This is a genomic window from Pseudoalteromonas sp. S1650 (assembly GCF_005887195.1).
In the GTDB taxonomy this organism is placed as follows: Bacteria; Pseudomonadota; Gammaproteobacteria; order Enterobacterales; family Alteromonadaceae; genus Pseudoalteromonas; species Pseudoalteromonas simplex.
Genome location: NZ_PNDF01000064.1, coordinates 1 through 42019 on the forward strand (window position 1 = coordinate 1; position 42019 = coordinate 42019).

Consider the following 42019-nt stretch of genomic DNA (forward strand, 5'->3'; position numbering starts at 1 on the left):
GTCGATGAAGTTTCAAAGGCATGGAATCACTTTATTTCAATCCCGGATCGAGTGAAGAAAATGTGCAATCGGGAATGGATTAAATTGATTTAATCTTTATGCGGAATGGTATTATGTGCACATTACACCAACACTTCTCTTTTCGCATTTGCTAAAAAAGCAAGTTTTGAATTTTTACTTGCAGGTTGAAAAGTATTTGTGGCCTTAGATTGCACTTTAATTGTTGAAATTAAAGCACCTGCTATAGTCGCAATTGGTAATGTCATACCTGTTGCAAAGAAATCTATTAATGCTCCAGATGCTGCACCAACAGAAATATCTTTACCACTTAAATTCAGTTCTGCTGATAAATCAAACTTTCCAGTTTTATCAAAGTGCTCATTGGTTACATAATCCAAATCAGCTATTGATTTCGCTAAATCTGAAATTGCTCTTTTGGATGCTAAATCTTGATCAGCCGAACTTAAAACTTGCTCATATAAATCATCTAAGTGTGCATGAAGAGAATAAAGCTCATCTTTACGGTTTTCTTTAAACTCTAAAAGTTCATATATATCTTCATCACCAGTTGGGACAGGTAATGAAGAAGCAAGATCCACACGAATAATATTTCTTCTTTGATTGAATCCATAAGGGAATTGGCATTCTCCCCCTAGCTGGTGAATAACCCAGTCTGTAGTTTTATCTTTGACTAATTCTTGTGCTACAACACTCTGGCAAGACAAAATGGCGTTTGTAACTTGGTCGCCCTCAAATCGACCTGTAAACCCAACACTAGGTCGCTCAACAGCACCTGATTTAATTAATTGTTCTTCTTCAGGCAAACCAATATAAACAAGATTATTTCCGGGAATGACAACTTTATCCCAATAAAGAATATAATAACGTAGTTCATCAATCGAAAGACTACGCTCCATTTGAAAACCTTTGGGTAACCTATTTATGATGCCTGGAGACGCTATTACACCTCTTTCCATCTTGCACACTCCTTGCTCAGTGCCCATAACAATTTAATAGTGCGCGCGTCACGAATCTTTCTGTCAATGTCACGCTCATTTATTAATAAATCTATTAGTAACAAATAACGAAAAGCATTGCCAAATCGTATTTTTAATTAATCCTAAAGGTATTCAGAAAATGAAAATGCGCTCGTCGCTAATTATCTTGAATATAAGAACGAAATAACTATGCTGTGTATTTTTACAGCAACCGATATTGGTATCACACAAAACATCTTACCTGAGTTTAATTAATCTTGTCATGTGATGACTTACACAGTTCATGATGCCTGAGGCGGTTACCAAACAACGAAGTGAGTCTATCTGTACCACCTGTTTTTTCATAAAACTCTTGTACTGTTATTTCTTTTTGTTCGTAGCTCATTAGCTGCCAAAAACCGTAAAAGCCTCTAAACCAAAAATAATAGAACACAGCTCCTACGCCTAATAAAAGATATACCGCTTTACCTGCTTTTTGTTTGTATTTTATGGCGCAATAAAAAAACCAGATACAACTTAGTACAGCGACAATGGAAAACCCTAAAAAAGGTGTCACTACAGAGTTGGCATTATCCCAAAGTGAGCTTAGACAGGTTGAATGCCAATTTAACTGCATAGAAAAAATTAACGTAATTTTAAAAAGGAAGTACAATAAAACGGTTGTAAATACAGCATATAAGATACCACTTTCCTTGCTTTGTTCTTTTTTCAATTCTTTCCCTTTATGTTATTAAAAGCCCTGCATGATTATTTTACTGTTGAGTGGTTAGGTTGCTGTTTAAACCAAGTATGATAATTTCAGGTGAAGTATATGTTTTACTAATCTCTATTAGTCTTTACACTCAAAACCTTTAGAGTCGACTTTAGCGATGTTGTCTTTATTGCCACACTCTTTAATTGCCATCTCTGTGTGATTGTGCTCATTGTATTGTTTAGCAATTGCGCCAAGGCTTAGCACAATTACTACAGCTATCACTATTTTTTTTATTTTAGACATAAACATTCCTTTGAAAATAAACTATTTAAATACAACCAGTTGCGCGCACTATTTTTGATAAACCTTAATCAATAAGCGCCATCGAATTTAAATTGAAGTTATAAATAGAGAATGACTCACCTTCTTCTTTTAACGTGACGGTTATTTGTGCGTCTCCATTCGTGTATGAAGCTGGAATTAAATAAGTAACATAAGTACCAGAACCACCTCCGGTAACAGCTTTAGAGCTAACATTTATAAATTCAAATTCACCTAGTTCTTTTAATTCGCCCAACTTTGAGAATGCACGCATGATTTTAGAAATATCTTCATCTGTGGCATTTTCAATTGATGATGGGGTCATATAGTTTTTGAGAGTCTGAGGATCCCATTGAGAGATATCTGTAATTGCTGAATTTAGGTAAGGAATAGCAGTTTCTTTGTAAGCAGAGGATTTATTCGCAGTCCAAATTGCTAAGAGTACAAATAAGCTAATTAACACTAAAAATGTTATACCAATTCCTTTAAGTATCTTTTTAACCATGATTTTTATTATTCTTTCCTTAATTGAATACCTTAGAATTTATCAGCTTTAAATGTCTTATGGTAGTACCCAATGTGACCCAATTTGAGTAGAAATTTTTAAACACTAATTTTAGTTGCTTGTATCATGGCCAATATACCCGTTCTTTCGCTCTTAACCTCAAGTAGCCCATACTTTAAGCAAAGCAACCTATCAGTTATCAAATAATTTTGCTTACCATGTTTAATAGACTAAATAAAAATAGCCAGAACCACTGGCTATTTTTATAAACACCGCCTATTCGCAGTAGTTATCTACGAAAGTTAAATCATTAATGTGCTCTGGTGCATCCATAACGTAACTAGAGTCAGCCGTTTGAGGGTTAACACTGTAAATCTTCGCATTTTCGCCTGCTTTTCTTCCTGAAACATACAGCGTTCCATCATCAGCAATCGCTAATCCTGAAGCCCAATTAATGCCGTGTTCACCAATTAAGGTTAACTCCATCGAACCATCATCAATGGTATAGAGTGATTGACCTGTTAATACGTAAAGTACATTATTATCAGCAGAATATGCTACATCACCATGTGAGAAAGAATCTCCCGAATAGCGCATCTTGCCTAGTACTGTTTTTTCTCCAGTTTGCAAGTTGTAGTCATACATATAGGTTTTACTTGTCGCACGTAAAGATTGTCCGTCTGCCGTGACTGCTGAACGATAAATTGGCCAAGATGTAGCATCAGCCTCAGCAACTTGAGCGCCCGTTTCTAAATCTAACGACCAAAGTTTTGACGCTTTCGTGCCCGAATCAAGTTGTTCCATAAAATAAAGTTTGCCATCATAACTTGCAATGTTTGAAGCCGTATTTTGCGCTCCTGCGACCACACTGTAAGTATTTGTCTCTAGGTCAAACTTATAAACATAACCCGTTTCAGAAGAACCAAAATTGTTAATACCAAATATACCAGAATGACAAGCCTGCTTTTGAGTGACAACAACGTTATCAATAAAACCGCCTAGACTATCACTCGCACCTGCGCCGCTAAAACGAATTTCTGAAGAGTTTGAATCTGCTTCTACAGATAATGTAAATGATTGCCAGCCTCTTTGCGTCGCATTTACGTTTAGTACTGTTGTTCCATTCCACTTCACATCAACTTTATTTGTATCATTGTTACCGTTAATACGAGGCGAGTAGTAAAATGAAACTTCATAAGTTTTTCCAGCCTCAGTTGCGACTGTTTGAAAGATACTGTAATTAGAAGTAGAGTCTAGCTCGACATATTGATTACCTTGCTGAGCAGTAATAAGGCCTAGACGCGATGTTTGAATTTCAAATCTTGCACCTTCACTTTGCCATCCGTTAACTTCATCTAACAATGTCCATGTTGAATTTACGACATCCAGTTCAAATGAGCCGTTTGCAATTAAATTGTCTGCAATTGCAATTTGCGAAGCAAAAAGTGAAGACATTGCTAAAATAGATAACTTCATATAATAATTCCCCAACATTAGTTGTATTCACTGCATTGTGAAAAAACAAACCACCTCAATCATTAAACTACTTATGAGTAGAAAAAGTTAATTGATAAAAAACTAACTTCTCTCTGCAATTGAGCGCTTTGAAATGGACTGTACATAAGAGAAGGCACAAATGATGCCAAAATTTAAAATTTATTTGGTACAATCAGCCTTTGATATGGCTAACAGATAGGTTTTCCTTAATGCATCCGCGAAATCGCCACTTTAATGGCTACGACTTTACTTTGCTATGTAAAGATACTCCTGCCCTAACACCTTATATAACGCAAACGCCAGCGGGCACTGATACCATTGATTTCACCAATGCGTTAGCAGTTAAAACCCTCAACCAAGCGTTATTAAAAAGCCATTATAAAATCGATTTTTGGGATTTACCCGACAACTACCTTTGCCCGCCAGTTCCTGGCAGAGTGGATTACATTCATCATTTGGCCGATTTATTAGCAAGCGATAACCAAGGTCATATTCCTACGGGTAAGCAAGTAAAAGTGCTTGATGTAGGCACGGGTGCAAATGTGATTTACCCGCTTACGGGTAACCACGAATATGGCTGGCACTTCACAGGCTCAGATATTGATGTATTGTCTGTTAAAATTGCTAAGCAAATTGTGCAATTTAACCGCCTCAAAATAAATGTTAAGCAGCAAAGTAACGCCAATAAAATGTTTACGGGCGTAATATCGAATAAAGATGTCTTTCACCTAACTTTATGCAACCCACCGTTTCATGCCAGCGAGCAACAGGCAAATGCAGGTACTGAACGTAAATGGAAAAACTTAAACAAAGCGCCACAAAAAGCGCTTAATTTTGGTGGCCGTCAAAACGAGCTTTGGTGTGAAGGCGGTGAACGCGAATTTATCAGTAAAATGTGTATTGAGAGCCAAGAGTTTGCAGAGCAATGTATTTGGTTTACATCACTTGTTTCAAAGTCTGACACTTTACCGCATATAAAAAAGTTACTCAGCACACTTGATGTGAAAGAAGTAAAAGTTATAAAAATGGCACAAGGCCAAAAAATAAGTCGCTTTATTGCTTGGAGCTATTTTGACCAAGCCGACCGCGAAGCCATTCTTAACGAACTAGTATAAGGATAATAAAATGATCGACTTTCGTTCAGACACAGTTACAAAACCAACAGCAGCCATGCGCGCGGTCATGAATGACGCCCCAGTAGGCGACGACGTTTATGGTGACGACCCAAGCGTTAATCAGCTTGAACAATTTGCTGTTGAGCGTCATGGCTTCGAAAGCGCCCTTTATTGTAGCTCAGGCACGCAAGCAAACTTACTAGCATTGATGGCACATTGTGAACGTGGCGACGAATACATTTGTGGTCAACAAGCGCATAACTACAAATTTGAGGGTGGCGGTGCCGCTGTATTAGGTTCTATTCAGCCGCAACCAATTGAAAATAATGCCGATGGCAGCATAGATTTAAACAAAGTTGTGGCTGCAATTAAAGCTGATGACTTTCACTTTGCTAAAACCAAACTACTTAGCTTAGAAAACACCATTGGTGGCAAAGTTCTCCCGCTAAGTTATCTTAAACAAGCCAGAGAGTGTGTTGATAAACATAACCTTGCTCTGCACTTAGACGGTGCCCGCGTGTATAACGCGGCGGTTAAGTTAGGTGTTGATATTACTGAGATCACCCAGTATTTTGATTCTGTATCTATTTGCTTATCAAAAGGACTCGGTGCGCCGGTTGGCTCCCTATTACTAGGTAGCAAAGTACTGATCGATAAAGCGCGCCGCTGGCGTAAAGTACTTGGTGGTGGTATGCGCCAAGCGGGTATGCTTGCAGCTGCTGGTCAGTATGCACTTGAGCATCACCTAACAAGACTTGCTGAAGATCACGATAACGCGGCGTATTTAGCAGAGCAATTAAACACGTTAGCTGCTTTTGATACATCACCTTTTCAAATCGATACCAACATTGTTTACGCAAACGTTGCCGAACATATCGACTTAAAAGCAGTGGCACATGCGCTAAAAGAACAAAATATGTTATTTTCGCCAGGAAAACCACTGCGATTAGTGACCCATTTAGGCGTCACTAAGCAAGATATTGATAGCTTTATCTCAGCATTAGCGGCCGAGATTTAACGCTTCTTTATAATGTTTGCGGCACACTGATACATACCGGTCGTTGCCGCCAATTTCTACCTGATTACCGTCTGCAATCGCATTGCCATGCTCATCGGTACGCAGTACATGATTAGCTTTACGACCACAATGACACACTGTTTTCAACTCAATTAGTTTGTCAGCCCATGCAAGTAAGTATTGTGAGCCACTAAATAACTCACCTCTAAAATCGTTACGTAAGCCATAACACAGCACTGGAATACCAAGCTCATCAACCACATCCGTTAATTGCATTACTTGGTCTTTTGATAAAAACTGACACTCATCAACTAAAATACAATGGCGCTTTTGCTCTGCATTTAAAGATTTGATCAATTCAAATACATCTTTCTCTGCATCAAAAATATGCGCATCAGCCTGTAAGCCAATACGTGAAGACACCTTGCCAACACCTGCTCTATCATCAATAGCCGCTGTTAAAATAACCGGTTCCATACCACGTTCGCGGTAGTTAAATGCAGATTGTAAAAGTGTGGTAGATTTGCCTGCATTCATTGCAGAATAATAAAAGTACAGCTGTGCCATGATGTTGCCCAAATTTTAAAGTCGCAATATGCTACCCTAATCGAACGACAACATCATCCTTTACCTTATTCTTTTGTCCCATAATGAGTGTTTTGTTCTGAGCTCATATTTTGCAACATTCTTGCATAAACCCCTGCCAATTTTTTACTAGCGAGTTGCTCCCAAACTAGGTTTGCATCTAGTTTATGCTTATAGAAAAACTCATTTGAAAAAGCCAAATATGCTATTGAGGTATTGATCGGTGGGAACAGTGGAGCAAGTTTAAATTGGTAGTACTGACTAAGATCGACTTTATTCTTAGAAATCTCACAAATCACAAGTGCTGCATCAGCATTTCCCTGAGCAACTCGTTCAATCGCAGTTTGTAGCGTAAATGTGTGCTCAATAAAAAACGCATCTTCACTTGCAGCATCACCAACAAAATGGCCATTAGCAACAGCTAACGAGAATGCTTTTGATTGAAATACCTCACGTGAATTCCACTTTGAATGAAAACGTCGTTTACCGATTAAACATTGGCTCAAAGATGCGAATGAATATTTATCGAGAGGTTTGCCCTGTTTATTAACAGGGAAAACAGCATAGTCACTTTTAAGCGCGTTAAAACCAGAAATAAATGCATCAACAGTGCCGTGCTTTATTGATGATATACATTCTTGCCAAGGCATTTGTTGGTATTGAAATTGAACTTCATCTATTGCGAGATCTAATTCCTTTAGAGTATTAATTTGTGCTTGGCTATTAATAATGGGGATTTCGTTTTTAGCATCGATAAACATCGGCGCTTTATTATGATCCGCCACACAAATTTTAATTAGTAAGGGAGACGCCTCTTTCGCATAACAAGTAAAAGTAAAAAACAACCCTGTACACAAAAATACTCTAGTAAAAAACAACATCACTGTCATAATAAGTTACTAATTTAGTTAAGCTTTAAATAGTGTAGAAGGCAATTTAACTTTTTACAAAATTCCTTCGTGTTTCAGTAACCACTCTTTTCTTTCAAGGCCACCCGCATAGCCTGTGAGTTTACCGTTTGCGCCAATAATCCGATGGCACGGTACAATAATGCTAATCGGGTTTTTACCATTTGCAGCGCCCACTGCACGCACCGCTTTTGGGTTATTAATGGCAAGTGCTATCTCTTGGTAACTTTTAGTTTGTCCAAATTCAACATCCATCAGTGCATGCCATACTTTCCTTTGAAAGTGGGTACCTTGGGTATCGAGTGGAACAGTAAAACGCCTACGCTCACCATTAAAGTACTCATTAAGCTCACTTATACATATTAAAATAGGTGTAAGGGTGTGCTCATCAACAGCCTCTGTTTGCATCGTAACCACTGGGTAGAAGCCAACGTAACTGACACCTTTTGCTGTACTTTGAATGGTAATATCGCCAATGGGGCTTGGCATTATAACTTGTTGCATACTCATAATTGTTGCCATAGTTGAAAAGTTAAATATGAACGAAATGGTGCACAGTGCTCACTGTTAAATTCGCTTATTCCAGCGAGGGCTTTTTTAACCCCTAAGTCGCCCGCTAGTAAAATGTCGGGGTGGCTTTGACCGCGTAGCTTGGCGTAATTAACTGTCCACGGACCAATGCCTTTGAGCTCAAGCCAATTATCAAGCTCTTGATTCTCTGGGTTTTGCTGACAATAAGCACTTAAACGCCTTAGCGCATCTTTGCGTGATTGTGGCATTTTAAAAAAATCGAGTTCAGAATTGGCAACCCAATCAGGGCTTGGAAAATAGTGGTTAGTACTTTGCTGATTAAATTCATTCACAAGCTGAGTTACGAGATTGTGAGCCGCAGTAACACTCACTTGCTGACCAAGAACCGCACGTATGCCCGCTTCATAGTCTGACCAAATTCCCGGCAAACGAAGCCCAACACAAAGTGGCATCGCGCCTTTCAGCTCTTCATCTAAATGCTGCTCAATGGTTTGCGTGTCGGCGTCTAAATCAAGCACACGACGAATATTATGGATCACTTGCTGTAAATAACGGGTGTTATCTATATCAATCGCCACTTTAAAATGGTTTTTATGCTCAACAAAATGCGCAGTGAATTGCCCTTGGCAATATTTGTCTTTAAAAGTACGACCATAGCTCGTTGCACTCAGCCATTCTAGGCCACTAATTAAACGGCGCTGCAAAAAATCATGCAGTGCTTGCCAGTTATAAGGCGGCCTAAATGCCAGTGTTAAGGTTAGCGTGGCGCTTGGTTTTTTATCTGACTTGCGTAACTTTGAAGGAGCGATATTTAACTGCTTCAAAAAAGCATCATTAAAACGACGAATACTATTAAAGCCAGAAGCAAATGCGATATCTGCCACCGATAAATCTGTTTCTTGTAATAACTGCTTTGCAAAATTGCATTGGTTAAATAATCGATATTGGGTGATCGAGAGTCCAAAGTGTTGGTTAAACAAACGGCGTAAATAACGGCTCGACACCCCTAGCCTGTCTGCTAAAACCTCACAATCGTAGGCCTCACCTTTATCAATCAGTTGTTTTGCGCGTAATGCGGTGGTTTTAGTACCTAGCCAAGCTGGGCTATTCGGTGCACTATCTGGGCGACAGCGAATGCAGGGTCGAAAACCATCCTGCGCAGCCAAGTGCGCGTATTGGTAATATTCAACGTTCTTTTCTTGTGCTGTTGGTGCGGGGCAAATGGGTCTGCAATAAATGCCAGTACTTTTTACCGCCACAAAAAACACCCCATCAAAGCGTGGGTCGCGGCTTTGCCTTGCTGTTTGCCATTGTTGGCTAGTCATAATTATTCTCGTTACACGCTAATACCGTTAGCTTAACTGAATATTATTTTTTGACTAGCCAGTTTCGGACCTTAACTAATTAAACAGCTATTTAATTGCAGCTAAATATCGGCGCTCAACTTCCGGCCAATTGATCACTTCGTAAAATGCCGCAATATATTCAGGGCGACGATTTTGATACTTCAAGTAATATGCATGCTCCCACACATCTAGCCCTAAAATAGGTATGTGATTTTGCATAAGTGGACTATCTTGATTGAGGCTACTTTCAACAATCAATTGGTTATTTTCATCAACACATAACCACGCCCAGCCACTGCCAAAGCGACTTACCGCTGCATTCGTAAATTGCTCTTTAAATGCGTCAAAGCTGCCAAATGTATCAACAATTGCTGTATTTAATTCACCACTTGGCTGACCACCGCCGTTTGGTGTCATTATTTGCCAAAATAATGAATGATTATGGTGACCACCCACATGCTCTTGTACTGCTTTTTGTAAAGACTCAGGCATTGATGAAATAGTGCGTAGTAATGTTTCAGCATCTTGCTCAGAGTAATGGCTGCCCTCGAGTGCAGCATTCGCTTTATTGATATAGGTTTGATGATGCAAGGTGTGATGTATTTCCATGGTTTTCGCATCAATGTGCGGTTCAAGTGCATCATAGTCATAAGCTAAATCGGGTAATGTAAAAGGCATACTGATTCCTTATCGTTAATGTAATAACTGCGTTTTATGGGGATGGTCAGCTAATAGCTGGTTGATTCGGTTAATGAGTGTCGGAAATGCCGATGCCATGCTCGCAAATTTAACCAGCTCATAATAGGTTTTGTGATGATGGTGCAGCACCAAGATGCGAACCTGCTGCTCTGGGTGATTTAACAGCGCGCTTAATCGTTGATGAGCATGGCAAAGCCAGGTGCAGGCTTTATCTGGTTTTTGCATGACTTTAAATGTGTCGGCAAGATTCAAAGTGGCAACAACAAATGCTGCAATACAATGCTCTAACGAGCGAGTTACCGAATGGTTGATTGGAAAATTAGAAAACTGTGCGAGTAGTGTTTCAGCGCAGCTGCTGGCAACCGTGTAATGATCACGCGCAGTAATAAGCTCGCCAGATTCAAATGCTAAGTTGCCTTGATAAATTGCACTTTGCCAAGGGGCAAGCGCGTCATCAATGGCGTTCGAGGTTAACGGTGTGTGGCGTGTTGTTTGAGTCATAAAAATCACCTGCACTTATACCAATCATTCTATGTGTATTTAAACTACACATAGAAAAGATCAAATGCAAATGATTTTTATTTATATTGTTATTTGTTAATTTTAAGCTATAACAACATTACTTATTGATGCGCAAAGTCGATAAGCTCTTGGCCTGTTAGGCGGTAAATAATCCATTCGTTTTGCGGTTTAGCACCAATGCTGTCGTAAAAATCAATGGCTGGTTTATTCCAATCAAGTACCACCCACTCAAAACGACCACAGTCTTTTTCGAGTGCTTGCTTAGCTAGATATTGCATAATTTGCTTACCAGCACCTTTACCACGGCTATCTGCACTGACGTAAAGATCTTCTAAATACAAACCATTTTTACCAAGCCAGGTTGAGTAATTATAAAAATACACAGCAAAACCAATTGGTGTGTCGCCCTCTAAACAAATAACACTGTGAGCTGTAGCACCTTCACTGAATAACGTTTTTAAAATAGCTTGCTCGTCTGTTTTAACTGCGTCAGGTTCTTTTTCGTAGATAGCAAGTTCGGTAATAAAATGTAGGATTGTTGCAGCATCACTTGCGACTGCCGGACGAATTGTAATTGCGTTACTCACTCTGTATTCCTTTTTTACATCATTATTGTAACGCCCAGTTTATAAGGGCTTTAGCATGGTGTAAACGCCCTTTACAGAAATACACGGCATTAAAAAGGGGCTACTAAAAGTTAGCCCCATATGCTTTATTTACTCATCGACTTATACAGTACCGGAAGTACAAATAAAGTTAAAAAGGTAGCACTAACCAAGCCGCCAACAATAACCGTGGCAAGGGGCTTTTGTATTTCAGCCCCTATGCCTGTGCTAAGGAGCATTGGAATTAGCCCAAGCATTGAAGTAAGCGCAGTCATAAGTACGGGTCTTAGCCGTGAAACTGCGCCTTCAAATACTGCTTTGTCTTTGCTATCTCCCGCACTAATCCTTTGATTAATGCTTTCGACCATCACCACACCATTCAATACCGCAACACCAAATAGTGTAATAAACCCTACTGAACTAGGTACAGATAAGTATTGCCCAGAGACATACAATGCAATCACTCCCCCAATTACAGCCAAAGGAACATTGACAAGGATAAGCACCACTTGCGATAGGTTACTAAAAGCAAAATACAGCAATAACGCAATGAGTAATAAGGCTACTGGCACTACTATCATCAGCCGCTGCTGTGCCCGTTGCTGGTTTTCGAACTGCCCACCAATGGCTACACTGTAACCACTTGGTAGCTGTATTTTATCGGCTATGGCAGCGCGTATATCGGCAACTACAGAGCCCATATCTCGCCCCTGCACATTCGTTTGAATAACCACCCGCCTTTGAACATCATCGCGACGAACTTGTGGAGCGCCAGACTCTATTTGTACATCGGCTACATCACCCACCCTTACAATGGCACCCGTGGGGGTTTGCAGTCGAAGATCAGCAATCACATTCGGGTTTTGCCGAAAGCTTTTTGCTATACGCACATAAATATCATAGCGCTCATTGGCATTGATGATTTGCCCTGCAGATTGCCCGCCAATACCGTGCTGAACCACATCCATCAAATCAGCCACCGATAAACCAAAGCGCGATAATGCTAAACGGTTAGGTTTAACTATCAGCTGTGCTTCACCGCCTATTTGCTCCATAGCAACATCTTTAGCACCAGGTATTTGCTGAACTAACTGCTCAATTTGTTGGCCTTTTTCAGTTAAAACGCCCAGGTCACTACCAAATAATTTTATTGCCAATTGCGCTTTAACACCGGATAAAAGCTCATCTACTCGGGTTGCAATAGGCTGCGAAAAGTTAAACAAAAGCCCAGGAAATTGTTCAAGCTTGGCTTCCATTAGCTGCTGTAATTCGACCCGCGTTTTCGCGTTTACCCATTGCTCATGAGGTTTTAAGCCTAAATAGATTTCAATGTTGTTGACTGGTTCAGGATCACCCCCTACTTCAGCCCGACCGATTCGGCTCAGCGCATATTCCACCTCACTAAATTCAAGCAACATAGCTTCAAGCTTTGGTGCAACTGAGATTGCCGTTTCGAGACTTGCAGATGGAGCAAGTGTCACACGTAGATTAATAGTACCTTCTTCAAGCTCTGGCACAAATTCAGTACCCAACCTTGGTAGCATAACGGCCGCTACAATCAGTAATAACCCTGCTATCGCTAAAACGCTGCGTTTAGCCTGCAATGCTTTTTGTAAAGCCCGTTGATAAAGCATATCGATAGGTTTTAACAGAATACTTTGCTTTACTGTCACGCCCTTAGCAAATAAGTACACACACAGAGCTGGCACCACAACCAAGGCAACGATCACAGCACTAATAATCGCAAGCATAATACTTACAGCCATTGGCTGAAATAACTTAGCCTCAACGCCTTCAAAGCTAAACAGCGGTAAAAATACCGTTAGTATGATCAAAGAGGCAAAAAAGATAGGCCGTGCGACTTCTTTTGCAGCAATAGCCACCAGCTGCGAAGAGGGCTTATGTTGATTATGTTTAAGCCCTAAGTGCCTAAATACATTCTCAACCATCACAACAGAGCCATCTACCAGCATACCGATTGCAACAGCAATCCCACCCAACGACATTAAGTTTGCCGACAAGCCAAGCCATGCCATTACACTCAGTGCTAAGCCAATCGAAATAGGGATCGACAACAACACCAAAAATGTTGCCCTTAAATCCAACAAAAATAGCGCTAATACAATGATAATAAATACAAAAGCTAAAAGCAGTGCATCAACAACCGTTTGTACCGCTTGGCTTATAAGCTCTGCTTGGTCGTAAATGGCTTTAAATTCAACCCCTTTTGGCAGCGCTTGATTTATCATCTCGATACGCGCGTTAATGCCATCAATCGTTTGCTTGGTATTAGCGCCCATTCGCTTGAGCACGATACCAGTCACCACTTCACCACGATTGACTATTTCGCCTTGTTCATTGCGTTTAGATAAGGTGACAGCGCCTTGGCGGATTTCACTGCCAAGCTCAACATTCGCAACATTAGCCACTTGAACAACCGTCCCATCAATGGTTTTGATAGGTGTTTGTGCAATCTCAGCAAGCCCTTTTTCGCCTGGGGTAAACCAACCAGTACCACGAATAACAAGCTGCTCTTGACCACGGTTCATATACCAGCCACCCACATTACTGTTGTTAGCATCTAGTGCGTTACTAACATCTTGCTGTGTTAAGTCATAAGCAAGGAGCTTATTGGGGTTTATGTTCACTTGATACTGCTTTACCTCACCGCCAAATGACAGAATATCGGTCACACCATCAATAGGTAATATAAGTAATTTAACCACCCAATCATTCAAACTACGCAATGCCATGCTATCTATGTTGGCATCTGGCTTTGCTTCAAGTAAATACTGATAGACTTGTCCAAGCCCTGATGTATTAGGGCCCATGGTTGGCATACCCACACCATCTGGGATCAACTCTTTAGCAGACTGCAAACGTTCAAAAACCAGTTGCCTAGCAAAGTAAATATCGACGCCTTCTTTAAACACCACAGTGACGCCCGATAACCCTGTTTTAGAAATAGAGCGTACCTGCTCTACATCGGGCAGCGCATACATAACCGCTTCTATCGGGTATGTGATCAGCTGCTCAACTTCTTCAGCCGCAAGCCCTGGCGCTTCGGTATTCACTGCAACTTGCACATTCGTCACATCAGGAAAGGCGTCTAAATTAAGTTTTGGGATCATAAATGCACTCACTGCAATCGCTGCAAGCAAGGCCAATACAACCAGTAAACGGTTCTTTATCACCGCCTCTATTAATAAATTAAACATATATCACCTCTAGTGGTTATGCGGATCAAATCCGCCTTTAGCTAGCTGTGATGCAATAAAAAAAGCACCTTGGGTGACAACTTCAAGCCCGGCTTTGATACCTAACACTTCGCGATAATCACCAAAACGTCTGCCAAGGGTTACTTCATGGGCAGCAAAGCCACCATCGTCATCAACGACAAATAACTGCCAGTCACCATCTGCACTGCGTGTTAATGCGTTTTCAGGTACGGCAAGTACCTCTTGGTCTGTTTCAAAATGAAAATACACATCCGCAAACATGCCTGGGTGCAAACTATGCTGGGTGTTTTTTACCTCGAGCCTAACAGTTCGTGAACGTGTTTGTTCATCAATGGTATGTGCTTCTTGAATAACCCTTGCTTGATAGCGATTGCCGTTAACTTCTAACAGCGCCGTAGAGCCATTACTGATAGTACGGTCTTGATTAGCTGAAAGCTGAGCAGCAACCCAAAGCGCAGATTCATCGGCTATTAGCATCAGCTCAATCCCCGAATCTACTCGCTGACCTTGGGCAAAGTTATCGGTTAAAACAGCCCCAGATGTTTGTGCAAACAAGGTGTATTCACCGAGTTTTTCTGGGCTTATGGTGAGTGTTTGTGCAATAGCTTGTTTTGATAAACCAAAGGCAACTAACCGGCTATAAGCCACTTCATACTCGGCTTTGGCAGTTAAGATTTGTTTTTCGCTGACTGTGCCTGCGGTCATTTTAGTAACGCGTTGCCACTCGGCTTCTGCTAATCTAAATTCTGTTTGCTGGCTAGCCACTTCGCCACTAAATAAAGTGACTAAAGAGTCTCCTTTATTTACATGCTGCCCTAATAAGGCATGGCGTTTTACAACGATAGAATCAACACGCGGTGACACCACATAACTGGCATAGCCATTGGCTTTAATTTCGCCCGGTGCATACAAGGTTTGCTTGTGTTTTTTCAGCACAAGGCGCTCAACCTTGATATTAGCGAGTTGCTGTTGCTGCTCAGTTAAACTGACTTCATTAGCATGCTCAGCTTGCTCATTTTCTTGGTGGTTATGCGCTTGTTCTGTCGCATAAATATTTGTCACAGTCATATAGCATACGCACAGCAATGCGTAACGCATAAAATTTCTTAAATACATAGAGTGTCTCTTACTTAAAATGGGCTAAGCCCAAAAAATCTAAAAAAGGGTTTTTGATTAAGTAAGAGCTAAAATAGGTGGGCGATGTAGCGGTGCTAAGTCAGCCGATTTGAAGTTGAAATCAAGTGATTCAATTTTAGCGAAATAAACATCAGTAGGTTCAGACAATTGCAGCGAATCGACAAACGCAGGGCTGTGACAAACATGACAATGGCCTTTTTCGGCTGAGTCAGACAACTGTTTGCTAAGCTCGGCATGCTCTGATTGATGTAACTGGTGATCGCCATTGGCTGCGCAATGGGCTTCAAGGTCAATTTCTTCTGATAACAGTACCGAGGTGTGATTAAACGCAGCATTATGATCGGCCACATCAAAGCTATCCAGCAGTGGCTGGAGCAATAATACGCTAATCAAAATAATAAATGCAGCTTTCACATTGAGCCTAAAAATTAGAACTAAAAATTGGTACAACGGCGCTAAATTAACAAATCCACCGGCATTTGAACAGTAAATTATAATCTGTACACGAACAATGCATTACAAACATTTCAATACCACGGCACGCATGGTATAAAAATAAAGCAAATCAATAACTCGGTATTTTTATGGGACACGGACACCACCACCATCATCACGATACAAATAACCAAAGCACCCGCCAACTCATGCTGGCAGTTGCAATCAATGTGTTATTAACTGTCGCTCAGGTGATTGGCGGCCTTGTTTCTGGCAGTTTATCGTTAATTGCTGATGCACTGCATAATTTAAGTGATGCCTCGTCGTTATTCATTGCCCTAATCGCCCGAAAAATTGGTGCCAAACCTGCCAATGATCGTTATCAATACGGTTATAAACGCGCTGAAATTTTAGCAACCTTATTTAATAGTTTAAGTTTAATTGTGATTGGTGGTTACCTAATTATTGAAGCTATCTCCAACTATTTAAACCCTGAGCCCATTGATGGTTGGATCATCATTTGGGTTGCGGGTTTTGCGCTAGTTGTTGATCTTGTCACCGCTCTTTTAACTTACAAAGCAGGTGCTAAAGACAGCATGAATATTCGTGCTGCGTTTATACATAATGTGTCTGATGCATTAGCTTCAGTGGTGGTGATCATAGCAGGTACCTTAATTATTCTTTATCAATGGTATATTGTTGATTTAATTGCCACTATGCTGATTTCTTTGTATGTCATTTACCATGGTGTTTTGCTGTTAATAGCGAGCAGTAAAATATTGATGCAGGCAGCCCCTGATAATTTTGCTTTAGCAGCAGCTATTACTGAGCTCAAAACCCAATTTGCAATTACTGATATTGATTATCTCAAAACGTGGCAAATAGACGATCATCACGTTCATTGCGAGCTAAAGTTTAGTGCCAAGCACAACATCAATAACGATGAAATACGTCACTTTTTGCATGATAACTTTGCAATTGAAAGCTGCACCATTGAACAAGTTTTAGTGTAAATGTTACGCGTTATCATTTACTATTCAGTTTTGTTTTAACAGCAAACTGAAGGAACAAACCTTGTTGAAGTTGTGGTTACGTCGTACGCATTTATTGCTTGCCTTAGTAAGCGGTTTATTTTTGATTTGTTTAAGTTTGACCGGTGCGTTGCTTATTTACGCAAAAGACATTCAATACCTTACTCAAAGCGATAAATGGACTGTAACACCAGCGGCTTCAGCACTTGATTTTGATAGCCTCATAAAACATGTTTCAGCTTCAACTAAACAACCGGTTACCCTGTTAATGCCTGAGCAGCGCAGTGATCTTGCCTGGCAATTACAGTTAGCTAATAACCGCTATGTCAGTGTTAACCCATACAATGGTCAAGTTCTACATGAGTACGATTACTACAGCACGATTTATGGTTTTACCATGGCTTTGCACCGCTGGTTGCTTTATGAAGATGCCGATAAGAACCGCCCGCTAAGAAATTGGGTTTCGGTATGTGCTCTAATACTCATTTTTGAGATTCTGCTCGGTTTTTATATTTGGGTTAAGCCAAAAAATCGTATTAAACGTTTGGCTATTAAGCGTAAAGCAAAATTCAGAGTGCTGATGTATCAGCTACATACCGTTCTGGGTGTGTATTTTTTAATTCCACTCATTTTAATTGCTTACACAGGTATGGCGTTTAACTGGAAGCCACAAACCAAAGCCGTATTAGAATTTGTGATGCAAGGTACAGTTGAAGATAGACCAAAACCACCAGCCGTTATTCCCCCTTTAGATGCTACGCCATTTCAAGTGCAAAAAGCGTTTGATAACGCACAAACTGTATTTCCTGAGGGTAAGTTATTTAGAATTTATTTACCGAAAAAACCAACTGATAACATAGGTTTTAGAATAGAGAACCCGGGTGAAAGCCATGCTTATAGTTGGGTATGGGCGAACCCATATTCAGCAGATATTGTTGCAAGCTATGATGCCAGCCAAAGCTCATGGACCACGCAAACATGGAACTTTAAATATAAGTTTCATATTGGTGATTTTGCAGGCTCTATCGTGCAATTACTGTGGTTACTATTTGCTTTATCACCGTTGTTTTTCACGATTTCAGGTGTTTACTTTTGGTACAAACGGCATTACAAATAAACAACCATTACTAAACATACCATTCGCCATGAATAATGAGCTCAAAAATGCCTTTAACACCGAAATGATATTGGCTAAAACGAGTTATGAGAAAGCAGATTACACAACCGCTTTTTATCACTTAGAGCGGGCTCATATTCTCGGTCAAAGCTATATTATTCCGCACACTTACTCACATTGGTGGATGTGTAAAATTGGTTTTAAAACCCATAATACCAAGGAAATAATTGGTCAGTTTGTTCGTATGGCTGCTTCAATTGTATTTTCGCGTATTTGGGTACCACTCGGTAATACCGGCGGCACTAATGTTAGCCCTTTCAAACCAATGCCTATACCTGACGACTTAAAACGCTTTTTAAACTAGTGCCAGCTAATACCAACCCGCAATAATACTTAATCATTTTGAGGGATTAAACCTGTCGCTAACGGCGTTAAAAATTTCTCATTTAGAACAACTAAATAACGAAATTTTTGCCTTGTTATCAACGAGGTTTTATTGCCTCAAAATAGACTACTTAATTAAGCGGATTGGTATAAAAACACAGCTACAGTCCTGCTAAACCTAATAGCTATTTGCTAAATAACTAATTTAAAAGTAGGTACAAAACAATACAGCTAATTATTGCAAACAATTATCATTAGCCTTGCCTTTACACTTCTTTACATTTAGACTGCCGCACAATCACATAATAAATACCGATTTAACAAGGACAAGCATGTTAAAAACCTCACTTACTCTGGTCGCTCTTGCAATTAGCGGCCAATCATTTGCTGATAATGCCATCAATAAAAAACTTACCGCAGAAGAAATGGAACACGTTGTTGTATCGGGCAGCCGTGTATTTGAAAGCATTGATGAAGTACCCGCTTCTGTCACGATTATTAGCCAAAAGCAAATTGAAGAGCATTTAAAAGTTAATCCAGAACTACAAAGCTTACTTGCGCAAATGGTACCTGGTCTTGCACCCGATACAGGTAGTTCGAGTAATACAGGTCAGAGTTTACGTGGCCGTGCACCACTTGTGATGATTGATGGTGTGCCACAATCTACACCACTCAGAAACGGTTCGTTAGGGGTCAAAACACTCGACCCAAGTGCCATTGCACGTATTGAAGTGATCAAAGGGGCTACCTCTGTTTATGGTAATGGTGCATCGGGCGGTATTATTAACTACATCACAAAACAAGCAACAAGTGATGGTCAGCCTGAAGGTGAAATTAGCCTATCTTCACGCTTTAGTGCAGTAAAACTTGAAGAAAGCGCTGGTGCCCGTGTCTCTGCAGCGATTAACGGCAGAGCTGATAAAGTTAGCTACTTATTTACCGCAAGTTACGAAGAAAATGGTGTTCAACGTGACGCAGAAGGCGATATTCTTGGCTTACAATATGGTTTATCTGATGCAGTAACCGAAAACTACTTCACCAAACTAGGTTATGATTTTGACGATGAGAAGCAACTGCAATTTAGCTATAACTACTTTAGCTCTCAACAAAAAACCGATTTAGGTGACGTAGTTGGTAACCTAAACGATGGCGAAAAAACCTATGCCATTCATGTACCTAAAGAGCTGCAAAAGAAAGGTAAACCACAAGGCCCAGATGGTAACGAAAACATTACCTTAAAATACACAGACTATGCCCTGTTTACTAATACCCAAATGACGCTCGATCTTTACATGCAAGACATCGAGAACGTGTTTTTCTTTTCTACCAACCTAGCTAACCCAGACGAAGGCTACGAAGGCGGCCAATCAATTATTCGCTCTGAAAAGAAAGGGGCGCGCGCTACCTTTAATACCCTTGTTGATTTTGACAATGTTGAAGCTACCTTCATTTATGGCCTAGATGCACTGAATGATGTGACGTCTCAGCCACTTGTAGATGGCCGTGTTTGGGTACCAGAAATGGATATGGAAAGCCTTGCTGGCTTTTTACAAACAAAATGGGTTATCAATAATGATTTAGTTATTAAAGCGGGTGTGCGCCAAGAGAGCATTGATTTAACCGTTGATGACTATGAAACCTTAAAGCTTTGCCGCTCAGAAACACAGTGCTCAGTGCCGCTTAGTGTAAAGGGTGACACCATAGATTATGATGCAACCACTTATAATGTAGGTGTGAAATACAATTTACTTGAGGCCTTCAGCCCGTTTGCCAATTATTCACAAGGCTCTGATATCTCAGATATTGGCCGCCTATTACGTGCAGCAACGGTAAATGATATTGGCTTAATTCAAACAGAAGCATCAATCATCGATAACTATGAAATTGGTTTTACCTCACAGTTTGATGACTTACGTTTTGAATTTGCAGCCTATCGCAGTACATCAGAATTTGGCACCACGAATAGCTTTAATGAAGTAACTGGTGTGTATGAGCCGGTACGTGCACCGCAAGAGATTTGGGGTTACGAAACATTAGTTGATTATAAAATTAATCCAACTCTAAAACTGGTTGCAACTTACAGCTATGTTGAAGGTAAAAACACCGAAGACGACATTTACTTAGGTTCGCGCCAAATAAGCCCACCAAAAGGCACTGCTAACTTAAACTGGCAGCCTAATGATGAATTATCACTGACGGTGAGTTATTTATATGTGGGTTCACGCAAACGCTTTGAACCAAATACAGACGGCGATTATGTTGGCGACCAAGGGCCAATTAGCAGTTACAACCTGTTCAACCTAAGCGGCCGTTATAACTTTAGCGATAACTGGCAAGCGTTTATGGGTGTAGAAAATCTATTTAACAATGATTACTACCCTGCCCGTGCCCAGTCATACACCTACGGTGGCTATAACATTAAAGGTTTAGGTACCACTGTGACACTTGGTGCAACCTATAGTTTCTAAATTAAACTTTGTTTAGAACAACAAGCCCTTCTTAGTAAGGGCTTTTTTCATTTAAAAATAGAAACGATAAACTGTTCATTTATCAACCATTAACGCAAACTTAAACGAGAATCACAATCAATAGTAAACAACTGATTTACAAAGGAAAAAGTTTGCAATCTTGTTTTTATATACTACAATTACCGCAACTTGGAATTTGAGGACAGCATTATGAAAGGTAACCAAAAAGTCATAGATAGTTTTAACAAACTACTCGCAAACGAATTAGCTGCTATAGATCAATACTTTATTCATTCTCGTATGTATGACGATTGGGGCCTAAATAAGCTGTATGAGCGCCTTAACCACGAAATGGAAGAAGAAAAAGATCACGCTGATTGGTTGATCAAACGTATTCTGTTTTTAGAAGGCGTACCAAACATGACTAAGCGTCGTGACCTATTAATTGGCTCAGACGTAAAGAGCATGATGCAAAATGACCTTACACTTGAGCTAGAAGTGGTTGACTGTGTTAAAGAAGCCATTGCCATCTGTGAACAAGAAAAAGACTATCAATCACGTGAAGTGCTTGAGAAGCTATTGTTTGATACAGAAGAAGATCATGTTTACTGGTTAGAACAACAGCTTGGTCTAATCGACAAAATTGGTAGCCAAAACTACCATCAATCTCAAATGGGCGAATAGAGGCTAATTGTATGAAAGGTGATAAAAGCGTCATTGCTGCACTTAATAAAGTATTAGCGAATGAATTAGTAGGTATTAACCAATACTTTTTACACGCTCGTATGTTTAAAGATTTTGGTTTTTCAAAATTAGACAAAGCTGATTACAAAGTATCTATTCAAAAAATGAAAAACGCCGACCGTTTAATTGAGCGTATTTTGTTTTTAGAAGGTTTACCAAATTTACAAGATTTAGGCCGCCTACGTATAGGTGAAAACTCTGAAGAAATGATCGAAGCGAATATGAGCTTTGAACTTGATTCATTACCTGATCTTAAAGCGGCAATTAAACTTGCTGAAGAGAAAAAAGATTACATCAGCCGTGAAGCGCTAGATAACATCTTAAATGAGCAAGAAGAACAGATTGATTGGCTTGAAACACAGCAGCAGTTAATCAAAACCGCAGGGCTTGAGAATTACCTGCAATCTCAAATGTAATTTGCTAAAACTTAAAAAAGCAGCCTAGGCTGCTTTTTTTATGGCTAAAATTTGTGATTAATCGTCTTCGCGATCAATGATTGACACTTTATTACTTAAAATTAAAGAATTAGGAATTAAATGCACCGCTCCCTCGCCTTTAATTGTGATATAGCGCAAATTAAGATCAATCACAGTGCCCTTTGAGTTACTCACTTCAATGTAATTACCAAGCTTAATGGGTTTATAAAGCACAATCATGACACCTGCGACTAGGTTTGAAATAGCATCCTTCAACGCAAAACCCAAAGCAAAGCCTGTTAGGCCTAAGCCAGCAACTAACGCGGCTACGTCAAAACCCAGTTTCGATAACGCCAGCACAATACCAATGAATAATAAAATAGCACGCTGCGAGTTAGAAATCAGCCGAAAAGTTTCAAGAGCGGTTGAATCAAAGCGACGTTGAAACTGTTTAATAGCGCGGTCAATAATAAGGCTTGCTATATAAAAAGCAGCAAGCACTAAAAATGCTTGAATAAATTGGCTAGTCATAGAATTATCAGTTAAAAAATAAAGCCATCATAGGCTTAAAATTGTGTGATGGAAACTATTATTGCTTTTCAAACACACAAGACACGTCAGGTTTACTCAGCGTGTAAGTAATATCGGCATTATCTTTAAAACGCAGATCTTCTGTTGTTGAACCGTTGTCGCCTTCATTATCACAGCGAAAATAGCGCTTAGTTCTAACAATGCCATTTACAAAGTATTTTAACTTCGAACTGACAACACAGTAGTTAGGGATCTTCTTCACCTGGGTTCCGTTATGTAAGTCACTAAAGTCGATTAACGTTCCTAACCTAAAGCCTTGCGTAGGTTCTTTTATCAATGCAAAGGATGCGTTTTGGCAAACCGCATCGCTACCCTCTTTTACTTTATAATTGCCTTGTTTATCTTTTATCAAAGCCAAAAACTGCGTTTTATTGCTTGGCTTTACATCAAGCAAAGCACTTGCATAAGACGATGTTGAAAACAAAAAAAACACTAAACAAAAGTAATATCTCATTGAAAATCCATAAACTTATAGACACTTAACTAGCATAGCATGCTGATTATGGTTGGTGAATTAATTACCTACTAGTTAATACGACTAAAACATGAAATTAGTTCTGTGATTTAACTTCTCATAGGAAACAAAGCTGTTTATATGCTATAAATTTTAAAGTGACATCTTTGGAGGGAATCTTATGAAATTAATCAAACTAATTACCTTAACGACATTTCTTGCTTTAACAAGCATGCAAAGCCTGGCGAGTGATGACGAATGGAAATCGATTGCCGAGAAAAAGGTAAGCTACAAAAGCGAAACCGATACTGTTAACCCAATCACTAGCAGTCGTTACAGCCATATTAAAATTAAATGTACTCATGGCACAGTGAATCTTAAGAAAATTAAAGTTATTATGAATACCGGTGAAGAAAAGGTGTTTGATAACCTTGGTGTTTTAACCAAAGGAATGTCATCACGTAGCTTAAGTTTACCTGACAAAAACGACGCCAAACTCGATAAAATCAAACTTGAATATGAATCGGTAGGCAGCACAGCCCTGAGTATGGCAGGTGTAACCGAAAAAGCCGAAGTCGAAATTCTCGCGAAAAAAGCTAAGAAAGATGATTAAAGTTGCGAGTCAATGATCTTTGAGACCATGCACCTTAAGTAGCAGCAGCTTTATACTGCTACTTTTAAATACAAACGCGAGAAACACGTTTCACGCCTACGAGTGCCCATGTAGGTCCTCATTTATGGCGACAAAAACCGTGGAAATTTTCACGTAGGAACGGCTTCAGCCGTGAACCTTTAATGTTCGGCGTAAAAATGCCTCCCAAACGATGCGCTATTTAATATTTTTTGGCAATAAAAAAGGCCATGTTACGCTTACAACATGGCCTTTTTGCATTGACACAACTTAGAAATCTAAGTTTGATAAAACATCATCATCAACGTTATTAGACAAGGTCACTTTAAGTTTAGGGGTACGCGCCATTTCACGTTTAATCGCAAAATTAGCTTCTTCGTTACGCGCCCAACTACGACGAGCAATACCGTTGTTTACATCAAATAAGAGCATAGATTTCAAACGACGCTCGGCAGCTTCACTACCATCGAGTAGCATACCAAAACCGCCGTTGATCACTTCGCCCCAGCCAACACCGCCACCGTTGTGGATAGATACCCAAGTAGCACCGCGGAAACCGTCACCAATTACATTGTGAATCGCCATATCTGCTGTGAAGCGGCTACCATCATAAATGTTTGATGTTTCACGGAAAGGTGAATCAGTACCACTTACATCATGGTGGTCACGCCCAAGAACAACCGGACCAATTTCGCCACGATTAATAGCATCATTAAAGGCTTTAGCGATTTCAGCGCGGCCTTGTGCATCGGCATATAAAATACGAGCTTGCGAACCAACAACCAGTTTGTTTTGCTTCGCATCTTTGATCCATGTGATGTTGTCTTGCATTTGCTGTTGGATCTCTTCAGGCGAGTCTGCCATGATTTTATTTAAAACGTCTGCAGCAATCGCATCTGTTTTATCAAGATCTTCAGGTTTACCTGACGTACATACCCAGCGGAATGGGCCAAAACCGTAGTCAAAACACATTGGGCCAAGAATATCTTGTACATATGATGGGTATTTAAAATCAATACCGTTTTCAGCCATTACATCGCCACCAGCGCGTGATGCCTCTAGCAAGAACGCATTACCGTAATCAAAGAAGTAAGTTCCTTTTGCCGTGTGCTTGTTAACAGCATCGGCGTGGCGTTTAAGCGTCGCTTGTACTTTTTCTTTAAATACTTCTGGCTCTTCACGAATTAAACGATTTGACTCTTCATAGCTGATATCAACCGGGTAGTAACCGCCTGACCATGGGTTATGAAGTGAAGTTTGGTCTGAACCTAAGTGAATGAAAATATCTTCAGCTAAGAAGCTTTCCCATACATCAACCACGTTACCGATAAAGGCAATTGAAACCACTTCTTCATTTTGCTGAGCCGTACGTACACGCTCAACAAGCTCTGGCATGTTATCAATTAGCTCATCAACCCAACCTTGTTGATGACGCTTAATAGCTGCTTTAGGGTTAACCTCAGCACACACGGTAATACAGTTAGCAATGTTACCCGCTTTAGGCTGCGCACCACTCATACCGCCTAAACCAGCAGTTAAGAAGATCTTACCTTTTGGTGATTCGCCTTTTTCCAGTACTTTACGGAATGCATTCATTACCGTAATGGTTGTACCGTGAACAATACCTTGTGGGCCAATGTACATAAATGAACCCGCAGTCATTTGACCGTATTGAGTTACACCCAGTGCATTGAATTTTTCCCAGTCATCCGGCTTCGAATAGTTCGGGATCATCATACCGTTCGTTACAACCACACGCGGTGCTTCAACTGATGATGGAAATAATCCCATAGGGTGACCCGAATACATGTGTAGCGTTTGGTCTTCTTCCATTTCGCTTAAGTACTTCATGGTTAATAAGTACTGCGCCCAGTTTTGGAATACCGCACCGTTACCACCGTAAGTGATTAGCTCTTCAGGATGCTGTGCTACTGCAGGATCAAGGTTATTGTCGATCATTAACATGATAGCGGCAGCTTGTTCGCATTTAGCCGGGTAATCACTGATTGAGCGCGCTTTAAGCTCATAGTTAGGCTTAAAGCGATACATGTAAATACGGCCAAATTGCTTAAGCTCAGCGGCAAATTCAGCGGCTAATTCTTTGTGCCATTCTTTAGGGAAATAACGCAATGCGTTACGAATCGCTAATTGCTTTTCGTCAGCCGATAAAATGTCTTTACGTTTTGGAGCACGGTTTGCATCACTTGGATACGGTTTTGGCTCTGGTAATACGCTTGGGATACCTTGCTTAATTTGTTCTTGAAAAGTCATTATTTGCTCCCTTAGTTAACTTTAAACGCTTGCGATTTAACAAGTTCTACCATGGCATCAATGTCTGGCTTAAGTAAGCGGTCTTCTTCTAATTTGGCAACTTTGCTGCGAATGAGCGCAAAGTTTTCTTCAATGATGTCTGAACACTTGTTAGGACGTCTAAATTCGATTGCTTGCGCTGCATACATCAGCTCAATAGCAAAGATTTTATCAAGGTTACCTAAAATCTGGTTTAACTTACGACCAGAGATACTACCCATAGATACGTGATCTTCTTGGCCCATTGATGTTGGTACGCTGTCTGCTGATGGTGGGAAACACAATGATTTATTTTCTGTTACCAATGCCGCAGTCACATATTGCGGGATCATCATGCCAGAGTTTAAGCCACCCGATGTCGTTAACAAACGTGGTAAGCCGTGTAAGCCCTCAAGCAGTAAGTAACAACGACGATCAGCAATGTTACCAAGCTCTGCCGCTGCGATTGATGCGTAATCTAATACCATAGCAAGTGGTTGACCGTGGAAACCACCACCCGAAATGGCTTCTTCTTCGCTGATCACAATTGGGTTATCTGTTACAGAGTTCATTTCTGTTTCAGCAAGCTCTTTTAAATGGTAGTACGCGTTACGCGATGCACCATGAACTTGTGGAATACAACGTAATGAGTAAGGGTCTTGAACACGGTCACAATCAGTGTGTGAAGCCATGTTTTCAGAGCCTGCAAAAAAGCTACGCATACGTGCTGCAACTTCAACATTACCTTTAAAAGCACGAATTGCGTGTAACTCTTCACGGAACGGTGATTCGCTACCTTGCATACCTTCAATGCTCATAGCACCTGCGATATCTGCAAGGTCTAATAAGTAACGCATTTTAGTAAGCGCAGTAATGGCATGCGATAAAATAAACTGAGTACCGTTAATTAATGCTAGGCCTTCTTTAGCATGTAAATCTAAAGGCGCTAAACCATGCTCTTTTAATACCTCTGCTGCTGGCTTGATTGTGTCGTTTACCCAAAACTCACCTTCACCTAAAAGAGGTAAGAATAAGTGTGATAACGGTGCTAAATCGCCTGACGCGCCAACTGAGCCTTGCTCTGGTACAACAGGGATAATATCAAGTTCAATAAACTTAAGCATACGCTCAACAACGGTTAAACGAATACCTGAAAAACCTTGGCTTAATGCGTGTACTTTGGTGATTAGCATCAGCTTTGAAATCGGTTTAGCGATTGGCTCACCCACACCAACAGCGTGTGTGATCAATAAGTTCTTTTGTAAAAGGTTAGTTTCTTCTGGAGAAATTTGTGTATCACACAATGGGCCAAAGCCCGTATTGATACCATAAATGGCTTTATCTGAGGCAGCCATTTTGTCTACGTTTTGGCGGCTTTTATTAATTTTATCAATTGCTTCTTGGCAAAGCTCTGCCTGTAACGTACCGGCTGCAATAGCATTAACGCTATCTAACGTTAATTGGTCAACACCATACTTAAATGTCATTTATAACTCCTAAAGAACAGGATTAAGTTTTATTTAGGTGGAGTCTAGCTTGCTCTAGTTGTTTTACAAATGCATAATTATCGTTATTCATTCCAGATTTATCGAACTTAAAGAAGAGCTATGCAAGTTCATGACGTAGACCTGCGCTTATTGCGCGTTTTTGTAGCAATTGTTGAGTGTGGCGGGCTTTCAGCCGCAGAGTCACGTTTGAATATTGGCCGCTCCACCATCAGTGCGCATTTATCAGATTTAGAAGTAAGGCTTGGTATTAAATTATGTAAACGTGGCCGCAGTGGTTTTGAAATAACAGACGCTGGCGCCATCACTTATCAGGCATCAATTGAACTGCTTCAGCAATGCGAAGCCTTTGCTAATACCGTAGCAAGCTCTAAAAACGAGTTATCGGGGCGTTTAAGTATTGCCATGATAGATACCATGGTCAGCGACCCACGTTGTGCCATTCCCCGCGTAATCGCAAAGTTAAAGGGCAAAGGTAAAAACATTCAGTTCGATATTAATGTGTGCGAGGCACGAGAGGTAGAAACCGCAGTAGCCAATGGCCGTTCATTAGTAGGAATTGGTGTTAGCCGCCATCATATTCGCGGGTTAGATTACACCGCCCTACACAATGAAACTAACTTTTTGTATTGCGCAGTCGGTCACCCATTATTTGAGTGTGAAGATAAACAAATAGATGAGCTCATTAAAGAAGCCGAAGTGATTACCAGTAACTACATGCGTGATAAAGAAAGCCGAAACGACGGTTTAAACTATCAAAATAGTGCTGTTGCTTATCATGATGAAGGTATTGCACATTTAATTTTATCGGGTGAGTTTATTGGTTATTTACCCGATCACTACGCACAGTTCTGGGTCGATAAAGGCATTTTTAAAGCTATTCAACCGAGTAAATATCACTACGATATTCCTGTGGTATTGATCACCTCAAAAACGAATGCCAGCTCGCCTTTAGCAAATGCCATGATTGACGAAATTAAGCGTTGTTATTCGGTTTAGCTTTAAACTTTTTTATTAAACTAAAAGCAATCAAAATCAGACCAAAAATACCAAGCAATATACGAGCTATGTTGCTTTTAAATAGCGCCTGTTCATAACTTTGAATCATTTTACCATTAAGTTTTAATTGATGGACTTTATACGCTTCGGCACTTTTATCATACGAAGCCAAAATATGAACGTTATCATTTAAGCTAATTGGTAAGTTAGTTGGTCTAAGGAATGTAGTCGTCTTCTCAGTACCAACAACTGTCATGAGTTTACATTTAAATTTGCCACAATTTCTATGTGAATCATAAAAGCGTTGTACTACGCCCTGCTCATCTATTAGTTGCTCTTTTATAGGCAAATCCAAAAAATAGGATGCGGCAATAATCTGTACTAACCCTATAAAAAATAAATAAGAAGATAAAAATTTTTTTTCTTCTTTTTTGTGAATTGAGTTATTGGTGACTGGTGCGGCGTATTAAGCATTGAGCTGTGGTTCTTTGAGTTCTTTAATTAATACGAGGCTAAAGGCGATCAAAGCAAGGTTTGTAGTCACAGGATTAAACGCTTCGACTAACAGTGCGGGCTGTAAAACAGCAACAAACAGCATTAGCCCCACTAAAGCAGCTATGTTGAGAATATTGATTAAGATTGATCGATAGAAAATAAAAAACAGCACGGCAAATATAATTTCACCTATGCCAGCTGCCCGAGTAATGAGCATTGAAATTTCAGCATTAAAACCAAAACTTGCCGTCATTTGTTGTTCTAAGGGGGCTATGTGAAGAAGTTTTGGCATCAGCCCATGATAAAGCCAACTAAAGCTGATAATAAATCTAGCTATTTGAATCGTTGTTAAATGCTTCATTAGACACGTTTGTTTTGTGTGCTCTGATATTCAGAGCACACAGTAAAGCTTATAAGCTAGTAGGTTTACCGAAACGGTTCTCAGCTTCATCACCTGCTAAAAAGCCATTTTCGATTAACGCCCAAATACCACCAATCAGTGGAACTAAGCCAATCAGCACCCACCAACCTGATTTATTACGGTCGTGCCAGCGTTTAACTTGAACCGCAAGCGAAACCCACATAAGCGGGATATAAAAGATTAGTGTGATTACAGAGATTGCTGTTTCATTACCACCTGTTAATAATGCAACTACGAACATAAAAACAAATGAAGCTACAATAATACCTAAGAAAGAATACCAATAAGTCTTACGAGGAATACGTCCTTTAAAAGAAAATAAGATTTCTTTCATGCTTAAGGTAGTTGTTTCTGTTGACGCTGTAGCAAGGTTTGCTTCTGGTGCTTGATATACGTTTTCTGACACTGTCATTTCCTTTGATATGTGTTAAGCAAACTAACTAAACTTAGCCTGCTGATTTATATTGTTAAATTAGCTGAATATAGCGTGAATAAGATACCACAAAATGATTAAATATAGGTACTAAAAATTTCTGAAAGCTATAGAAAAGTAAGTATTAGCGCATAAAAAAGCACCCTTAGGTGCTTTTAATTAGTTCGGTTGTTGCCAATATTTGGCGTATAAATTTGGGTAAGTTTGTTTTAAAAACTTGGCCTTATCTTTAAAGCGTTTACCTTTTGGTTGCTCAAGGCCTGATGGTACAAAGGGTAATTCGTCATCATTACGCTCTTCGTAAAGCATACCGGCAATTAAATCGTACTCATCTAAATACGGGTAAGGCTGTTCGTTTAAATGATAAACAGGCGTACACTCAGCAATTGAGTCTGGGTTTTCAAGCGCTTTCAAAAAAGCCTGTTCACCACGTGAAATAAGCCAACATAAAAACTCAGAAAAACCATAATCGTCGTTACATCCGGCCATCACATATGCAGCGCCAAATAAATCCCAGGTATAAGCTTTACGCATACGTAGGTTAAACTGCTTATCGAACTCCATCAGCTGTTGGTCAGATAAATCAGTAAGCTTTGCTTTTAATACATTACAAACAGACTCAGGCTCGGCAGTTTTATCTTCGGCAGTCACGAGTTGCCAAAATTCACTTTCGCTTAAAACACTCATGATAAAATCTCTTTCACGCGCCCTACTTGACCATCATCAAGCTGTACTTTAATACCATGCGGGTGATTTGGTGATTTAGTTAAAATACGGGATACCACACCTTGAGTTAACTGACCTGTTCGTTGATCTTGTTTTAATACAATGTTGACTTCGCAGCCAATTGAAATTTGTGAACGCGTAGGCACTGCCATTGCTATATCTCTTTCAATAATTTTTGCCGATTATAGCCATTTGCAGCTGGCTTACCAAATTAAACCTGTTTGATTGGGCTGTTTTTAAGCAGCGCCTTTGGCAATATCTCATTTAAACGTTCAGTGATGGCTTCAGCTTTACCTTTTATTTGAAAGTCATAACCTTGGCCGTTGCCATCTAATATGACGGCTAAATAGTTATCAGCAACTTTCAGTTGCGTAATACGGCTTAATTCAACAGTCTTTTCTTGCTCGCCATAATAAACCTGCTTAACCGTTAAGCTCGTGTCTGTTGTCGTGAGTGTTTTACTCAGGGCTGTTTTGGCTGCAAATTTTTCTGTTGAGCGATAGGCTTGCACCATAAAAGCAATTGCAAATATAAAACCGGTAAAACTTGAAATAGGTAATGAGTCTGATTGCAAGCTGTACACACCTACACAAATAAATAACACAGCAAGAGCCAGGTTTAATCTAACCATCTGTTTAGGGTCTAAATTTAAGTACATTATTATTCCTTTAAAAATGAAATTGCTTTTACATTGATAGCTAAATCTTTTGCACTCAATTCTTTGATAATTAGACTGCTAATTAACTGGGTTTGCTCAGCGGTTATCGGCAGCTCTTTACAATAACAACTGACTTTTAGTGATTGCGGTAGCTTTTTTAGATCAGCAGTATGCGTTAACCATGAAAATTCGTGTACTTGTTCTTTTGCTAGTTCGCACGCTTGCGTTAAAGCAACTCGAATAACCTTATCTAGACGCTTTTCTGTTTTAGTCATGTTCTGCTTGTTGTTTTTTAAATTCTTCGTAACTGTCTTGCTGGCGTTTAACACACTCATGGTATTCTTTATCTGCCAAATAATTGCATTCACTTAAACGTGCTGATTGAATTTCATGATAACGGGCATCAGAGCTACACGCTGATAAAACCACTGCAAGCGTTGCAATCACGGCTAATTTTAAAGCGTTAAAAAACATTAAATTTCCTTCATGTAGTTATACATTGGTGCTGCAATTTCCTGTATATTGCGTGGGTTTAAATATTACAACCAAAGGGTTCTATATGATGTTGTCGCAGTTACAACAGCTGTTTCAGCGTATCGATAAAAGTAAAATTTTTCAATCATTTGTTATTGCTGTCATTGTTATTTCAGCACTAACTGTGGGGGCACACACCTATTCGTTACATCCAACAGTTGAGCTTGCCTTACATTGGATGGACTTAGGTATCACGGTATTCTTTTTAGTTGAACTGGTGATCCGCTTTATCGCAAGCCGAGGCTTTAAAGACTTTTTCAGCAAAGGTTGGAACATTTTCGATTTTATAATCGTGGTGGGTAGCCTTTACCCTGCAGCAGGCTCAACAATTTTTATCGCTCGATTACTGCGTATTTTCCGCGTATTGCGACTAGTGTCGATGATCCCAGAACTTAGACTGCTGGTTAACTCGCTTCTAAAAGCTATTCCGCAAATGGGCTATATCGCCCTGCTCATGTTCGTGATCTTCTATATTTATGCCGCCATGGGTAGCATGCTGTTTGCTGACATCAACCCAGTACTGTGGGGCGATGTGTCTATTTCGATGCTCACCCTATTCAGGATTGCAACGTTTGAGGATTGGACCGATGTTATGTATGAAACGATGGCTGTGTATGAGCTCAGCTGGATTTTTTATCTAACCTTCATCTTTTTAACAGCCTTTGTATTTTTAAACATGATGGTTGGTGCTATTTTAGAAGTTATGTCTGAAGAGCATCGTAACGCCCGTGAAGAGCAAACATCTGATGCCGACATGCCTGCAACTAAAGGGCAAATTGCTCAGCTGCAAGCTGAAATGGCCGAACTAAAACAACTACTGAAAGAAAAGCAGTAAGGTTTTTAAATAATTGTTTTTAGCTATTAGGCGCTAGACCTTAGCGCCTTTTTTTACCCTCTTTTTCTACTTTCCATGGCGGGTTTAAGCGGTTTTCTCCGGCCCAATACAATTTAATTTTATTCCCTGATGGGTCTTTTAGAATTGCTTCCGTCCATAAATAACGCTGTGCAGTAGGCGGCTGTTCAAAGCGAATGCCTTTTTCAACAAGGCTTGCATAGAGCTCATCGAGCTGCTCATGTTCAAAATAAATTACCGCACTATTATTATAATTACCGGTTTCTAATGACAGCGAAAATGTGGCATCACCATCAGGGCATTGAAAGCGTGCGTAATGCGGAGTATCTACTATCTGAATCATTCCCAATGTTAAGTAAAAAGCCACCGCTTCATTCATATCCTTTACAGGTAACGTCACCTGATTGAGATTCATTTGCTACTCCCATGTAATGATTTATTCGCTGCTTCAGCATATCGCGTTCATTGAATTAAGCAAAAGATAAGTGACGAAAGTAAAGTTAACGAGTTTCAAGGGGAAAGTTAGCGAGTTACGAGGGTAAAGTTTGCGAGATACAAGTTTGTAGGAGGCGTTTCAACGCCGAACATCTAAATTCACGGCTGAAGCCGTTCCTACGAGATTCATCGTAGGCGTGAAACTTGTTTCGCGCGTTTGTAAGTCGTGCTTTAGCGCGTAATTAGAAAAATGTTTAAAGTTTTGTCGCTATAAATTTCGACTTTCACGGCTGAAGCCGTTCCTACACGAGTTCCATGTGCAATATTGGAAATGGTTTGCCCATATCATCTAAAGGCGAGCGTGAGGCAATTTTAAAGCCCCTATGTTGATAAAATCCAACCGCAAGTAGGTTTTGCTCATTAACATCCACTTTGTTGGCAGCTAATTGCTCAACTGCATAGTTGAGTAGTGCTTTACCTATGCCCTTACCTCTTGCGGCATCTAAAATGAACAACATTTCTATTTTGCATTCATGTACGCCTATAAAGCCTAAAATTGCCTGATGCTCATCCTTAATGCACTTTAATGTCACATTCGGAAACGCTTGCTCGATAATAATTGGCTTAAAAAAAGCGATGTCGTCTTCTGTTATAAAATCATGGGTTGCTCGAACTGAGTTTTCCCATACAGCAAGTAGCTCTGGGTAATCTTCAGCGTTCACACTATCTATTTTCATTATTTGCCATTTTATAGGAGTTTTCGTGCTTTGTGTTCTCTAATCAAATAACAAAATGATTCGTTACACGCTTTAGTTATTTATTCCATTAAAGCATGCAAAGTATATGAAACAAAGAGTATTTTACACTTTAAACTTACCCACTAAATCATTTAGAGTTTTCGATAACAGGTTTAGTTTTTCACCATTGCCTCTGGCACTATGGGCAATTTCGCTTACATCATCAGCCGCATTTTTTATTTCAACAACATTGCGGTTAATGTCTTCTGCTACATGCTGTTGCTCTTCAGCTGCAGTGGCAATCTGTGTATTTAAATCGCTGATATTGACGATAGACGCAGTTATTTCGCTAAATTGCTGTTGTGCTGAATGGGCTAACTCCACTGTTTTGTTTGTGCGATCTAAGCTGGTTGTCATCTCTTTTGACACTTGATCAGACATCTTGCGCAACGTATCTAACTGACTTGCTATTTCTTCTGTCGATTCTGAGGTTCTTTGTGATAACGCACGCACCTCATCTGCGACAACTGCAAAACCTCGACCATGTTCACCCGCCCTCGCCGCTTCAATTGCTGCGTTTAAAGCTAACAAATTGGTTTGCTCTGCGATGCCTCTTATCACGCTTAATATCGACATGATATTTTCGCTTTCAGCGTCGAGTTGGTTTATATCTTTAGTTGCTTTGGTGATCACCTTAGATAGAGATACAACGCTATCAACCGTTTTAGATATAACACTTTGTCCAAGCTCAGAGGCCTGTTGTGTTTGCGATGCAAGTTCGGCTGCATTGGCACAACTGGCAGAGACTTCATTGGCTGTCGCTGCCATTTCATTAATCGCTGTGGCCGCCATTTCGAGGGCTTGTTGTTGCTGAGATGTTGAGCCAGATAATTGCGCCGCTTGTGATGACGTTTGCGCCGAGGTATCACTCACATTTTGCGCACACTCATTAATTTGCGTGACTAAATCAGAAATCAAATTCAAAAATAAATTAAAGCTGTTAGCCAGTTTGGCCGTTTCATCGCGTGTTTTAATCACTAAACGTTTAGTTAAGTCACCACCACCTTGCGATATTTCAGTTAGACCATCACTCACTTCAACAATAGGTGCAGAAATTAATTTAGAAATATAGCTAGCTACAAGAATGAATACAGCAATCAAGATTGCACTGATGACTAAAATAGTAATCGTCATTGCATTTGCGCCACTCATTACTTCAGATTTTTCTACTAAGCCTATAAATTTCCAGCCTAGTTTTTGCGAGGTGTAAATATTCGCTAAGTAATCTTTGCCATTAATGTCAATTTCAAATTGACCCTGATTATTTTCAGCGAGCTGTTTGTATTTTCCGTTATTGACTTGTGCTAGCTGCTTAAACCTGTAATCAGCATTTTTTACGTCAACGAGTACATTGCCACTATCTTCAATCAACATTAAATAGCCAGTTTCACCAAGTTTAATGTTCGCAATAATATCGGTAAGACCCTGCAAGGATACATCCATGCCCTGCACACCAATAAGCTCTCCTGCTTGTTTAATCGCTTTAACAGTAGAAACAATTACCATGTCATCTGCTGCCCAATAATAGGCATTGGTTCTTACCGTTTTACCATTTGCTGCTTTGCCAGTTTCGTACCAAGGCCTTACTCTTGGGTCATAATTCGCTGTGACTTCACCCTCTGGCCATTGAATATAACCACCTTGCTCATTCCCCATGTAGATATAAGCAAGTCCCGGATGGGTGGCACCAAAGTGATCAAATAAACGAAAGGCGTTTTTTTCGATGTTACTACCACTTAGATGATCAAGCTTTTCTGCACTAGGTGATTGCATATGGGTTTTAACACCTTGCTTGGCGTCTAAGATAGCAGAATGGGATGCAAGATAATTGACGTTTTTCTCTATTTCAGCAAAAAACATACTGATACCGTTATCAACTTGTTTCGCTTCTCTTTGACTAAGCTCAGCGAAACTATCGAGGGCTTGTTGTCTTGTTTGTGTAATTACAAGCACAGCAATAATGATCAACGGCAGCGCAATTGCTGACGCAAAGGCGAGTTTTAATTTTTTTGAAATGTTCATAGCCAACTTCCAACTAAGCACTTAAGAAAATATAGTGAGGCCTTGGAAGTTCAGCAAATAATTAAGTGTTTATTTTTATGGGGCAAAGCAAGCTTGACCACATAAAGTTAACGTGAAATTTATACCCCTTATGCTTGCTTTTACTCAAAACTTACCTGTTAAAAATATGACATTTAGTTGACAGACACGTGGAATGTACTAACTTTAGTTTTAGTAATTAACATGCTTTTAACAAAGTATTGCTAGATACTTTCCAACCAATTGGCAGCATTTGCTGGATGCAAATTAGCTGCCTATTCCTACTTCATGTTTAAGCATATAGCAAAGTAAAGCTTGGGCATCAGGGTGTTTATCTGCTTTTAACCCTGTTAAAACACCTTGTTGATCCGCCGCCGACTTATGCTGGCCTAACTTCTCTTTTGCCTGAATTGAGTCAAGTTCGATTTTAATACCCACTATGCCACGCAGTAATTTGGCTTGATAATCAGCTGGCAACAAACTGGTGTCGTTTAAAATACTTGGCTCGTATTGGCTAATTAACTCATTTAGGCAGGCTAAGGTGTTGTCATCATCAAGGTATTCTATTATGCCTTGGGCATGCACCGCAGCGTAGTTCCAGGTCGATACAGCTGGCTTCTCACTATACCAAGTGGGTGAAATATAACTATGTGGGCCATTAAAAACCACTAATACACGGGTATCTTGCAAGCTTTTGCCATGACGATTAGCCCGTGACACATGACCATATAAGGTACCAAACTCGCCCTCATCGGGTTTATACACTAATGGTAGATGGGTTGCCTCAAACTCACTATCAACCATTAATGCAAAGCTGTAGGTTTTGATAAACTGCGATACTCGCTCTGGTGTCATTTTCCACTTGTTGGGTGTGTGCATGCTTTTCTCAATTTTTTAAAAATTGCTCCGATTGCTTGAATCTAACATTGTAATTGATCAAGAGTTTTCTACTAGCCTTTAGCCACGACTTAAATCACAAATAATGTTATGTCCTTTAACCAATTCGAAAAAACTAACAAATCAAAAGGCCTTTTAACTGCACACCTAATAAATGATAATAATTTACATTACCATTTATTAAGTGATATATTCCCACTAATCGGTACAGGGTGTTGCGGATTTTAATTAATTGGAGACTGAAGAAAAACTCTTCTTGTCTCTTGGTTACTAAATCAATGTTAAAGGATATACACAATGGAAATTTTTAAACTGCCGCAATATCTATGGATTAATGATTCCAACTATCTAAAGAGAAAAACCTCCGTTTTGCTGGGGATATCATAAGCCCACTCCATGATTTTCCACTCGTCATGACTTTCAACATGACACAACAATAGCCTAAACATAGGCCTCACTACTTATAGACGTAATAGGACTACGGATAAAAAATGACAAAGACTAACTACTTTAAACTCACGCCTGTCGCACTTTCTTGTTTAGCGATATTTAGTCAATCTTTACAGGCTGAGCAAAAAAAGCATCACGATATGGAAGTACTCACAGTCGTGGGTGAACAAAACAATGCTCAAAGCTATAAAGTTGAGCAAATGAGTACCGCAACGGGTTTAGAGTTATCATTTCTTGAAACACCACAATCAACCACAGTCGTGACTGAGCAAGCGATAAAAGATCAACAACTAAACTCTGTTATTGAAGTGATGAACAGCGTAGCGGGGATTAATACCCGCCCTTCTGACAACGACCGATACTCAATCAGTGCCCGCGGTATTGGCGTAAGTAGTATTTTGTATGACGGTGTGGCGACAACCTACGATACACGCTTTAACTATGGTGACAACTTAATGGATAGCGCAATTTATCAGCGCATAGAAGTTGTTCGCGGAGCAACTGGTTTGATGTTAGGTGCGGGCAGTCCATCGGCAGCTATCAATTTAGTGCGTAAGCGTCCGACAGAACAATTTCAAGCAAACGTAAGTCTAAGTATTGGTTCATGGCAACAGTTACGCGGTATTGTTGACTTATCGGGAGGCTTGAATCAAGACGCAAGCGTTCGAGGTCGAGTCGTCATAGCATATCAAGATCGCGAAAGTTATCAGCATCGTTACGAGCAACAAAGACAAACCCTTTACGGTATTATTGAAGCAGATTTAGGGCGTGACACATTACTAACCTTAGGAACTGATTATCAAGATACCAAGCCTGAAGGCTCAATGTCTGGTGGATTACCGCTATTTGACAACCAAGGTAATAGAACTAATTACAGTCACCACACATCAACTGCTCCTCGCTGGGCATCATCTAAAACCAAAGCGTTGAACAGCTTTGCCACGATTGAACATAACTTTAGTGATGACTGGCAAGTTAAAGCGAGCTACATCTATGGCGATAACGATTTAGAATATGATGTGTTATGGCCAACGGGTAACCCAGACCCAATAACCAATGAAGGAATGATACCTGGCTCACTGGCATTTATTGATGGCAATCGCACTCAACATACATACGACTTAAAATTATCGGGCCGTTTTATGTTACTCGATCGTTCTCAACAAGTTCTAATTGGTGTAAATCAGCAGAAACAAGAGTTTGCCAACCCATATTATGGCTCTTTAAATGAAGCACCGCCTTTGGGTGATTTTAGAGATAAAAACTTTACTTATCCCACCCCTCAATGGAGTGATGAAATCTTGTATGGCTCATGGGGAGAAACAAAGCAACAAGCAATATATCTTGCTTCTGATATTGAAGTAACTGACGCGCTTTCAATGGTTATAGGCGGACGGATTGATATTTGGGAAACTGAGCAAGACAATTTCGGAACCGTTCATAATTACGAAGTTGATAATGAATTTACCAGTTACATTGGCGCTACCTATACTGTTGGGCAAAATGTATCTTTGTATGCTAACTACACCGATATTTTCACACCACAAAGTAGAGTTCAATCCGATGGCAGCTACCTAGATCCTGTTAAGGGAAAAAACTACGAAGCAGGTGTTAAAGCAAGCCTATTTGAAGAAGCGCTAGACACCTCATTTTCAGTGTTTGAGATCCGTCAAGATAATGTTGGCGAAGCAACAGGAGAAACATTACCTGGTACTACTGTGCCTATTTACCGTGGTATTGATGGCACCAAAACGCAAGGATTCGAATTTGAAGCAAATGGTTCAATTAATGAGCATTGGAATGTTTATTTTGGATATAGCCAATTTGAAACAAAAGACCCTGATGGAGAAAAGATAACGACCACTAGCCCAAAACACCAAGTAAAGCTTTTCAGTACTTATGAATTAAATAATATACTAAGTGGTCTACAATTGGGAGCTGGTTTTAATTGGCAAAGTGAAATCAATAGAAATGTCACTAAGCCTGATAGAAGTTCAGTTGAGGTTAGTCAGCAAAGTTATGCGCTTTTTCGACTAATGGCAAGATACAACGTAAACGAACAACTTACATTGCGCGCTAATTTAGAGAACGCATTTGATAAACGTTATTACAGCCAAATTGGGTTTTATAACCAGTATCAATATGGCGCACCGAGAAACTTTAGTATCACTGCTCAATATCGTTTTTAATAACATACACGAGTAATAACTAAATTCGCCTCTATATACGAGGCGAATTTAGAAACAGAGTAAAAATCAGCTGAGTTTTCAACAGAAGCTCTGAGTTAGTAGAATAAGGTTTTATACCCAAGTAAAACCAGTTCTAGCCATCGACAATAATACGTAACATGCGACGCAGTGGCTCAGCAGCACCCCATAACAGTTGGTCACCAACCGTAAACGCACTGATATACTCTGGGCCCATCGCTAATTTACGAATACGACCTACCGGAATAGACAGCGTGCCAGTTACTTTTACAGGCGTTAAGTCTGTAGCGGTAATGTCACGATCATTCGGGATCACTTTGACCCACTCATTGTGAGAAGCAAGAATTTCTTCAATTTGCTCAACGCTAATGTCTTTGCGCAGCTTAATTGTCATTGCTTGTGAGTGACAACGCATTGCACCAATGCGAACACATAAGCCATCAACAGGGATAGGTTGTTCACTGCTGCCTAAAATCTTGTTCGCTTCAACTTGCGCTTTCCACTCTTCTTTACTTTGACCGCTTGGCATTGGTACATCAATCCAAGGGATAAGGCTACCGGCTAGAGGCACTCCAAACTGGTCTTGTGGTAAATCGCTTGAGGCAATTTTTTCGGTGACTAACTTATCAATCTCAAGAATCGCAGCATTTGGATCTGCCAGTTTGTCTGCCACTGTTTCGTGAATTGCACCCATTTGCGCAATTAACTCTTTCATGTTGCGTGCGCCTGCACCAGAAGCCGCTTGATATGTCATTGGGCTGACCCATTCAATCAAGTCTTGTTCAAATAAACCGCCTAGGGCTAATAGCATAAGTGATACGGTACAGTTTCCGCCCACATAGGTTTTAACACCTTGCTCTAAACCCGCACTGATAACGTCTTTGTTTACTGGGTCTAGCACAATAATACTGTCGTCACTCATACGCAATGCCGATGCCGCATCAATCCAATAACCTTGCCAACCTGATTCACGTAATTGCGGGTAAACGGCTTTGGTATAGTCACCGCCTTGGCAAGTGACAATAATATCCATCTTCGCAAGCTCAGCGATATCATTGGCATCTAAAAGCGGTTTAGCAGGACCCGCAAGATCAGGGCCTAATTGACCGGTTTGTGAGGTGGTGAAAAAAGTCGTGTCGATATTAGAAAAATCATTTTCTTGCTGCATACGTTCTAATAACACAGAGCCAACCATGCCCCGCCAACCGACTAATCCTACTTTTTTCATTGTTTGTTCCACTGTTTGATTCATTCAAATTACCTAAACTGTTAAAAATTAAAGTCCATTGCGTGAGAATTTAATTTTTACAGGAGTAATCTAGCATTGCGGTCCAAGCAAAACCAGCGCAAACCGAGTAACATCAAAATTTTTCATCTTAGCATCGGACAAGCGTCTGGTAGTACTATGTTTAGCGCGCCAGCATGCACTTTAAAATGCTGTTGTTTTGAGCTGATTGGCTCGCCATCTAAGTTTATTGGCATTTCTGTTTGTGTTTGCCATTCAAGCCAAGGCACTTGATAGCGTTTTACCCACCGTTGTGAAGAGTTAGGGTAATTGCTGAGCTCTTCAATAACCGCTGGTACATCTGAGATTGCAAATGATGTAAACGCCACTAAATCAACCAAGCCATCATTTATGTACGCATGGGGCGCAAGAGGCTGACCGCCACCCGCTTGGCGGCCATTACATACGGCAGCGGCAATAATATCGCCCGAAGTACGTTCACCATCAGGCAGCGTTAACTCGCCACTGTAAGGTACAAAACTCAGCGCTTGTACAAGACCAGCCAAGGTATACGCCCCACCACCGAGTAAGTTTTTCAATGCAGGCGGTGTGGTTGCGGTAATTTTTGCCCCAAAGCCAGCACTGGCTACGTTTACAAAATAACGCTTATCAACCTCTACCGTATCAATTGCATGCGACTTACCTTGTGCGGCAAGTTTCAGTGCTGGCAAGTACCCGTGAGGAATATTAGCGGCTGTAGCAAAATCATTCGCCGTGCCCATAGGTAAAATAGCAAGCTCTAAACGTTGTGACTTTTCCAGTTTCATTAATGCATTAACGGCTTCATTAACGGTGCCATCGCCACCAGCTACGACAACACGCTTTACACCCTCTGTGACGGCTTCATTAATAAAGCGCTCAATGTCACCGCCTTCATAAGTAACACGCACTGCAAGTGGCTGACGAGTTCGAAATTGACCGATGGCATCACGGAGCTGCTCATCAGCCGCTTTTTTACCATTTATAATTAACCGTAAGTCCATTTTTATACCATTCCGCTTAAA

Annotated in this window: 45 protein-coding genes; 12 read left to right on the plus strand and 33 right to left on the minus strand. The window is 40.2% G+C overall.

Annotated features, from left to right (window positions below; genetic code table 11):
• Positions 1 to 122: 122 nt before the first annotated feature.
• The 5 genes from CWB80_RS17025 to CWB80_RS17040 form a co-directional block, all read right to left on the minus strand.
• Entirely contained in the window at positions 123 to 977 is an 855-nt protein-coding gene (locus CWB80_RS17025) for a DUF6236 family protein (RefSeq protein WP_138599951.1), read from the minus strand.
• Between the two features lie 268 nt (positions 978 to 1245).
• Positions 1246 to 1710 (minus strand): hypothetical protein, encoded by a 465-nt coding sequence (locus CWB80_RS17030; RefSeq protein WP_138599952.1) that lies wholly within the window; start codon positions 1708 to 1710, stop codon positions 1246 to 1248.
• Positions 1711 to 1827: 117 nt separating this feature from the next.
• Positions 1828 to 1995 carry a hypothetical protein gene (locus CWB80_RS22590; RefSeq protein WP_165385119.1) on the minus strand — a complete coding sequence of 56 codons (168 nt, stop codon included), beginning with the start codon at positions 1993 to 1995 and terminating at the stop codon, positions 1828 to 1830.
• A gap of 64 nt (positions 1996 to 2059) precedes the next feature.
• Positions 2060 to 2518, minus strand: a complete 459-nt coding sequence (locus tag CWB80_RS17035) for a hypothetical protein (RefSeq protein WP_055021640.1) — start codon at positions 2516 to 2518, stop codon at positions 2060 to 2062.
• A 276-nt stretch (positions 2519 to 2794) separates the two neighbouring features.
• Positions 2795 to 3994: a DUF642 domain-containing protein gene (locus tag CWB80_RS17040; protein WP_054552110.1), complete on the minus strand. Its 1200-nt coding sequence runs from the start codon at positions 3992 to 3994 to the stop codon at positions 2795 to 2797.
• A gap of 230 nt (positions 3995 to 4224) precedes the next feature.
• Between CWB80_RS17040 and rlmF the strand changes: the two genes are divergently transcribed.
• Positions 4225 to 5130: a 23S rRNA (adenine(1618)-N(6))-methyltransferase RlmF gene (gene rlmF / locus CWB80_RS17045; protein WP_138599953.1), complete on the plus strand. Its 906-nt coding sequence runs from the start codon at positions 4225 to 4227 to the stop codon at positions 5128 to 5130.
• Positions 5131 to 5140: 10 nt separating this feature from the next.
• Positions 5141 to 6148, plus strand: a complete 1008-nt coding sequence (gene ltaE / locus CWB80_RS17050) for a low-specificity L-threonine aldolase (RefSeq protein ID WP_138599954.1) — start codon at positions 5141 to 5143, stop codon at positions 6146 to 6148.
• Here ltaE and CWB80_RS17055 read toward each other — a convergent pair.
• The 10 genes from CWB80_RS17055 to CWB80_RS17100 form a co-directional block, all read right to left on the minus strand.
• Positions 6131 to 6715 (minus strand): thymidine kinase, encoded by a 585-nt coding sequence (locus CWB80_RS17055; protein ID WP_054552107.1) that lies wholly within the window; start codon positions 6713 to 6715, stop codon positions 6131 to 6133. The genes ltaE and CWB80_RS17055 overlap by 18 nt on opposite strands.
• A gap of 65 nt (positions 6716 to 6780) precedes the next feature.
• Positions 6781 to 7518: a transporter substrate-binding domain-containing protein gene (locus CWB80_RS17060; protein ID WP_054552106.1), complete on the minus strand. Its 738-nt coding sequence runs from the start codon at positions 7516 to 7518 to the stop codon at positions 6781 to 6783.
• A 159-nt stretch (positions 7519 to 7677) separates the two neighbouring features.
• Positions 7678 to 8145, minus strand: coding sequence for a methylated-DNA--[protein]-cysteine S-methyltransferase (locus tag CWB80_RS17065; RefSeq protein ID WP_138599979.1), 468 nt, complete (start codon positions 8143 to 8145; stop codon positions 7678 to 7680).
• Positions 8146 to 8147: 2 nt separating this feature from the next.
• The gene (locus tag CWB80_RS17070; protein WP_138599955.1) at positions 8148 to 9497 is read right to left on the minus strand and encodes a DNA-3-methyladenine glycosylase 2 family protein; all 1350 of its coding nucleotides are present in this window, start codon (positions 9495 to 9497) and stop codon (positions 8148 to 8150) included.
• 87 nt (positions 9498 to 9584) lie between these two features.
• Entirely contained in the window at positions 9585 to 10196 is a 612-nt protein-coding gene (locus CWB80_RS17075; protein ID WP_138599956.1) for a superoxide dismutase, read from the minus strand.
• Between the two features lie 15 nt (positions 10197 to 10211).
• Positions 10212 to 10718 (minus strand): DUF2753 family protein, encoded by a 507-nt coding sequence (locus tag CWB80_RS17080; RefSeq protein ID WP_138599957.1) that lies wholly within the window; start codon positions 10716 to 10718, stop codon positions 10212 to 10214.
• Between the two features lie 122 nt (positions 10719 to 10840).
• Positions 10841 to 11326, minus strand: coding sequence for a GNAT family N-acetyltransferase (locus CWB80_RS17085; protein ID WP_054552102.1), 486 nt, complete (start codon positions 11324 to 11326; stop codon positions 10841 to 10843).
• 125 nt (positions 11327 to 11451) lie between these two features.
• Positions 11452 to 14562: an efflux RND transporter permease subunit gene (locus CWB80_RS17090; protein WP_138599958.1), complete on the minus strand. Its 3111-nt coding sequence runs from the start codon at positions 14560 to 14562 to the stop codon at positions 11452 to 11454.
• A 9-nt stretch (positions 14563 to 14571) separates the two neighbouring features.
• Positions 14572 to 15699 (minus strand): efflux RND transporter periplasmic adaptor subunit, encoded by a 1128-nt coding sequence (locus CWB80_RS17095; RefSeq protein ID WP_138599959.1) that lies wholly within the window; start codon positions 15697 to 15699, stop codon positions 14572 to 14574.
• 57 nt (positions 15700 to 15756) lie between these two features.
• Positions 15757 to 16134 (minus strand): hypothetical protein, encoded by a 378-nt coding sequence (locus CWB80_RS17100; protein ID WP_054552100.1) that lies wholly within the window; start codon positions 16132 to 16134, stop codon positions 15757 to 15759.
• Between the two features lie 170 nt (positions 16135 to 16304).
• Between CWB80_RS17100 and CWB80_RS17105 the strand changes: the two genes are divergently transcribed.
• From CWB80_RS17105 to bfr (CWB80_RS17130), 6 genes are all read left to right on the plus strand, one after another.
• Positions 16305 to 17168 carry a cation diffusion facilitator family transporter gene (locus CWB80_RS17105; protein WP_138599960.1) on the plus strand — a complete coding sequence of 288 codons (864 nt, stop codon included), beginning with the start codon at positions 16305 to 16307 and terminating at the stop codon, positions 17166 to 17168.
• A 64-nt stretch (positions 17169 to 17232) separates the two neighbouring features.
• On the plus strand, positions 17233 to 18303 hold the full coding sequence (locus CWB80_RS17110) for a PepSY-associated TM helix domain-containing protein (protein ID WP_054552233.1): 1071 nt from the start codon (positions 17233 to 17235) through the stop codon (positions 18301 to 18303).
• 28 nt (positions 18304 to 18331) lie between these two features.
• Positions 18332 to 18667 carry a DUF3703 domain-containing protein gene (locus tag CWB80_RS17115; protein ID WP_138599961.1) on the plus strand — a complete coding sequence of 112 codons (336 nt, stop codon included), beginning with the start codon at positions 18332 to 18334 and terminating at the stop codon, positions 18665 to 18667.
• Between the two features lie 352 nt (positions 18668 to 19019).
• The gene (locus tag CWB80_RS17120) at positions 19020 to 21155 is read left to right on the plus strand and encodes a TonB-dependent receptor (protein WP_138599962.1); all 2136 of its coding nucleotides are present in this window, start codon (positions 19020 to 19022) and stop codon (positions 21153 to 21155) included.
• A gap of 210 nt (positions 21156 to 21365) precedes the next feature.
• A complete protein-coding gene (bfr, locus tag CWB80_RS17125; RefSeq protein WP_054552096.1) occupies positions 21366 to 21839 on the plus strand; it encodes a bacterioferritin in 474 nt (157 codons plus the stop codon).
• A gap of 11 nt (positions 21840 to 21850) precedes the next feature.
• Complete coding sequence (gene bfr, locus CWB80_RS17130) at positions 21851 to 22315, plus strand: bacterioferritin (RefSeq protein ID WP_054552095.1); 465 nt, start codon at positions 21851 to 21853, stop codon at positions 22313 to 22315.
• A gap of 57 nt (positions 22316 to 22372) precedes the next feature.
• Here bfr (CWB80_RS17130) and CWB80_RS17135 read toward each other — a convergent pair whose 3' ends face one another.
• A complete protein-coding gene (locus CWB80_RS17135; protein WP_054552094.1) occupies positions 22373 to 22846 on the minus strand; it encodes a mechanosensitive ion channel family protein in 474 nt (157 codons plus the stop codon).
• A 58-nt stretch (positions 22847 to 22904) separates the two neighbouring features.
• Positions 22905 to 23360, minus strand: coding sequence for a hypothetical protein (locus CWB80_RS17140; protein WP_054552093.1), 456 nt, complete (start codon positions 23358 to 23360; stop codon positions 22905 to 22907).
• A 181-nt stretch (positions 23361 to 23541) separates the two neighbouring features.
• On the opposite strand from CWB80_RS17140, the gene CWB80_RS17145 reads away from it, so the two are divergent.
• Positions 23542 to 23973, plus strand: a complete 432-nt coding sequence (locus tag CWB80_RS17145; protein WP_138599963.1) for a DUF2541 family protein — start codon at positions 23542 to 23544, stop codon at positions 23971 to 23973.
• A gap of 288 nt (positions 23974 to 24261) precedes the next feature.
• Here CWB80_RS17145 and hutU read toward each other — a convergent pair whose 3' ends face one another.
• Both hutU and hutH read right to left on the minus strand, forming a co-directional pair.
• Entirely contained in the window at positions 24262 to 26262 is a 2001-nt protein-coding gene (hutU, locus tag CWB80_RS17150) for a urocanate hydratase (protein ID WP_138599964.1), read from the minus strand.
• A gap of 11 nt (positions 26263 to 26273) precedes the next feature.
• A complete protein-coding gene (gene hutH / locus CWB80_RS17155; RefSeq protein WP_138599965.1) occupies positions 26274 to 27767 on the minus strand; it encodes a histidine ammonia-lyase in 1494 nt (497 codons plus the stop codon).
• Positions 27768 to 27887: 120 nt separating this feature from the next.
• On the opposite strand from hutH, the gene CWB80_RS17160 reads away from it, so the two are divergent.
• The gene (locus tag CWB80_RS17160) at positions 27888 to 28784 is read left to right on the plus strand and encodes a LysR family transcriptional regulator (RefSeq protein WP_138599966.1); all 897 of its coding nucleotides are present in this window, start codon (positions 27888 to 27890) and stop codon (positions 28782 to 28784) included.
• On the opposite strand, the gene CWB80_RS17165 is transcribed toward CWB80_RS17160, so the two are convergent.
• The 8 genes from CWB80_RS17165 to CWB80_RS17200 all read right to left on the minus strand — a co-directional run bounded on the left by CWB80_RS17165 (position 28762) and on the right by CWB80_RS17200 (position 31991).
• The gene (locus CWB80_RS17165) at positions 28762 to 29040 is read right to left on the minus strand and encodes a hypothetical protein (protein WP_138599967.1); all 279 of its coding nucleotides are present in this window, start codon (positions 29038 to 29040) and stop codon (positions 28762 to 28764) included. The two genes, CWB80_RS17160 and CWB80_RS17165, sit on opposite strands and share 23 nt — an antisense overlap.
• A gap of 210 nt (positions 29041 to 29250) precedes the next feature.
• Positions 29251 to 29640: a DoxX-like family protein gene (locus tag CWB80_RS17170; RefSeq protein WP_138599968.1), complete on the minus strand. Its 390-nt coding sequence runs from the start codon at positions 29638 to 29640 to the stop codon at positions 29251 to 29253.
• A 49-nt stretch (positions 29641 to 29689) separates the two neighbouring features.
• A complete protein-coding gene (locus tag CWB80_RS17175; RefSeq protein ID WP_138599969.1) occupies positions 29690 to 30106 on the minus strand; it encodes a DUF805 domain-containing protein in 417 nt (138 codons plus the stop codon).
• A 186-nt stretch (positions 30107 to 30292) separates the two neighbouring features.
• Positions 30293 to 30820, minus strand: a complete 528-nt coding sequence (locus CWB80_RS17180) for a DUF4240 domain-containing protein (RefSeq protein ID WP_138599970.1) — start codon at positions 30818 to 30820, stop codon at positions 30293 to 30295.
• A complete protein-coding gene (locus CWB80_RS17185) occupies positions 30817 to 31011 on the minus strand; it encodes a YwbE family protein (RefSeq protein ID WP_036971837.1) in 195 nt (64 codons plus the stop codon). Before CWB80_RS17185 ends, CWB80_RS17180 begins: the two co-directional genes overlap by 4 nt.
• A 59-nt stretch (positions 31012 to 31070) precedes the next feature.
• Positions 31071 to 31517, minus strand: a complete 447-nt coding sequence (locus tag CWB80_RS17190; RefSeq protein WP_138599971.1) for a hypothetical protein — start codon at positions 31515 to 31517, stop codon at positions 31071 to 31073.
• Positions 31518 to 31519: 2 nt separating this feature from the next.
• Entirely contained in the window at positions 31520 to 31792 is a 273-nt protein-coding gene (locus CWB80_RS17195; protein ID WP_138599972.1) for a hypothetical protein, read from the minus strand.
• The gene (locus CWB80_RS17200; RefSeq protein ID WP_138599973.1) at positions 31785 to 31991 is read right to left on the minus strand and encodes a hypothetical protein; all 207 of its coding nucleotides are present in this window, start codon (positions 31989 to 31991) and stop codon (positions 31785 to 31787) included. The genes CWB80_RS17195 and CWB80_RS17200 overlap by 8 nt, the downstream gene beginning before the upstream one ends.
• 88 nt (positions 31992 to 32079) lie before the next feature.
• On the opposite strand from CWB80_RS17200, the gene CWB80_RS17205 reads away from it, so the two are divergent.
• Positions 32080 to 32886 carry an ion transporter gene (locus CWB80_RS17205; RefSeq protein WP_171041553.1) on the plus strand — a complete coding sequence of 269 codons (807 nt, stop codon included), beginning with the start codon at positions 32080 to 32082 and terminating at the stop codon, positions 32884 to 32886.
• Between the two features lie 40 nt (positions 32887 to 32926).
• Here the strand turns inward: CWB80_RS17205 and CWB80_RS17210 are convergent, their stop codons facing one another.
• From CWB80_RS17210 to CWB80_RS17225, 4 genes are all read right to left on the minus strand, one after another.
• Positions 32927 to 33319 carry a VOC family protein gene (locus CWB80_RS17210; protein ID WP_138599974.1) on the minus strand — a complete coding sequence of 131 codons (393 nt, stop codon included), beginning with the start codon at positions 33317 to 33319 and terminating at the stop codon, positions 32927 to 32929.
• Between the two features lie 322 nt (positions 33320 to 33641).
• Positions 33642 to 34076 (minus strand): GNAT family N-acetyltransferase, encoded by a 435-nt coding sequence (locus tag CWB80_RS17215; protein WP_138599975.1) that lies wholly within the window; start codon positions 34074 to 34076, stop codon positions 33642 to 33644.
• A 123-nt stretch (positions 34077 to 34199) separates the two neighbouring features.
• The gene (locus tag CWB80_RS17220; RefSeq protein WP_138599976.1) at positions 34200 to 36158 is read right to left on the minus strand and encodes a methyl-accepting chemotaxis protein; all 1959 of its coding nucleotides are present in this window, start codon (positions 36156 to 36158) and stop codon (positions 34200 to 34202) included.
• Positions 36159 to 36443: 285 nt separating this feature from the next.
• The gene (locus CWB80_RS17225) at positions 36444 to 37055 is read right to left on the minus strand and encodes an FMN-binding negative transcriptional regulator (RefSeq protein ID WP_138599977.1); all 612 of its coding nucleotides are present in this window, start codon (positions 37053 to 37055) and stop codon (positions 36444 to 36446) included.
• Between the two features lie 509 nt (positions 37056 to 37564).
• Between CWB80_RS17225 and CWB80_RS17230 the strand changes: the two genes are divergently transcribed.
• Entirely contained in the window at positions 37565 to 39712 is a 2148-nt protein-coding gene (locus tag CWB80_RS17230) for a TonB-dependent siderophore receptor (RefSeq protein WP_502705013.1), read from the plus strand.
• A 133-nt stretch (positions 39713 to 39845) separates the two neighbouring features.
• Here CWB80_RS17230 and asd read toward each other — a convergent pair whose 3' ends face one another.
• Together asd and yegS are read right to left on the minus strand one after the other, a co-directional pair.
• Positions 39846 to 40982, minus strand: a complete 1137-nt coding sequence (gene asd / locus CWB80_RS17235; protein ID WP_054552076.1) for an aspartate-semialdehyde dehydrogenase — start codon at positions 40980 to 40982, stop codon at positions 39846 to 39848.
• Positions 40983 to 41101: 119 nt separating this feature from the next.
• The coding region (yegS, locus tag CWB80_RS17240; RefSeq protein WP_349304439.1) for a lipid kinase YegS at positions 41102 to 42019 on the minus strand (918 nt) is incomplete at its 5' end.

Coding starts and splice junctions, on each gene's coding strand:
- CWB80_RS17025 (WP_138599951.1), bottom strand. CDS start 977: ATGGAAAGAGGTGTAATAGCGTCTCCAGGCATCATAAATAGGTTACCC.
- CWB80_RS22590 (WP_165385119.1), bottom strand. CDS start 1,995: ATGTCTAAAATAAAAAAAATAGTGATAGCTGTAGTAATTGTGCTAAGC.
- CWB80_RS17035 (WP_055021640.1), bottom strand. CDS start 2,518: ATGGTTAAAAAGATACTTAAAGGAATTGGTATAACATTTTTAGTGTTA.
- CWB80_RS17040 (WP_054552110.1), bottom strand. CDS start 3,994: ATGAAGTTATCTATTTTAGCAATGTCTTCACTTTTTGCTTCGCAAATT.
- rlmF (WP_138599953.1), top strand. CDS start 4,225: ATGCATCCGCGAAATCGCCACTTTAATGGCTACGACTTTACTTTGCTA.
- ltaE (WP_138599954.1), top strand. CDS start 5,141: ATGATCGACTTTCGTTCAGACACAGTTACAAAACCAACAGCAGCCATG.
- CWB80_RS17055 (WP_054552107.1), bottom strand. CDS start 6,715: ATGGCACAGCTGTACTTTTATTATTCTGCAATGAATGCAGGCAAATCT.
- CWB80_RS17065 (WP_138599979.1), bottom strand. CDS start 8,145: ATGCAACAAGTTATAATGCCAAGCCCCATTGGCGATATTACCATTCAA.
- CWB80_RS17070 (WP_138599955.1), bottom strand. CDS start 9,497: ATGACTAGCCAACAATGGCAAACAGCAAGGCAAAGCCGCGACCCACGC.
- CWB80_RS17075 (WP_138599956.1), bottom strand. CDS start 10,196: ATGCCTTTTACATTACCCGATTTAGCTTATGACTATGATGCACTTGAA.
- CWB80_RS17080 (WP_138599957.1), bottom strand. CDS start 10,718: ATGACTCAAACAACACGCCACACACCGTTAACCTCGAACGCCATTGAT.
- CWB80_RS17090 (WP_138599958.1), bottom strand. CDS start 14,562: ATGTTTAATTTATTAATAGAGGCGGTGATAAAGAACCGTTTACTGGTT.
- CWB80_RS17095 (WP_138599959.1), bottom strand. CDS start 15,699: ATGTATTTAAGAAATTTTATGCGTTACGCATTGCTGTGCGTATGCTAT.
- CWB80_RS17105 (WP_138599960.1), top strand. CDS start 16,305: ATGGGACACGGACACCACCACCATCATCACGATACAAATAACCAAAGC.
- CWB80_RS17115 (WP_138599961.1), top strand. CDS start 18,332: ATGAATAATGAGCTCAAAAATGCCTTTAACACCGAAATGATATTGGCT.
- CWB80_RS17120 (WP_138599962.1), top strand. CDS start 19,020: ATGTTAAAAACCTCACTTACTCTGGTCGCTCTTGCAATTAGCGGCCAA.
- bfr (WP_054552096.1), top strand. CDS start 21,366: ATGAAAGGTAACCAAAAAGTCATAGATAGTTTTAACAAACTACTCGCA.
- bfr (WP_054552095.1), top strand. CDS start 21,851: ATGAAAGGTGATAAAAGCGTCATTGCTGCACTTAATAAAGTATTAGCG.
- CWB80_RS17135 (WP_054552094.1), bottom strand. CDS start 22,846: ATGACTAGCCAATTTATTCAAGCATTTTTAGTGCTTGCTGCTTTTTAT.
- CWB80_RS17140 (WP_054552093.1), bottom strand. CDS start 23,360: ATGAGATATTACTTTTGTTTAGTGTTTTTTTTGTTTTCAACATCGTCT.
- CWB80_RS17145 (WP_138599963.1), top strand. CDS start 23,542: ATGAAATTAATCAAACTAATTACCTTAACGACATTTCTTGCTTTAACA.
- hutU (WP_138599964.1), bottom strand. CDS start 26,262: ATGACTTTTCAAGAACAAATTAAGCAAGGTATCCCAAGCGTATTACCA.
- hutH (WP_138599965.1), bottom strand. CDS start 27,767: ATGACATTTAAGTATGGTGTTGACCAATTAACGTTAGATAGCGTTAAT.
- CWB80_RS17160 (WP_138599966.1), top strand. CDS start 27,888: ATGCAAGTTCATGACGTAGACCTGCGCTTATTGCGCGTTTTTGTAGCA.
- CWB80_RS17165 (WP_138599967.1), bottom strand. CDS start 29,040: ATGACAGTTGTTGGTACTGAGAAGACGACTACATTCCTTAGACCAACT.
- CWB80_RS17170 (WP_138599968.1), bottom strand. CDS start 29,640: ATGAAGCATTTAACAACGATTCAAATAGCTAGATTTATTATCAGCTTT.
- CWB80_RS17180 (WP_138599970.1), bottom strand. CDS start 30,820: ATGAGTGTTTTAAGCGAAAGTGAATTTTGGCAACTCGTGACTGCCGAA.
- CWB80_RS17185 (WP_036971837.1), bottom strand. CDS start 31,011: ATGGCAGTGCCTACGCGTTCACAAATTTCAATTGGCTGCGAAGTCAAC.
- CWB80_RS17190 (WP_138599971.1), bottom strand. CDS start 31,517: ATGTACTTAAATTTAGACCCTAAACAGATGGTTAGATTAAACCTGGCT.
- CWB80_RS17195 (WP_138599972.1), bottom strand. CDS start 31,792: ATGACTAAAACAGAAAAGCGTCTAGATAAGGTTATTCGAGTTGCTTTA.
- CWB80_RS17200 (WP_138599973.1), bottom strand. CDS start 31,991: ATGTTTTTTAACGCTTTAAAATTAGCCGTGATTGCAACGCTTGCAGTG.
- CWB80_RS17205 (WP_171041553.1), top strand. CDS start 32,080: ATGTTGTCGCAGTTACAACAGCTGTTTCAGCGTATCGATAAAAGTAAA.
- CWB80_RS17210 (WP_138599974.1), bottom strand. CDS start 33,319: ATGAATCTCAATCAGGTGACGTTACCTGTAAAGGATATGAATGAAGCG.
- CWB80_RS17215 (WP_138599975.1), bottom strand. CDS start 34,076: ATGAAAATAGATAGTGTGAACGCTGAAGATTACCCAGAGCTACTTGCT.
- CWB80_RS17220 (WP_138599976.1), bottom strand. CDS start 36,158: ATGAACATTTCAAAAAAATTAAAACTCGCCTTTGCGTCAGCAATTGCG.
- CWB80_RS17225 (WP_138599977.1), bottom strand. CDS start 37,055: ATGCACACACCCAACAAGTGGAAAATGACACCAGAGCGAGTATCGCAG.
- CWB80_RS17230 (WP_502705013.1), top strand. CDS start 37,565: ATGACAAAGACTAACTACTTTAAACTCACGCCTGTCGCACTTTCTTGT.
- asd (WP_054552076.1), bottom strand. CDS start 40,982: ATGAATCAAACAGTGGAACAAACAATGAAAAAAGTAGGATTAGTCGGT.